This is a genomic window from Bacteroides sp. D55t1_190419_B8 (assembly GCF_015558905.1).
Lineage (GTDB): Bacteria > Bacteroidota > Bacteroidia > Bacteroidales > Bacteroidaceae > Bacteroides > Bacteroides vicugnae.
Genome location: NZ_JADMOU010000005.1, coordinates 57,672 through 115,342 on the forward strand (window position 1 = coordinate 57,672; position 57,671 = coordinate 115,342).

General features: G+C 41.5%; 36 protein-coding genes, 1 tRNA gene and 2 pseudogenes (1 of these 39 only partly in view). 27 read left to right on the forward strand and 12 right to left on the reverse strand.

The window, feature by feature from the left end:
• The 11 genes and pseudogenes from I2I13_RS06275 to I2I13_RS06320 form a co-directional block, all read left to right on the forward strand.
• A protein-coding gene (locus I2I13_RS06275; protein WP_195649116.1) for a DNRLRE domain-containing protein crosses the window boundary here: on the forward strand, positions 1 to 2,780 show its 3' portion. 241 nt of this gene lie to the left of the window's left edge; 2,780 of the gene's 3,021 nt are visible here — the last part of the coding sequence; its start codon lies off the left edge, out of view; it ends in the stop codon at positions 2,778 to 2,780.
• A gap of 114 nt (positions 2,781 to 2,894) precedes the next feature.
• Positions 2,895 to 5,954 carry a TonB-dependent receptor gene (locus tag I2I13_RS06280; protein WP_195649117.1) on the forward strand — a complete coding sequence of 1,020 codons (3,060 nt, stop codon included), beginning with the start codon at positions 2,895 to 2,897 and terminating at the stop codon, positions 5,952 to 5,954.
• A gap of 16 nt (positions 5,955 to 5,970) precedes the next feature.
• Positions 5,971 to 7,584, forward strand: coding sequence for a RagB/SusD family nutrient uptake outer membrane protein (locus tag I2I13_RS06285; protein WP_148365195.1), 1,614 nt, complete (start codon positions 5,971 to 5,973; stop codon positions 7,582 to 7,584).
• A gap of 44 nt (positions 7,585 to 7,628) precedes the next feature.
• Positions 7,629 to 9,455: a BACON domain-containing protein gene (locus tag I2I13_RS06290; RefSeq protein ID WP_195649118.1), complete on the forward strand. Its 1,827-nt coding sequence runs from the start codon at positions 7,629 to 7,631 to the stop codon at positions 9,453 to 9,455.
• Positions 9,456 to 9,477: 22 nt separating this feature from the next.
• Entirely contained in the window at positions 9,478 to 11,025 is a 1,548-nt protein-coding gene (locus I2I13_RS06295) for a hypothetical protein (RefSeq protein ID WP_148365197.1), read from the forward strand.
• 43 nt (positions 11,026 to 11,068) lie between these two features.
• Positions 11,069 to 13,453, forward strand: a complete 2,385-nt coding sequence (locus tag I2I13_RS06300; protein ID WP_195649187.1) for a DUF2264 domain-containing protein — start codon at positions 11,069 to 11,071, stop codon at positions 13,451 to 13,453.
• Positions 13,454 to 13,471: 18 nt separating this feature from the next.
• Entirely contained in the window at positions 13,472 to 15,274 is a 1,803-nt protein-coding gene (locus tag I2I13_RS06305) for a family 43 glycosylhydrolase (protein ID WP_195649119.1), read from the forward strand.
• Positions 15,275 to 15,280: 6 nt separating this feature from the next.
• Positions 15,281 to 16,585 (forward strand): annotated as a pseudogene (locus I2I13_RS24690) (sulfatase); the annotation flags it as partial.
• A 78-nt stretch (positions 16,586 to 16,663) separates the two neighbouring features.
• Positions 16,664 to 17,842, forward strand: coding sequence for a DUF2264 domain-containing protein (locus I2I13_RS24695; protein ID WP_308167054.1), 1,179 nt, complete (start codon positions 16,664 to 16,666; stop codon positions 17,840 to 17,842).
• A 9-nt stretch (positions 17,843 to 17,851) separates the two neighbouring features.
• The gene (locus I2I13_RS06315; protein ID WP_195649121.1) at positions 17,852 to 19,075 is read left to right on the forward strand and encodes a DUF2264 domain-containing protein; all 1,224 of its coding nucleotides are present in this window, start codon (positions 17,852 to 17,854) and stop codon (positions 19,073 to 19,075) included.
• A gap of 23 nt (positions 19,076 to 19,098) precedes the next feature.
• Positions 19,099 to 20,205: a glycoside hydrolase family 105 protein gene (locus I2I13_RS06320; protein WP_148365201.1), complete on the forward strand. Its 1,107-nt coding sequence runs from the start codon at positions 19,099 to 19,101 to the stop codon at positions 20,203 to 20,205.
• 76 nt (positions 20,206 to 20,281) lie between these two features.
• On the opposite strand, the gene I2I13_RS06325 is transcribed toward I2I13_RS06320, so the two are convergent.
• A complete protein-coding gene (locus I2I13_RS06325) occupies positions 20,282 to 21,631 on the reverse strand; it encodes an MATE family efflux transporter (protein WP_195649122.1) in 1,350 nt (449 codons plus the stop codon).
• Between the two features lie 105 nt (positions 21,632 to 21,736).
• Here I2I13_RS06325 and lysS point away from each other — a divergent pair, with 105 nt between their 5' ends.
• The 3 genes from lysS (at position 21,737) to I2I13_RS06340 (ending at position 25,907) form a co-directional block, all read left to right on the forward strand.
• Positions 21,737 to 23,467 (forward strand): lysine--tRNA ligase, encoded by a 1,731-nt coding sequence (lysS, locus tag I2I13_RS06330; RefSeq protein WP_195649123.1) that lies wholly within the window; start codon positions 21,737 to 21,739, stop codon positions 23,465 to 23,467.
• Positions 23,468 to 23,555: 88 nt separating this feature from the next.
• Complete coding sequence (locus I2I13_RS06335) at positions 23,556 to 24,551, forward strand: NAD(P)H-dependent glycerol-3-phosphate dehydrogenase (RefSeq protein WP_148365204.1); 996 nt, start codon at positions 23,556 to 23,558, stop codon at positions 24,549 to 24,551.
• A gap of 18 nt (positions 24,552 to 24,569) precedes the next feature.
• Complete coding sequence (locus I2I13_RS06340) at positions 24,570 to 25,907, forward strand: glucose-6-phosphate isomerase (RefSeq protein WP_004299377.1); 1,338 nt, start codon at positions 24,570 to 24,572, stop codon at positions 25,905 to 25,907.
• 99 nt (positions 25,908 to 26,006) lie between these two features.
• Here the strand turns inward: I2I13_RS06340 and I2I13_RS06345 are convergent, their stop codons facing one another.
• The gene (locus I2I13_RS06345; RefSeq protein ID WP_195649124.1) at positions 26,007 to 26,513 is read right to left on the reverse strand and encodes a DUF5035 domain-containing protein; all 507 of its coding nucleotides are present in this window, start codon (positions 26,511 to 26,513) and stop codon (positions 26,007 to 26,009) included.
• A 190-nt stretch (positions 26,514 to 26,703) separates the two neighbouring features.
• On the opposite strand from I2I13_RS06345, the gene I2I13_RS06350 reads away from it, so the two are divergent.
• The 4 genes and pseudogenes from I2I13_RS06350 to I2I13_RS06365 all read left to right on the forward strand — a co-directional run bounded on the left by I2I13_RS06350 (position 26,704) and on the right by I2I13_RS06365 (position 32,260).
• Positions 26,704 to 27,513, forward strand: coding sequence for a hypothetical protein (locus I2I13_RS06350; RefSeq protein ID WP_195649125.1), 810 nt, complete (start codon positions 26,704 to 26,706; stop codon positions 27,511 to 27,513).
• A 36-nt stretch (positions 27,514 to 27,549) separates the two neighbouring features.
• A complete protein-coding gene (locus I2I13_RS06355; RefSeq protein WP_004312359.1) occupies positions 27,550 to 28,233 on the forward strand; it encodes an HAD family hydrolase in 684 nt (227 codons plus the stop codon).
• A 119-nt stretch (positions 28,234 to 28,352) separates the two neighbouring features.
• A pseudogene (locus I2I13_RS06360) lies at positions 28,353 to 31,208 on the forward strand (bifunctional fucokinase/fucose-1-phosphate guanylyltransferase); the annotation flags it as partial.
• A 731-nt stretch (positions 31,209 to 31,939) separates the two neighbouring features.
• A complete protein-coding gene (locus I2I13_RS06365) occupies positions 31,940 to 32,260 on the forward strand; it encodes a hypothetical protein (protein ID WP_229128578.1) in 321 nt (106 codons plus the stop codon).
• A 263-nt stretch (positions 32,261 to 32,523) separates the two neighbouring features.
• Here the strand turns inward: I2I13_RS06365 and I2I13_RS06370 are convergent.
• Positions 32,524 to 32,596, reverse strand: a tRNA-Arg gene (locus I2I13_RS06370).
• A 221-nt stretch (positions 32,597 to 32,817) separates the two neighbouring features.
• Between I2I13_RS06370 and asnA the strand changes: the two genes are divergently transcribed.
• Entirely contained in the window at positions 32,818 to 33,855 is a 1,038-nt protein-coding gene (gene asnA / locus I2I13_RS06375; RefSeq protein ID WP_074559127.1) for an aspartate--ammonia ligase, read from the forward strand.
• A gap of 6 nt (positions 33,856 to 33,861) precedes the next feature.
• Positions 33,862 to 34,524 carry a uracil-DNA glycosylase gene (ung, locus tag I2I13_RS06380; protein WP_074638686.1) on the forward strand — a complete coding sequence of 221 codons (663 nt, stop codon included), beginning with the start codon at positions 33,862 to 33,864 and terminating at the stop codon, positions 34,522 to 34,524.
• A gap of 145 nt (positions 34,525 to 34,669) precedes the next feature.
• Here the strand turns inward: ung and I2I13_RS06385 are convergent, their stop codons facing one another.
• Both I2I13_RS06385 and I2I13_RS06390 read right to left on the reverse strand, forming a co-directional pair.
• Positions 34,670 to 37,387 (reverse strand): putative LPS assembly protein LptD, encoded by a 2,718-nt coding sequence (locus I2I13_RS06385; protein WP_074638687.1) that lies wholly within the window; start codon positions 37,385 to 37,387, stop codon positions 34,670 to 34,672.
• Between the two features lie 89 nt (positions 37,388 to 37,476).
• Positions 37,477 to 38,013 (reverse strand): HDIG domain-containing metalloprotein, encoded by a 537-nt coding sequence (locus I2I13_RS06390; protein WP_195649127.1) that lies wholly within the window; start codon positions 38,011 to 38,013, stop codon positions 37,477 to 37,479.
• Positions 38,014 to 38,083: 70 nt separating this feature from the next.
• Here I2I13_RS06390 and I2I13_RS06395 point away from each other — a divergent pair, with 70 nt between their 5' ends.
• Positions 38,084 to 39,250: an exo-beta-N-acetylmuramidase NamZ domain-containing protein gene (locus I2I13_RS06395; RefSeq protein WP_195649128.1), complete on the forward strand. Its 1,167-nt coding sequence runs from the start codon at positions 38,084 to 38,086 to the stop codon at positions 39,248 to 39,250.
• A 132-nt stretch (positions 39,251 to 39,382) separates the two neighbouring features.
• Here I2I13_RS06395 and I2I13_RS06400 read toward each other — a convergent pair whose 3' ends face one another.
• On the reverse strand, positions 39,383 to 41,467 hold the full coding sequence (locus I2I13_RS06400) for a BT4734/BF3469 family protein (RefSeq protein WP_195649129.1): 2,085 nt from the start codon (positions 41,465 to 41,467) through the stop codon (positions 39,383 to 39,385).
• Between the two features lie 398 nt (positions 41,468 to 41,865).
• Here I2I13_RS06400 and I2I13_RS06405 point away from each other — a divergent pair, with 398 nt between their 5' ends.
• A complete protein-coding gene (locus I2I13_RS06405) occupies positions 41,866 to 42,474 on the forward strand; it encodes an HU family DNA-binding protein (protein ID WP_004306640.1) in 609 nt (202 codons plus the stop codon).
• 231 nt (positions 42,475 to 42,705) lie between these two features.
• Here I2I13_RS06405 and I2I13_RS06410 read toward each other — a convergent pair whose 3' ends face one another.
• The 5 genes from I2I13_RS06410 to I2I13_RS06430 form a co-directional block, all read right to left on the reverse strand.
• Positions 42,706 to 42,906 carry a hypothetical protein gene (locus I2I13_RS06410; protein WP_195649130.1) on the reverse strand — a complete coding sequence of 67 codons (201 nt, stop codon included), beginning with the start codon at positions 42,904 to 42,906 and terminating at the stop codon, positions 42,706 to 42,708.
• A 131-nt stretch (positions 42,907 to 43,037) separates the two neighbouring features.
• Positions 43,038 to 44,024, reverse strand: a complete 987-nt coding sequence (locus tag I2I13_RS06415) for a hypothetical protein (RefSeq protein WP_195649188.1) — start codon at positions 44,022 to 44,024, stop codon at positions 43,038 to 43,040.
• 279 nt (positions 44,025 to 44,303) lie between these two features.
• Positions 44,304 to 45,407, reverse strand: a complete 1,104-nt coding sequence (locus tag I2I13_RS06420; protein ID WP_148365214.1) for a YhcG family protein — start codon at positions 45,405 to 45,407, stop codon at positions 44,304 to 44,306.
• 285 nt (positions 45,408 to 45,692) lie between these two features.
• Entirely contained in the window at positions 45,693 to 46,175 is a 483-nt protein-coding gene (locus I2I13_RS06425) for a GNAT family N-acetyltransferase (protein ID WP_195649131.1), read from the reverse strand.
• An 18-nt stretch (positions 46,176 to 46,193) separates the two neighbouring features.
• Positions 46,194 to 47,147, reverse strand: a complete 954-nt coding sequence (locus tag I2I13_RS06430; RefSeq protein WP_195649132.1) for a bile acid:sodium symporter family protein — start codon at positions 47,145 to 47,147, stop codon at positions 46,194 to 46,196.
• A gap of 81 nt (positions 47,148 to 47,228) precedes the next feature.
• On the opposite strand from I2I13_RS06430, the gene I2I13_RS06435 reads away from it, so the two are divergent.
• The 3 genes from I2I13_RS06435 (at position 47,229) to dnaA (ending at position 51,154) form a co-directional block, all read left to right on the forward strand.
• The gene (locus I2I13_RS06435; RefSeq protein WP_148365217.1) at positions 47,229 to 48,488 is read left to right on the forward strand and encodes an N-acetylmuramoyl-L-alanine amidase; all 1,260 of its coding nucleotides are present in this window, start codon (positions 47,229 to 47,231) and stop codon (positions 48,486 to 48,488) included.
• Positions 48,489 to 48,497: 9 nt separating this feature from the next.
• Complete coding sequence (locus tag I2I13_RS06440; protein WP_074638127.1) at positions 48,498 to 49,391, forward strand: MlaD family protein; 894 nt, start codon at positions 48,498 to 48,500, stop codon at positions 49,389 to 49,391.
• 350 nt (positions 49,392 to 49,741) lie between these two features.
• Positions 49,742 to 51,154 (forward strand): chromosomal replication initiator protein DnaA, encoded by a 1,413-nt coding sequence (dnaA, locus tag I2I13_RS06445; protein ID WP_074638126.1) that lies wholly within the window; start codon positions 49,742 to 49,744, stop codon positions 51,152 to 51,154.
• A 93-nt stretch (positions 51,155 to 51,247) separates the two neighbouring features.
• Here the strand turns inward: dnaA and I2I13_RS06450 are convergent, their stop codons facing one another.
• Positions 51,248 to 51,988: an NADPH-dependent oxidoreductase gene (locus I2I13_RS06450; protein WP_074559158.1), complete on the reverse strand. Its 741-nt coding sequence runs from the start codon at positions 51,986 to 51,988 to the stop codon at positions 51,248 to 51,250.
• Between the two features lie 284 nt (positions 51,989 to 52,272).
• Between I2I13_RS06450 and I2I13_RS06455 the strand changes: the two genes are divergently transcribed.
• Both I2I13_RS06455 and I2I13_RS06460 read left to right on the forward strand, forming a co-directional pair.
• Positions 52,273 to 54,816, forward strand: coding sequence for an adenosylcobalamin-dependent ribonucleoside-diphosphate reductase (locus I2I13_RS06455; RefSeq protein WP_074559132.1), 2,544 nt, complete (start codon positions 52,273 to 52,275; stop codon positions 54,814 to 54,816).
• Between the two features lie 131 nt (positions 54,817 to 54,947).
• A complete protein-coding gene (locus I2I13_RS06460) occupies positions 54,948 to 57,629 on the forward strand; it encodes a 4-alpha-glucanotransferase (RefSeq protein ID WP_195649133.1) in 2,682 nt (893 codons plus the stop codon).
• The last annotated feature ends 42 nt before the right edge of the window (positions 57,630 to 57,671 follow it).

Here is a 57,671-nt window from a genome sequence, read left to right on the forward strand (position 1 = left end):
TTGACAGGGTAGTTATCCACACAGGAATCCCTGAATCGGAAAAGACAGAACAGGAGAAGGGAAAAGCTCCCGGCTTCTGGGCAATGAAGAATTTCAAGATTCAATATTGGGACGACGCAAACTGGACAGACTTACCCAATACGGAATGTACAGAAAACAGGCTGGACAAAATAGAATTCACATTTACTCCACAACTTACTACTTTCCAGCTTCGACTAATCTCTACTGATGGGGAACCTGTTACCATCAATGAGTTTGAAGTATATGGCAAAGAAAAGAAAAATATGATTGCTCCTGTTATTCAGAATGAACTGCCAGACAGAGTTCATAAAGAATTTCCTAAGGACATGCTTGTAACAGTCAATAAAAATGTAGTAGGAAATACCATGAAATACGTGGCTTACAATCAAGGATATTATATGCCCGGCAGCAACATATCAGGTTGGCTTGAATATTCCAATGTAAACAGTTTACGCGTATGGACATCTATGAATGATTATGTACCCGAAGAAGCTGTGAATTATCAAAAGAACCTGAATACACTAGAAGAGTTTGAATCGTACAAACATGAATTACGAAGCAATCCCGAGAAAAATAACTTCATCAAATGGAAACCAATTTTGGAAAGATGTCGCAAACAACAATTCTCAACCAATTCAATGGTATTTGAATATGCTTTACTAGAATTGAAACGTTTGAACATAGATGTAGTCCTACAGATGAATTCAACAGACTTTGACAATACATGGAGCAATAAATGGAAACAATGGCAACGTTTTTATGCCCTGGCATTTTATGCAGCCAAAACGGGTGACGTGACAATGTTCGCCATGCAGAACGAACCTAATCACCGACATTCCGGTCCGATGAAAATCACACAATATGTAGATGCCATGAAAGTTGTGTCAGATGCTATATATTGTGCTATACAGGATGTAAACAAACTCTATGGAAAACATCTGAAATCACGTTTTGTAAGTCCTGTTACGGCAGGCTCCAACGCTAACTGGTGGGCGGAGGTTGTGAAAAGCCTGCGTATTGATTATCGGGGATTACCTTCCGACAGAGACTTGCTGGACATATTCTCGACACACTCTTATAATCTTCCGGCAGCAGGATATGTATCCAAGGTTTCGGACATACGGAAGATCATAGTAGATAATCATCCTTTAAACCGCTCTCTTCCGATAGTGTATACTGAAACCGGGCGTTGGATGAATGCCTATCTTATTGACAAATACGAGACGATGGACTCCCCTTCCCTATTTACCGAATGGGCAGGTGAATATACAAACAATACCCTTAACCAGGGGTATGGTATGTGGGCCTTCAAATTTGCCAACACAACCAGCAACACCTATCCGCGTGGCATTAAATCGGGACATCATTTTATCTGGCAAGGCAAGAGAATCGTGGAAGATGCTTACAATAACGTAGCATTGGGGAAGAAAGTCATTGATTTGACTTCTTCACATCCTGCACAAGTGAAAGTGATCACCGACGGCAACAAGACCGATGTCTCCATGTGGACATCTGTGAATACAGACGAAAAGAAATGCCTCGAAATAGATTTGGGAAAGAGTTATTCTTTGGGTGCAGCTGTGATTTATACAGGCTCGGAATACGGAGTCTACACAGGTCCGGACCGCGTGAAGAATTTCCGGTTGCAATATTGGGAGGGTACCGGTTGGAAAGACATTGAAGAAACGATTGAAGAGAATGCCCGCTACACACAATCATTCTTTCTATTTAAGACTCCTGTGACAAGTTCGAGAATTCGTTTTATTGCTACCGATAAGGGCAGTATCAAGGTGAGGGAGATAAAATTGTTTGATGAAGAATCAGTAAAAAACATCCCGGAATCTTATGACATCAGTGGCATTCAGCGGACGGGACAGGTAGTCCGGCTTTTTGCAAAAGGTTTTAAGGACGAACGGCCGCTATTGGAAACGGTGAAATCAGTCCCCGATAATGAGGTAGATGCATTAACCTCTTACAACCCGGAAGAAATGCGATATTATATATGGCTTGTACAACGTAAACTCTCGCCAAACACGCTGACTTTGAATTTAAAATCATTAAACCTCCCCACCGGTACAAAGGTATTTGCCGAAGAAGTAAGTGCGGATGCTTATGGCGAAGTGGTGTGGTCAAAAGAAATTTCTGAAAACGGACAACTATCGTTCGAACTACCGGCTCAAAGTGTGATGCTTCTTACCATCCCTGCTTGCCAAAGTACACCTTGCACTTTGATTGCTACAGCAGACGCTACTATAAAAAGTGGCAGTAATAGCGAAAAGAACTTTGGCAAAATAAAAAAGATGAGTGTAGAAATGAACGCTTCACAGATTAATCACAATCAGGTCAGCTACATCAAATTCGACTTGTCCAAAGTAGATAATATAAATGCGGCACTACTGCAGATTTATGGTAATTCGTCGGACAAGCATTCATATCGTTTCCATGTCTACGCCTTAGACAACTGCGATTGGAATGAAATGTCCTTAAATTGGAATAATGCTCCTAATTTAGATAGGGAACAAATGCGCATAACCCAGGTAGGAAACACCGCACATGTAGCGGGAGAAATCGTAGTCGATAAAAATGCTTCATATCATCAGCTCGATGTTACCGGATTGGTCCGTAAGTGCAAGCAGAAAGAGATCACTTTTGCGTTGATAAGGGAACTCAGACAATTGGGCGATGACTCGGACAATGAAAGAAGCTGCTATTTTGATACGAAGGAATCTAATAATAAGCCTGTATTATCTATTTGGTGACATGAAATAAGCATTCGTATAATATTGCTTTCTTTTCGTACAATCCTTTTATGTTATATTTCTTTTTTTGATGACTTTTGTTCAGCATATTCAATAATTAAATCTTATGTATAAATGAAAAACAATCAATTAAAAACAATCTTGCTGGCTATATTTCTAATGATTATGGTAGGCATACATGCGCAAAATGTACGAGTGACAGGTATTGTGTCTGATACACAAGGCCCATTGATTGGAGTGAACGTTCATGTGAAAGGAGGTACAACCGGTGTGATTACCGATATGAATGGTAAATATTCCATCGAGGTATCTTCTAATACTACACTCGTATTCTCTTATATAGGTTATGCAGATCAGGAGCATAAAGTCGGGAATCGGAAAGTTATTGATGTAACCATGTCCGAAGATTCCAAATTGCTGGAAGAAATTGTGGTAGTAGGCTATGGTTATCAAAAGAAAAGCGATATCGCTACTTCCGTTGCTTCCGTCAAAACTGATGAAATGAAAAGTTTTCCGGCAGGAAATGTGGGTGACATGCTCCGTGGACGTGTAGCGGGAGTTAATGTAACAAGCTCATCCGGCAGACCAGGGGCCGCTCCTACCATTACCATCCGTGGAAACCGTTCTATCAGTGCCCAAAATACTCCGTTGTACGTTATTGACGGTTCTGTATCAAGCAGTGAGGAATTCAGTACTTTAAGCGCAGAAAGCATTGAGTCTATCGAAATCCTGAAAGATGCAGCTTCTCAAGCCATTTATGGCGCACGTGCCAGTGACGGTGTAATTCTTGTAACTACCAAACGTGGTATGCAAGGTAAAATGGAAGTGAGTTATAACGGCTATGTAGGTATTCAGTCCTTGTGGCGTAACTTCGATTTTTACTCTCCACAAGAGTATATGATGCTGCGACGTGAAGCAATGGCAAACGACAAAGGCATTATTGACGCCCGCGAAATCTCTGTTGCAGAAGCTTTGAGTGACGAAATTATGAGTGAAGTCTGGGCAAACGGTCAGTTTGTCAACTGGGAAGATCTAATGTTAAAGAATGCTCTTTACCAAAACCATGATTTAACTGTACGTGGCGGAACTGACAAACTCCGTGTATCAGCAGGTCTCAATTACTTTGATCAAGACGGTATGGTGACTACCGGTTCGGGATATAAAAAAGCAGCTTTCCGTCTGAACGTGGACTACAAAGTAAACAAATGGGCAAGTTTTGGTGTGAATACTTCCTACGCATTATCCAAAAGTGAACGTGAAGATGGAAATTTTACGGAGTTCATTACCCGCACTCCGTTAGCTAAAGTATACAATGCGGATGGTAGTTATACTAAATATATCGACACTGCCAACGATGTTAATCCGCTTTATAGAGCACAAAATTATGCACGCGAAATAACGAACAACAGTTACCGCGTCAATATTTTTCTGGAATTAAAACCTTTCAAAGGGTTTAATTATCGTTTAAATACTTCTTTCTATAACAGACAACAAGAAGACGGAGAAGTGAAAGGTGTCAATTATCCCGGTGGAGGAGCTACCGCCAAATTGACAAATAATGAACAGAGAAATTATCTGATAGAAAACATCTTCACTTATGAAGTTCCAATCAAAAAACAGCAGCATAAACTGACCCTTACTGCTGTACAGTCAGTAGACCACTCTCAAACTAAAGGACTAGGATATTCGACCAGTGACTTACCTGTAGATATGGACTGGGATTTTATATCCAATGGCCAATTCTCCGGCACACCTACTAGAACATTCTCTGAAAATAATCTGGTATCATTCATGGGCCGCGCTTCTTATATATTTATGGATAGATATATTATGAATGTGGCTATCAGACGGGATGGTTCAAGCCGATTCGGAAAAAACAACAAATGGGGTACATTCCCTTCTGTGGCTCTGGCATGGCGTGCAAACGAAGAAAGTTTCCTGCGCAATATGTCCTGGATTGATAATTTAAAACTCCGTTTGAGTTATGGCATTGTAGGTAACCAGAATGGAATTGGTAACTATACAACGCTTGGCTTGACAGATCAGGAACGTTATGAGTTTGGTGACAACTCCTATATGGGGTATCTCCCCGGAAAAGAACTCTCAAACCCCAATTTAAAGTGGGAGCAATCACGTACAGCCAATGTTGGTGTTGACTTTGGTCTCTTCAACAATCGTTTGTCAGGTACGATCGAGTACTATAATACTAGAACAACAGATCTGATCGTCAAGCGCGAATTAAACTCAGTTTTAGGCTATGAACAAATGCTTGATAATTTGGGAGAAACTAAATCACACGGCATTGATATCAGTATCAACGGCGACGTCTTCCGTACAAGGAATTTTACATGGAGTCTGGGAGCCAATTTCAGCCAGTATGCTAATGAGATCGTAAAAATTGACAATCAAGTCGATGAAAACGGCAAGCCATTGAGTCAACCGGGTAATAGCTGGTTTGTAGGTAAACCCATAAATGTTTATTATGACTATTTACCGGATGGCATCTACCAGTATGAAGATTTCGATATAAAAAGAAATGCTTACGGCAAATTGGAATACACATTGAAACCGACAATTGATACTGACGGCGATGGTATAGCTGATAAAGCATTGACACGCGAGGATAATGTCGCTCCGGGATCTGTTAAAATAAAGGATGTAAATGGCGATGGAAAAATAAATGCTGATGACCGTACACCTATCTCAAGAGATCCAGATTTCACACTTTCCCTAAATACAACTCTCAAATGGAAAGGTTTTGATTTATATATGGATTGGTATGGTGTATCCGGTCGTAAAATTAGAAATGGATATCTCTCCGAATCCAATAGTGGCGGTTCTTTACAAGGGAAACTAAATGGCGTGAAGGTAAATTATTGGACTCCATTCAACCCCTCTAATGAATTCCCGCGACCTAGTCATAACACAAATGTGACTTATCATGGTTCTTTAGCGATTCAAGACGCTTCTTACATTCGCTTGCGCACTTTGCAACTGGGTTACACCTTCCCCGTAACTTGGATAAAGAAACTTCAACTTCAAAAACTTAGAGTATACGCTACAGCAACCAATCTTCTGACATTTACAGACTTTTTGTCTTATAGTCCGGAGTTGACACCGGGTGCATATCCTGAATCAAAACAGTATGTATTTGGAATTAATGTTTCATTCTAATAAAATCCCACAGAATATGAAAAATAAATTATATATAACAGCTCTGGCAATATCTTCCATTGCGTTCTTATCTTCTTGTGAAGATTTTCTGAACCTCAAATCAAAAACGGATATTACTACAGATTATCTGACCACTTCCCCTGACGGATTGTATCGTGCAGCGATAGGATTATACAGTTTGGACAGAGAACTCGCAAAAGGAGACGGAAGTGGTGGTAGCAACCTCTATATTGTGACGATGTGTGATTACAGCACTGATATTATGGCTTTCCGTGCAGGAACAAGTACTGCCATTGCGAAACTACAGAATTTCATGCCCAATAATAGTGATGTGGAATCATTCTGGCAACACTATTATTTCATTATCGGTAAAGCTAATGAGATTATTACCGGAGCGGAGCAACTGGGATTTGACGATCCTGTAACTACCCGCGCATGGGGTGAAGCTAAATTTTTCCGTGGACGTGCATATTTTGAACTATGGAAACGTTTTGAACGTCTTTATCTGAATACAATTCCTACTACAGTAAATAATCTGGAACGTGATTTCCATCCTGTTACTTCAGAACAGATATTCACTCAAGTCAAAAACGATTTGGATGATGCTATCAATGCACTCGATTGGGGAATACCCAATAATGACTATGGCCGTGTTACCAAAGCGACTGCCAAGCACGTGAGAGCACAGGTTGCCATGTGGGAGAAGGATTATGATAAGGCGATTGAAGAATGCGAGGATATATTTAGAGATGGAACAATGTACTCTATGATGGCCAAAACAGGGGACGTATTCAACAGTGCAGACATGCGTTCCGCCGAAGTTTTATGGTCTTATCAATTCTCTGAAAATATGGGTGGAGGCGGAACCGGTACTCCATTAATGGGACATCGTGCTGCCATCATTACAACGACCCGCTCCCAAGCTAATCCCGATTGTACATTTGAAGCTGCCCAAGGGGGATATGGATGGGGACGTGTTTATCCAAACACCTATTTATTCAGCCTATATGATCAAGAAAAAGACAATCGTTATAAGGATCTTTTCATCCACACTTTTTACTACAATGACCAAAGTAAGGCTAATTATGGGCAGGAAATCCCTAAAGACTTATATGGTAAAGCAGCCGGCTATATGGAAAGATTACACCCGATGTCAAAAAAACACTTTGACCAATGGACCAATGCTACGCAACCTGACCGTACCAGCAGTTTCAAAGATCTGATTGTTTATCGCTTGGCTGAAACTTACTTAATGTGTAGTGAAGCTTATTTCCACCGTGATGGTGGAGACAGTCCTAAAGCTATAGAATACTACAACAAAACTTGGGAAAGGGCAGGTAACACTCATGAGAATGGTCCTTTAACCCTCAATATGCTCTTGGATGAATATGCCCGCGAACTACACTTCGAAGGAGTGCGCTGGTCGTTATTGAAACGCCTTGGCATCTTGGGCGAACGTGTTCGTCAACATGGAGGCGACCTTGTACTGGAAGACCCCTATCTGGATAAAGACTATGCCGAATGCCGCCAGAACTTCGTAATAGGCAAACATGAAACATGGCCTATTCCACAAACGCAGATTGACTTGATGGGGACAAATGTTTTTCCGCAAAGTGATCCATGGAAATAAAAAGAGACTGATTTTAATTTATAAATCTGTAAAAGAATCATAGTATGAAAAGACTAACATTGATATCATTGATTCTGAGTATGATATTGACTTCCTGTAAAGAGTATGGTGAAGTAAGAATTATGCCGGAATTTAATCATAGTGAAACAGAGATTGAACTCTATAAAAATGAAGGTTCCTCAAAAACAGTGGTAATATCCACTACAGCGAACGAAATTACTGCAGATTATAATGCCAGTTGGCTTTCGGTAGATGCTAACAAGCAACGGATTATCTATACAACCCTTACTACCAATGAAACCGGTGAGGTGCGCTCTGCCATCGTCAAGTTAAATGCCGGAGATTTTTCAATGGAAGTGACAGTGAAGCAGTTGGCGAAGGACGAGTCAGAAGTAAAGACATTAAAAGTCGGACAATTAACAGAAGACGGACTCGGAATGATATTCTGGGTTGATCCGGATAATCAAGAAGTAGGTAAGGCTATTTCACTAGAGCGTTGGGGTGGTAATCCGTTTGAAGCATCCATTAAATTACACAATGCTTTCTCGATGGTCAATGGTATGGAAAATACAGCTCTGTATACTGATGCCGGTACCAATGACGCAGCTGCTCTATGTACAAATTTAGGAGAGGGATGGTATCTGCCTGCCTCTGAAGAATTAGGGAATTTATTTGATATCTATAATGGCATAGCACGCGATAACGGATTTACCAATGCTACACCAGATCAAATCAGTGATGCAGAAAAAGCTTCCCGTTCTACATTTGATAAAAAATTAACCGATCTCGGAGGGGCAGTAATAAATGCAGCTGCTGAAAATGGTAACGGAGAAAGTTACTGGTCGAGCACGGAAAATGAAGACGGCCAGAAAGCACGCTATGTACGTTTCGGGAAATATGGAATGGATTTTGGTGCCAAGACAGGTACGAGCCGTTTTGTACGTGCCATGAAAGCAATCGGTGACTATAAATTCCCCGAGGAGCCCGCTACCTTATCTGTTTCACCAACGCAGGTAGAACTGACAAGTGAAGAAGGGGCTACAGCAGATGTCACAGTTAGCACAAATAAACTGTCATTTGCATATGTCATTGAAGGTAACAGTAATATGTGGCTTTCTGCTGTACAGAATGAAGATAAAATCAAATTTACTGCTTTATCTAAGAATGACGGTGACGAAGTTCGTACAGCCATTGTAACGATAACAGCTGGCAGCGGTGATGCTCAAGCCACAGTGACAATAACCATAAGACAACAGAAAGGACAGACGGAAGCTCCTGCTTTCCAGATAGGAGATTTTGTAAAGATGGATGGTGATACAGAACTGGCTGAAGGCGGTATCGTATTTTGGGTAGAGGGCAACAATGCTAAAATTCTGTCTTTAAAGCGTAGTGCCACTGCCATAAATTGGGCTAACGAAGGATTTATAGATGCATTAGGTTTAACAGATCAGGAAGATGGTGAAGCTAATACTCAAAAGATGAGAGAGAGTGCCATAGCTGCTAATATTCCGATTCTGGGATATTGTAAAGATGGCTGGTATTTACCTGCTAGAAATGAAATGGAAGCGGTCTTTACTGCATACAACGGCGGACCTTCCCAAAGTATCGGGGTAAAACCTGATGCTATTAAGCAGGAAGAAAAAGATGCTCGCGCAGCTTGGGATAAAATTCTCACTGATAATGGAGGGGATGTTATGAACGAAAAAGCTGACAATACCGCTGGTGACAGCTATTTCACCAGTACGGAAGCGGATGATGCTTCGAAAGTATTCTATGTGCGTTTCGGACAGTGGAACCCCGGTTTAACTGGTGCCAAATATGCCAAATCGCCTGCACGGTATGTACGTTGTATCCGAAAAATTTCCAAATAAAAACCCTTTAAAGAAGACAATCATGAAAGTTAATTCATTCTATATCATAGCATTGTTGATATGCAATATCGCACTCGCTTCGTGTACGGATTATGTAGTGAAAGATCCTAATTTTATGCCACCGGATGTTGTCATTAATGACGATACAGGTAATAATGACATCATCGAAGGGCTACCGACTCCCGGAGAAATGCAGCCTTATAGCCCCTCACTTTTAGGTAAGCCTTATCGTCCGATAAAAGTTAAGTATTCCAATGAGTTTCCACCAGTGACCAAATGGACGGAGAGTAATACCCGTATTGTCGCTTACATGGGAGAGTACAAACCTGCTATCAAGTCGGAAAGTGACTACAAGGCCATAACAAATAAGTATGGTAGTTTCACTTCAGGAGCCAAACAACAAGCCACAGGGCGTTTTTACGTAAAAAAAATAAACGGCCGTTGGTGGATTATCGATCCTGAAGGCTATCCGCATTATGAGAGGAGCGTCACTTCCATGCGTTACGGTTCTTCGGCACGCAATAAGGAAGCATGGAACAAGCGCTTTGGCACTGACGCCAAATGGATAGCAACATCACAAGCAGAATTGGCTAGTATTGGTTTCCATGGTACGGGAGCCTTTTGTACGGATACATACGGAAAGATTCAGACTCACAACTCTGCCATTCCCAATTCTCCGTTAACGTTGACTCCTTCATTCGGATTTTTGGGACAATTCAGAACACAAAATGGCCATGCCTATCCAGGTAATACATCGGACAATGAATTGGGGCTGGTACTTTATGATGACTGGGCAGATTTCTGTAAAACATATATAAACACCTCTTTGGCACCTTATTTGAATGATGCCAACGTATTAGGCTTCTTCTCGGACAATGAAATCAACTTCTCATCACAGAACTCCAAAATTTTAGACCGTTTTCTGGCACTTACGGATAAAACAAATGTGGCCTATCTAGCGGCAAAGAAATTTATGGATGAAAAAGGGGCAACAAGTGTGACAGATAACCTGAATAGTGAATTTGCAGGCCGGCTAGCCGAGATTTATTATAAAGGAGTGAAGGATGCCATTAAGGAAGCCGACCCGGGCATGATGTATCTGGGCACACGCCTGCATGGCACTCCCAAATATATGAAGGATGTAGTGGCTGCTGCAGGCAAATACTGTGACATCATTTCCATCAATTACTATAGCCGTTGGAGCCCGGAGTTGGACTCCTATGTTAAAAATTGGGGAGAATGGGCAGATACTCCGTTTTTAGTTACCGAATTTTATACAAAAGGTCAGGATTCCGATTTGAATAACTTATCAGGAGCCGGATTCACGGTTCCGACCCAGAATGACCGTGCATATGCTTATCAGCATTTTACACTGGGGCTGCTTGAAGCAAAGAACTGTGTGGGATGGCACTGGTTCAAATATCAGGATGACGATGGGACGGATAACAGCGGGAAACCGGCTAATAAAGGCGTGTATGATAATCATTATGAAATGTATCCTTACCTAAGCAAATTTATGCAGGAAGTAAATTACAATGTCTATAATTTAATTGAATACTTTGACAACTAGAATAGGTCATAATAAAAGACATAAGTATCAATTCTTTAAAATGATGATAATGAATAACGGAAAGAAAGTTTTAATTATAGGTCTGACTCTGCTGACCGGTTTTACCTATTCAGCAGGAGCAGTAACAAAAGACATGAAGAAAGTCGTTGATGAAGCTCTTGAATTTTCGGTCAAACAGTCAATGTCCATGTTCAATGAAATGAAAGATCAGAAAGGCATACTTCCGAGAACAGCGAAAGATGGCAAGATGATTACTTGCGAATCTGCTTGGTGGACAAGTGGTTTTTATCCGGGTTCCCTTTGGTACTGTTACGAGTATAGTAATGACCCGCAAGTAAGAGCCGCCGCAGAAGAGATGACCTCACGAGTGGAAAAACAGAAATACACAACCAGTAACCATGATGTTGGTTTTATTATCAATTGCAGTTTTGGTAATGGTTATCGCCTCACTCATAATGAAACATACAGGGAAGTAATAGAGACTGCCGCAAAATCTTTGTCTACCCGTTTTCATCCGGTGACGGGATGCACCCGTTCTTGGAACAGCAAAAAATGGCAATTCTCTGTTATCATTGATAATATGATGAATTTGGAACTACTCAATGTAGCCTCTTCCCTAACGGGAGACAACACCTACTATAATATGGCCAAGTCGCATGCAGACCGGACAATGATTAATCATTTCCGCCCTGATGGAAGTTCATACCATGTGGTAAGTTATGACACGATTACGGGAAAAGTATTGAATCAAGTGACGCATCAAGGGGTAAACGATCAATCCTCCTGGTCACGTGGACAAGCATGGGGACTATATGGCTTTACAATGATGTATCGGCAGACTGGTAAAAAAGAATATTTGGACCATGCTATTAAGATTGGTAAGTTCATTATGAATCATCCGCGCCTGCCCAAGGATAAGATTCCTTATTGGGACTTTGATGCTCCCAATATTCCCAAAGAAGACCGTGATGCCTCTGCAGGTGCTATCATGGCATCAGCCTATGTGGAATTAAGCACTTATGTGGAAGGAGAACTAAGCAAACAATTCCTCGCGATAGGTGAACAACAAATAAAGTCGTTAGCTTCTCCAGGTTATCGCACAAAGAAAGTGGGTGATAATAATCATTACATTATCAAACATAGTACAGGTTTCATGGCAAAACAATACGAGATTGATGCTCCTCTGACATACGCAGACTACTATTTTATAGAGGCATTAATCAGATATAAAAAACTACTGGAAAATCGTCCGGTAGTTGAAACAATAACAGCCTTCTCGGAAAATTCGGATCGTTCTCTTTGGCTAAGTTCGCTCCATCGAATTTCCTATCCGCTGTTAACGAATATGGCAAAAGGAGAACTGCGAAAGAATATGCCTGTTGAGTCTATCGCCGCTGATATGCAAAAAAGAAAAGAAGTCACACACCTGGAAGCTTTAGGAAGGCTAATTACCGGTATCTCAACTTGGTTGGAACTAGGACCCGACAATACGATAGAAGGCAAACTACGTGCCGAATATATTAATTTAGCCTTGAAATCTATTTCTAATGGAGTAAATCCCCAATCTCCTGATTATCTAAACTTCAATAACGGACGCCAGCCATTAGTTGATGCCGCCTTCCTTGCTCACGGCCTATTAAGAGCACGCACGCAATTATGGGACAAGCTTGATAAGACAACTCAAGAACGGGTAATCAAGGAACTTAAATCATCAAGAGCAATAAAACCTTCTGAAACCAATTGGCTGTTTTTCGCAGCAATGGTAGAGGCCGCCTTGAAAGAGTTTACCGGCGAATGGGAATATGAACGTGTAAAGTACGCTTGCGATCGTTTTGCACAATGGTATAAAGGTGACGGATGGTATGGTGACGGTGCTGATTTTCATCTGGATTATTACAATAGCTTCGTCATACATCCTATGATGGTCGAGGTGCTGGAAATAATGAAGAAAAACGGTATAGAGAGTTCCATACCCTATGATCTTGAAGTCGAACGATATGCACGCTATGCCGAACAACAAGAAAGACTGATATCACCTGAAGGTACATTCCCGATAGTGGGCCGTTCATTGGCTTATCGATTCGGTGCATTTCATGCATTATCTGATGTTGCTTATCGAAAATTACTTCCGGACAGAGTAAAACCTGCTCAAGTAAGGTCCGCTCTATCCGCTATAATCAATCGTCAGATTAATGCGCCCGGAACGTTTAACCCTGAAGGCTGGCTACGAGTAGGTTTTGCCGGTTATCAACCTCATATCGGTGAGACATATATATCAACAGGTAGTCTGTATCTGTGTACAGTCGTATTTATCGCGCTTGGTTTACCGGATTCTGATGAGTTTTGGTCTTCTCCTTCTGCTGATTGGACTTGTAAAAAAGGTTGGGCAGGTGTTGATTTGAATGTGGATAAAGCCTTGAAAAAATAGAATGAAAGAAGTATGCTCATGAAAAATATACTATTTATTTTATTCGCTTCACTAACTTTGTTTTCCTGTTCGGAGAACAAAGCTGTTGAAAAACAGACGACTTTTTGTAATCCAATGAATCTGGATTATGGTTGGGGAAACTTTCAGACAAGAGAAAAGAAAGCCCGTTCCGCAGCCGACCCTGTTATCGTATTATTTAAAAACAAATACTATTTATTTACCACAATGGACATTGGCGGCTATCGAGTATCCGATGATTTAATTACATGGAAAAATGTATATTTCAATCCGGAAGTGGAGACATCCGCCCTTGATGTCGATCATTATGTGGCACCCGCTGTGGCAGCCGATGAAAACTATGTATACTTCATTAATTTCACCAGAGACCGTACCAAGAAAACGGTAGATGTCATTCGCTCATCCGATCCGGAAAATGGAAAATGGGAAAAATGTGGTGAAGTAAGACGTATGGCCGATCCTTGTTTATTTATTGACAATGGACGCTTCTTTTTCTATTATGGTTTAGGTGGAACTCAATCTACTACTTTCTTCGAAGTAGATCCTGCCACATTCAAAGAAATAGAAGGCTCAAAAAAGGTCTTGAGAGAATATGTAACAGACATCAATCAGTGTAAATCAGGCTATCATTTTGGACGTAGAGAATTGTATGATGAAATTGATGCCTCTGCCTGGCAGGGAAATTTTTCCAAAGTACCATGTCCTGAAGGTGCATGGATTGTGAAGAACAAAAATAAATATTACCTGCAATATGCCACTCCAGGTACTATCTGCAATTGGTATTGTGATGTGGTTCTGGAGAGTGATAGTGTAAATGGTGGTTTTGTAGAACAACCTTATAATCCTGTATCTCTAAAAGTCGGTGGTTTTATCGGAGGAGCCGGACATAGTTGTGTATTTAAAGACAAATACGAAAATTGGTGGCAAGTCACCTCCATGTGGGTGGGTAATCATGACGAATTTGAAAGAAGAATTGGTTTATTTCCTGTTTCTTTTGATGATAAAGGAAGAATGAGAACCCATACTGTATTAGGGGATTATCCCATATCACTACCGCAAAAGAAATTCAATCCTCAAGATATTTCCGCTTTTGGCTGGATGCTCCAATCATATCATAAAAAGAGTACAGCGTCTTCTTCATTACCGGGTTTCGAACCGGAAAAGGCAGTGGATGAAAATGTTCGCACCTGGTGGTCGGCTACAAGTGGCAAAGTAGGTGAATATTTCGTAATAAACTTAGGTAAAAAAGTACGTATGAATTCCATTCAGATAAACTTTGCAGAACAAGACATTAACCCTGATGCTCCCAAAGAAACGGATTATCACGCTTATAAACTGTACGTATCCGACAATGGAAGGGATTGGAAACTAATAGTGGATAAATCAAGGAACATGGTTGCCATACCACATGAATATGTAGAATTTCCGAAACCGATAGAAACTTCTTTTGTTAAAATAGAAAATGTCCATACTCCCAAAGAAGGCAAGTTTGCCTTATTGGATTTGCGTGTGTTCGGTTTTGGCTATTCGGACAAACCGGAAATTGTTAAAGAACTGTCAGTAAAAAGAAACAAAGACGATGAAAGATATGCTTCGCTTAGCTGGAATAAAGTATCCAATGCTGATGGTTATCTTGTTCGTTTTGGTTATCAGCCTGATTTTCTTAATCAATGTATCCAGGTCAAAGATAAAGAGACAACCGGTTTACTGCTCCATATCCTTACCAAAGGCGTACAGTATCATTACCGCGTTGACAGCTATAATGACAGTGGAATTACAGAAGGCATCGTTATCTCTGAATAAAAAGATATGAACAAAAGACTGTTTATTTATCCTCTACTCTTTTCTGCCGGGCTATTGCAAGCCCGGCAGAAACCTAATGTTGTGATTATCTTTACAGACGATCAGGGTTACCAGGACCTTGGTTGTTATGATTCGCCATTGATACAGACTCCCTCTATTGACCGCATGGCAAAGGAAGGCATAAAGTTGACCGACTTTTATGTATCGTCTTCCGTATCAAGTGCTTCGCGTGCAGGACTTCTGACCGGCAGATTAAATACACGGAATGGAGTAAAAGGGGTATTTTTCCCCGAATCTGAAGGGATGCCTGCAGAGGAAATCACTTTGGCCGAAGCGTTGAAAGAGCAAGGCTATGCAACCGGTTGCTTCGGTAAATGGCATTTAGGCGATTTGAAAGGGCATCTACCTACAGATCAAGGATTTGATTACTACTATGGCATCCCATACAGCAATGATATGTATATCGGTCCCTCCCAGCAGTTCGCCTCCAATGTTACTTTCAGGGAAGGTTATAATCTGTCAAAAGCTAAAGAAGACCAAGAAATTGTGAGGACTTCCAGTAGAGCAGATATAAAAAAAAGGTTGAACAACGCTTCTCCACTATTTGAAGGAGATAAAATTATTGAGTATCCCTGCGACCAGTCTACTACCACCCGACGTTATTTTGATCATGCCATAGATTTTATAGAAAATAATCCGGAGCAACCTTTCTTCGTCTATATCACCCCATCAATGCCTCATGTGCCGTTATTTGCCTCCGAGCAATTTAAAGGTAAAAGCAAACGGGGACTCTACGGTGATGTTGTAGAAGAAATTGATTGGAATGTAGGTCGTTTACTCGATTACTTGGACAAAAAGAAATTAGCAGAAAACACTTTAGTTATTTTCGCATCGGATAACGGACCGTGGTTGTCTTTCAAAGAAGACGGAGGTTCCGCTGAGCCGTTACGAGGCGGTAAGTTCTCTTATTATGAAGGAGGCGTCAGAGTTCCTTGTATCATCCGTTGGAAAGGGAGTATACCTACCGGTGTAACTAGTGACGCAATAATTGCCAGCATCGACCTTTTCCCTACAATCATGCACTATGCAGGTTGCCAATCCTTCAAACAAAAGATTGATGGTATAAATATTTCATCTTTTCTCAAAAATCCTTCTCTACGATTACGTGACGAATATGTTTATGTAAAAGGTGGTGAAGTTCACGGTATACGCAAAGGTGATTGGGTCTATTTGCCTAAAACAGGTAATAGTAAGTTTAAAAAAGGAGATGTTCCCGAATTGTTTAATCTAAAACAGGATATCGGAGAATCGAATAATCTTCATCTACAGTATCCGGACAAAGTGAAAGAGCTGCAGGAAGTGATGAAAAAGTATCAATCAACTTCTACTATGCCATATGCACAAGTACGTGATACGCTTAATGATGACAGACAATATTGGATTCAGACACTCGTGAAAATAGCTGATCCGGTGATAAGCAATCTTAGCAAAGACCAACTGAAAAAAAATATTCCTGTCGGGCGTTCGTCATCAGCTTTAGCCAGCAGTCGGGAGTTTATCACTCATATGGAGGCTGTAGGCAGAACCATCGCAGGAATAGCACCTTGGTTGGAACTTGGACCAGACAATACTCCAGAAGGCAAGCTACGTGAAAAATATATTAAAATGACGTGCAAGGCTCTGGCAAACTCTGTAAACCCGAAATCAAATGATTATTTCAACAGCACAGCTACCCGTCAGATATTAGTAAACAGTGCATTCTTAATACAAGGGTTATTGCAAGCACCTACACAGTTATGGGGAAATCTGGATGACACCACCCGCAAAAGACTCATTGAACAGTGGAAATCGACCCGTACGATGAAACCGGGAAATAACAATTGGTTGTTATTTTCTGCCATGGTGGAGTGCGGATTAAAAGAATTTTCCGGAGAATGGAATTTTCCGACAGTAGAAAGAGCCTTGACTTCTCATAGAGAATGGTATAAAGGAGATGGAGTTTATGGAGATGGAGCAGATTTTCATTTAGATTATTATAATAGCTATGTTATCCATCCTTTGTTACTGCAAATCCTGAAAGTGACAGTAAAACAGAGGCCATCTTTCCAGTCATTTCTGAATGAAGAATGGATACGATTTATTCGTTACGCCGAAATTCAAGAGCGCATGATAGCTCCCGACGGCAGCTATCCGATACTAGGCCGTTCAGTCAGTTACCGTTCAGCAGCATTCCAAGTGTTGGGGGCATGTGCCTTATTCGAAAAACTCCCGGAATCATTGAAGCCCGGACAAGTACGTGGAGCCATGACAGCCATGCTTAAGCGTCTTTTTGAGCAGCCGGGAACTTTCGATAAAGAAGGTTGGCTGACGATCGGAGTTTGTGGCGAACAACCAGAACTAGGAGATATTTATCTGTCTACTCCTTGTGTTTATCTATGTGCATTAGGTTTCCTGCCCTTAGGACTCCCTGCCAATAACCCTTTTTGGTGCAACCCGGTTGAACCATGGACAAGTATAAAAGCATTTGGCGGTATAGATTTTCCAATAGACAAGTTTATTAAACCATAAAATAAAATCATGAGATATAGTATTTTGATTATTCCCTTTCTGATGTTTAACTTCACAGGTTATTCACAAACAACTTCAGGACAGGAAGACAGGGCATATTGGGTCAACATGTTATCTCAAATTGCAGACCCATTATTAAATAATATGAGTAAAGGAGAACTAAAAAAGAACATGCCTGTAGAGACTATCTCCGGTATGCCTAATCCATCCAATGCGCGTACCACTCATTTGGAAGCTTTAGGACGCTTATTTGTAGGAATGGCCCCTTGGCTGGAACTCGGCCCGGACAATACACAAGAAGGACAAATACGTGAGAAATATATCCGCCTGATGACTGAGTCCATCAATCACGGATTCAATCCCCAATCTCCGGATTATCTGAATTTTACAGTCACTCGGCAACCTCTGGTAGATACTGCATTCTTTTGTCAGGGACTATTGCGTTCTCCGAAACAAATATGGAGTAAACTATCATCTGAAACCCAAAAGAATATCCTAAACGCCTTACAACAGGTAAGTAAGATTAAACCGGTAGAAAGCAACTGGTTACTCTTTTCTGCTATGGTCGAAGCTACTTTGCTGGAATTAACAGGTAAATGCAATATGCATCCTATTGAGTATGCTGTCATGCGATTCAAGGAATGGTACAAAGGCGATGCCTGGTATGGTGACGGAGCAAATCTACATATAGACTACTATAATAGTTTTGTCATTCATCCAATGCTTTTAGACGTTCTGGAAATCATGCAAAAACACAGTAAAGGCGAAGTCGACTTCTATAGAAAAGAACGGCAACGTTTCTCCCGATATGCGGAACAACAGGAAAGAATGATCTCTCCGGATGGAGCATATCCTGTAACCGGACGCTCTATAGCATATCGTTTTGGAACTTTCCATGTACTTTCACTGGCAGCCCTAAATGATTTGCTGCCAACTACCATTACTAAAGCACAAGTCCGATGCGGACTAACAGCTGTCATAAAAAGACATCTGGCTATAAAAGGAAATTTCGACGAACATGGATGGCTGACTTTAGGGTTTGCCGGACATCAACCTTCAATCGCTGAAAGATACATTTCTACTGGTAGCCTGTATTTATGCTCTACTGTATTCACAGCATTGGGACTTCCCGCCACTGATGAATTCTGGAGTGCCCCTTATGCGGAATGGACAGGGAAAAAGATTTGGTCAGGTAATCCGGATGTAAAATTGGATAAAGCAATAAAATTATAGAACCCCGATAAAATAGATGATAAATGAAAAAGATTCTTGCCTTATTTTTAGTATCAATAAATTGCACCCTGAATGCTCAACAGCTTTTTTCATCAAAGATGGAAAAAGAAGATATTACTAAAGTTTGTAATGCCGTATCCGAGTGGCAAATTAGCCATCACAACGAAGTAAAACATAATCCACTAGACTGGACAAACGGCGCTTTATATCGCGGAATGACTGAATGGGGAAAAGTCTCCGGAAATCAGTCCTGCTATGATTTTGTCCGCACTATTGGTGAAAGACATAACTGGGATATGTGGAACCGTGTATATCATGCCGACGACATTTGTGTAGGGCAGGCTTTCATCGAGATGTATCGCAGATTCGATGATAAGCGTATGCTACAACCGGTAATGGAACGCGCTTATTATGTGGCTTCCCATCCTTCGAAAGCTCCGCTACAAAAGACAGATGCCGTGGGAACAACGGAACGTTGGTCATGGTCGGACGCCTTGTTTATGGCGCCTCCGGTTTATGCGGCTCTATACACGATAACCGGAGATAAAATCTTTCTGAATTATATGGACAGTGAATATAGAGAGTGTGTAGACTCACTATATGACAAGAAAGAACATCTTTTTTATAGAGATAATAAACGAATTCCCCTCCGTGAGAAAAATGGTAGTAAACAATTCTGGGGAAGAGGTAACGGTTGGGTATTTGCCGGACTTCCTCTTATTGTTGACAATTTGCCTCTCAACTGTTCTTCACGTGACTACTATATCCGGCTATTTACTGAAATGGCGGAAGCAGTTCGTAAAACTCAATGCAAAGACGGGGACTGGCGTACCAGCTTACTAGATCCTGATTCGTATAATATGCCCGAAAATAGTTGCTCTGCCTTTATGTGTTTTGGCATTGCCTGGGGAATCCGTAATGGCTACCTGCCCCAACGAACCTACAAACCTGTACTTGAAAAAGGTTGGCAATCATTGGTAAAAGCTGTTCATTCTGATGGAAAGTTGGGATATATACAACCTGTTGGTGCCGCACCCAAAGCTGCCGGATTCGATGCAACAGATGTATATGGCGTAGGTGCTTTCTTATTGGCAGGAAGCGAATTATATAAATTGTCAGGTGCTTACTAAATGTGAACAATGTATCAATAGTAAAAGCCGGTTATTGAGTGATTTTTTCAATAACCGGCTTTTACTATCCTATGTATTAAGCTACTTTCTTAAACTGCCGGAACTGCCACCACAACATACCTCCGGATATAAGACTAGCCGCCAAATCTGCCACAGGCATACTGGCCCAAACGCCTATTTGTCCATAATAATGAGGCAAAATCAACAAACAGGGAACCAGAAATAACATCTGCCGCGTCAGCGACAAGAAAATGGCTTTACTTGCCATTCCGATACTCTGGAAGAAGTTGGAAGCTACCATCTGAAAACCAACAATCGGGTAGAAAAATACCACAATACGAAAACCTTTAGAAGCAATATTGATTAATTCTTCGTCCGAAGTAAAGATGGAAGATACGATTTCCGGAATGAACATACCTATCAGGAAACCAATCGTCGTCACTACAGTCGCACAGCAAATGGTTGCTTTCAGCACTTTCGTCACACGGGGATAGAGCTTCGCACCAAAATTATATCCCGCAATAGGCTGCATCCCCTGATTCAATCCCAACACAATCATAATAAAGACAAAGACGATGCGATTGACAATACCGAATGCACCGATTGCCAAATCACCTCCATATTCTTTCAACCCCTGATTAATCAGAATCACAATAAAACAAGAAGCCATATTCATCAGGAAGGGAGACATACCGATAGCCAATGAATCCAGCACGATTTTCCGTTTCAAACGGAAAATACCTTTTTTCAACCGTATCAGTTGGTCTTTGCGGCAGAACAAATGAAGCTGCCAGACCAATGCGATCAACTGTGCACAAACCGTAGCCGTAGCCGCCCCACGGATTCCCCAGTCGAATACAAAAATAAACAATGGCGCAAGCAATATATTGATTATCACTGTCGTTATTGTTGCCATCATCGCTTTCTGCGGATGGCCCGAAGCACGAAGCACCGCATTCAGTCCCAGATATAAATGGGTAACCACATTTCCGAGCAAGATAACCTGCATAAATTCACGGGCATATTTCACCGTTTCATCGCTTCCCCCGAAAAAGTAAAGTATCGGATCGAGAAAAGGAAGAACGATTACCGTAAAAGAGATACCTATAATAAGGTTTAAAACAAACACATTTCCCAAAACCCGCTGTGCGGTATCATAATCTTTTTGTCCCAGCTTCACCGAAATCAATGTAGCCGCACCGACACCGACCAGCGAGCCGAAAGCCGCGGCAAGATTCATTAGCGGGAAAGTTAACGCCAATCCGGAAATAGCCATCGCACCCACCCCGTGACCGATGAAAATACTATCTACCATATTGTAAAGAGAAGACGCCGTCATGGCGATAATTGCCGGAATGGCATACTGCATTAAAAGCTTCCCAATCTTTTCCGTACCCAACGCAGTGGGTGTCTTTTGTCCTGTCATACCTATTAGTTTGAGGCGGCAAAGATACAAAAAAGAGATGGATTACAGGATATATGAGAAAAGTTTCGTATTTTTGCCTCCAAAATTGAGTTAATACGTAACGAAATGAATATATTAGAACTAAGTGAACAGGAAATCATTCGACGCAACAGCCTGAATGAGCTTCGTGCGATGGGTATTGATCCGTACCCAGCAGCAGAGTATGTAACCAATGCTTTCTCTACAGATATTAAAGCTGAATTTAAAGACGATGAGGAGCCACGCCAAGTTTCCGTAGCCGGTCGTATCATGAGCCGCCGCGTGATGGGTAAAGCATCTTTCGTTGAATTGCAAGACTCTAAAGGTCGCATTCAGGTGTACATCACCCGCGATGATATCTGCCCGGGAGAAGACAAGGAACTGTACAACTCTGTATTCAAACGCCTGCTCGACTTAGGTGACTTTATCGGTATCGAAGGTTTCGTGTTCCGCACGCAGATGGGTGAAATCAGTATCCATGCTAAGAAGCTGACTGTACTTGCAAAGTCTATCAAACCGTTGCCTATCGTTAAGTACAAAGACGGGGTAGCTTATGACTCTTTTGAAGATCCCGAACTCCGTTATCGCCAACGCTATGTGGACCTGGTAGTGAACGACGGTATCAAAGAAACATTCCTGAAACGTGCCACTGTGGTGAAAACATTGCGCAATGCTTTGGACGAAGCCGGTTATACGGAAGTGGAAACTCCGATTCTGCAATCTATTGCCGGTGGAGCAAGCGCACGCCCGTTCATCACTCACCATAACTCACTGGATATGGATCTTTACCTACGTATCGCAACAGAACTTTATCTGAAGAGACTGATTGTAGGTGGTTTTGAAGGTGTATATGAAATAGGTAAAAACTTCCGTAACGAGGGTATGGACAAAACCCATAACCCGGAGTTCACTTGTATGGAACTCTACGTACAATATAAGGATTACAACTGGATGATGAATTTCACCGAAAAGTTGTTGGAACGTATTTGTATCGCAGTGAACGGTAGCACAGAAACAGTGGTTGACGGAAAAACCATCAACTTCAAAGCTCCTTACCGCCGTCTGCCTATTCTGGATGCCATCAAAGAGAAGACTGGATATGACCTGAACGGCAAGAGCGAAGAGGAAATCCGTCAAGTCTGCAAGGAACTGAAGATGGAAGAAATCGACGAGACGATGGGTAAAGGCAAGCTGATTGATGAAATCTTCGGAGAATTCTGCGAAGGCACATATATCCAGCCGACTTTCATCACCGATTATCCGGTTGAAATGTCTCCTCTGACCAAGATGCACCGCTCTAAACCGGGACTGACCGAACGTTTCGAACTGATGGTGAACGGTAAAGAGCTGGCTAATGCCTACTCGGAATTGAACGATCCGCTGGATCAGGAAGAACGTTTCAAAGAGCAGATGCGTTTGGCCGACAAAGGAGACGACGAAGCGATGATTATCGATCAGGACTTCCTGCGCGCTTTACAATATGGTATGCCTCCTACATCGGGTATCGGTATCGGTATCGACCGTCTGGTGATGTTAATGACCGGACAGACTACCATTCAGGAAGTATTGTTCTTCCCGCAAATGCGCCCGGAAAAAGTAGTGAAAAAAGACGCTGCTGCCAGATACATGGAATTGGGAATCGCAGAAGACTGGGTTCCGGTAATTCAAAAAGCCGGTTACAACACAGTTGCCGACATGAAAGATGTCAATCCGCAGAAGCTACACCAGGATATCTGTGGCATTAACAAGAAATATAAATTAGAACTGACCAATCCGTCCGTAAACGACGTGACCGAGTGGATAAATAAACTTAAATAAATTAAGAATGAAGAATTAAGAATGGAGAATCGTTTCGGCTTTTCATTCATAATTCTTCATTCTTCATTCTTAATTTTTAATTAAACAAATGAAACTACCCGGTAAGATAGCGATAATGGGCGGAGGAAGCTGGGCCACAGCCATCGCAAAGATGTGTCTGGCGCAGGAAGATTCTATTAATTGGTATATGCGACGAGACGACCGCATTGCCGATTTTAAACGATTAGGACATAATCCGGCCTATTTGACAGGGGTGAAATTCGACACAAAGCGTATCAACTTCAGTTCCAATATCAATGATATTGTGAAAGAATCCGATACACTGATTTTTGTCACCCCCTCGCCTTATCTGAAAGCACATCTGAAAAAGCTGAAAATGAAGATTAAGGATAAGTTCATTATCACCGCTATCAAAGGAATCGTACCCGATGACAACGTTATTGTATCGGAATACTTCACAAAAGAATATGGTGTGCCACCAGAAAACATAGCAGTCCTTGCAGGTCCCTGCCACGCAGAAGAAGTGGCTTTGGAACGCCTCTCCTACCTGACTATCGCCTGCCCTGATAAAGACAAAGCACGTATCTTCGCACGTCGTCTGGGAAGCAGCTTCATCAAAACATCTGTCAGTGATGACGTGGCGGGTATCGAATACAGTTCGGTACTCAAAAACGTGTATGCCATTGCTGCCGGTATCTGTAGCGGACTGAAATATGGCGATAACTTCCAAGCTGTATTGATCTCTAACGCCATTCAGGAGATGAACCGTTTCCTGAACACGGTGCATCCGTTGAACAGAAACGTGGATGAATCTGTTTATCTGGGGGATTTATTGGTGACCGGTTACTCCAACTTCAGCCGTAACCGGACTTTCGGAACGATGATAGGTAAAGGGTATTCCGTGAAGAGTGCGCAAATTGAAATGGAAATGATTGCGGAAGGTTACTATGGTACGAAATGTATCAAAGAAATCAATAAGCATCATCATGTCAATATGCCGATACTGGACGCCGTGTACAACATCCTGTACGAACGCATCTCACCAATGATCGAGATTAAATTGCTGACTGACTCTTTTAGATAATCTTTAAACAAGAACGATATGATTAGTTTAAACATTGAAAAGACATTTGGATTTATCTCCAAAGAAAAGGTTTTTGCTTACGAAGCTGAAGTAAAAGCCGCACAGGAAATGCTTGAAAAAGGTACAGGCAAAGGTAATGACTTTTTAGGATGGTTGCATTTGCCTTCTTCTATCACTAAAGAACACTTGGCCGACCTGAACGCTACAGCAAAAGTATTAAGAGATAACTGTGAAGTAGTAATCGTTGCCGGTATCGGTGGCAGCTATCTGGGTGCCCGTGCCGTAATCGAAGCTTTGTCTAACAGCTTCACTTGGCTACAGGAAAAGAAAACGGCTCCTGTCATGATCTATGCAGGACACAATATCAGCGAAGATTATCTGTATGAACTGACTGAATATCTGAAAGATAAGAAATTCGGTGTCATCAATATTTCTAAATCAGGAACTACTACGGAAACTGCTCTTGCTTTCCGTTTACTGAAAAAGCAATGCGAAGATCAGCGCGGCAAAGAAACTGCAAAGAAAGTAATCGTTGCAGTGACGGATGCAAAGAAAGGTGCTGCCCGTGTTACAGCTGACAAAGAAGGATATAAAACATTTATCATCCCTGACAACGTAGGCGGACGTTTCTCTGTACTGACTCCGGTTGGTTTGCTGCCTATCGCAGTAGCCGGATTCGATATCGACAAACTGGTTGCCGGTGCTGCCGATATGGAAAAAGTATGCGGATCGGACGTTGCATTTGCTGAAAACCCGGCTGCTATTTATGCTGCTACCCGCAATGAGTTGTACAGAAATGGCAAGAAGATCGAAATCCTCGTTAACTTCTGCCCGAAACTGCACTATGTAAGCGAATGGTGGAAACAGCTTTACGGAGAATCGGAAGGAAAAGATAATAAGGGTATCTTCCCCGCATCGGTAGATTTCTCGACAGATCTTCATTCTATGGGTCAATGGATTCAGGAAGGCGAACGTTCTATCTTCGAAACTGTGATTTCAGTAGAGAAGGTTAACCACAAACTGGAAGTTCCTTCTGACGAAGCAAATCTGGACGGCTTGAATTTCTTAGCCGGCAAACGTGTGGACGAAGTAAACAAGATGGCCGAACTGGGAACACAACTGGCTCACGTAGACGGTGGTGTACCTAATATGCGCATCGTACTTCCGGAATTGAGCGAATACAACATCGGTGGTCTGCTCTATTTCTTCGAAAAGGCTTGTGGTATCAGCGGTTATTTGCTGGGCGTGAACCCATTCAACCAACCGGGTGTGGAAGCATACAAAAAGAATATGTTTGCCTTGCTGGACAAACCGGGTTATGAAGAGGAATCCAAAGCAATCCGTGCAAAACTATAAATCAAGAACGTTTTATAAACGGTAAACTATAAACAATGAACGGTGAACAACTATGCTATATGCATGGATTTGTTCACCGTTCATTATTTATTATTACTCTTATTTATCATCTTCGGCTTTCGTCTTCAAGCCGATTTCTTCCTGTGCTCCTTCACATTCGGCTTTGGAAGAAAGATAGAACTCTAATTTTACATCACCGTTCTTATCGACTTGTTTAATGGTCGCCATAACCATAATTCTGGCCTTTGACACCCCATCCTTAAAACGGAGCTGTCCTTTCTCCACATCCGTCAAGTTTCCCTCCGTAGATACTTCTGTTTGCTCATAAAAGAGTTTAGTATCCACTTCATCGTCATTCTGAAGTTTAAAGGTTTTCAGTTCTGCCCCATTTCCATCCAAAAGCAGAAAGGCTTTCACTTCATCTCCCACTTTCAAGGCCGGCAACTCCTCCCTCTGATTCGCATAGTCCTTTTCACCGGAACTGGTATTTTCACCGTCCGATTCGATCTTTGCATAAAGCTTTTCTATCTTGATAACAGGACTTTCTCCACTATCAGAGCAGGCACCTAAAAACAATGGTAGCAACAATAATACTCTCTTTTTCATGCTATCGTCGAGTTTATAACGTTACAAAAATACACATATTCCTCTAAACAGCAAATAATTATATAGTTAATCGCTTGGGAGCATCATTTACAACTATCTTCCTTTTCTAACTTATCTCTCATTTTTTATCGTTATCTTTGCCTCGTATACAGTTGTAGATGAAGCGAATCAAACTTAAAAAACAAATAGAATGGCAGGAAATTTATTAAAGAAGTCCAATGGACTCATGCTACTATGTAGCATATCATTGCTAATGATAGTCATGACCGGTTGTCAGGAAGCCAAACTCAAAACTGTGATCGGGATAGCCAACAAACAGTGCCCGCTGGACATGGGGGAAGTCGGCAAGATTACCAGCATCATCTACGACGGAGATAACGTAGTGTACACTCTCAACATGAACGAGGAAATTACCAATATTAAGATATTGAAAGATAATCCGGAAAGCATGAAATCATCGATCAAAATGATGTTTCAGAATCCGGCTGCTGATGTAAAGGAAATGCTGAAGTTGATGGCTAAGTGTAATTCCGGATTACACATGATATTTGTAGGAAATAAGTCGGGCGAACAAGCGGTTTGCGAACTTACTGCCGAAGAATTGAAAGAGGTGATCAACACAAATGCCGACCCGGCACAAAGCGGACAGACAAAGCTTGAAGCGCAATTGAAAATGGCGAATCTGCAATTTCCAATGCAGGCCAGTGAAGAGGTCATTGTCGAAAAGATCGAAGTCATAGGTGAATCGGTTGTTTATATATGCAGTGTGGACGAAAAGTTGTGTCCTATCAGCCAGATTGAAGAAAACGCAGCAGAAGTGAAAGAGGGTATTGTGTCAACGCTGGCAAGTCAGACCGATCCTGCCACCCAGATATTCATAAAAACCTGTGTGGAGAACAATAAAAACATTGCTTACAGATATATCGGTAAGGATTCCGGAAAACAATATGATGTGATTATCCCCCAGTCCGATCTAAAGAAAATGATTATAGAAAAATAAAATATTATCTTAAAAAGATTCCGCAACGTACAAAGTATGAAAAAGAAACTGAAAGCCGTCCTGTTTGACATGGACGGCGTACTTTTTGACTCTATGCCTTACCATTCGGAAGCCTGGCATAAAGTAATGAAATCTCATGGGCTCACTCTTAGTCGCGAAGAAGCATATATGCATGAAGGACGGACAGGAGCCTCAACAATCAATATTGTTTTTCAACGTGAATTGGGTAGAGAAGCCACACAAGAGGAAATAGAAAGTATCTATCAGGAGAAAAGTGTTTTGTTCAATTCATATCCTGAAGCAAAGCCTATGCCCGGTGCATGGGAGTTGCTGCAAAAAGTGAAGAAGGACGGTCTGATTCCGATGGTGGTCACCGGTTCCGGTCAGTTATCCCTGCTCGAACGGTTGGAACACCACTATCCGGGAATGTTTCACAAAGAACTGATGGTTACAGCGTTCGATGTAAAATATGGCAAACCCAATCCCGAGCCGTATCTGATGGCTTTGAAAAAAGGAGGGATCAAAGCGGATGAAGCTGTTGTTGTAGAAAACGCTCCGTTAGGAGTGGAAGCCGGACACAACGCGGGTATTTTCACCATAGCAGTCAATACGGGTCCTTTGAACGGGCAAGTGTTGCTGGATGCCGGGGCTGATTTATTATTTCCATCCATGCAGGCACTTAATGACACCTGGGACATGATGACTGAAAATGACATCTAAAAGCTGAAAAGAAAATTTATTCTTCAAAACAGGAGAGAAATATTGAAAAGCAGGAATATAAATAGTATTTTTACGGGAGTTTAATTCGCTTAGATTCTATCTAAGCCAACGCAGATTCTACTATGCAAAAGTTATTATCTTTACCACCCAATTTGATCCATTGCTTCCACGAACTGGAAGAAGTTAACCATACCGATTGGTTTTGTACATCAGACCCCATAGGGAGCAAACTAGGCTCCGGCGGCGGAACTACATGGTTATTGCAAGCTTGCCATCAGGCATTCGCTCCACAAGAGTCTTTCAGCAACTGGATAGGACATGAAAAAAGAATATTGCTCCATGCAGGCGGACAAAGCCGTCGGCTACCCAGCTACGGCCCTTCCGGCAAAATATTAACTCCTATCCCGATCTTCAGTTGGGAAAGAGGACAAAAGCTGGGACAGAATCTGTTGTCATTGCAGCTCCCGCTCTATGAAAGGATTATGAATCAGGCTCCGGCCGGTCTGAATACGCTGATTGCTAGCGGAGATGTATATATCCGTTCGGAAAAACCGCTTCAGGATATTCCGAACGCAGACGTAGTATGCTACGGGCTGTGGGTGAATCCGTCATTGGCAACTCATCATGGCGTGTTTGTTTCCGACCGGAAAAAACCGGAGGTACTCGACTTCATGTTGCAGAAACCTTCTCTGGAAGAGTTGGAAGGATTGTCGAAAACTCATCTTTTCCTGATGGATATCGGTATCTGGATTTTGAGTGACCGCGCCATAGAAGTATTGATGAAACGGTCGTTGAAAAAAGGTACGAAGGATATTACTTATTATGACTTATACTCGGACTATGGTTTGGCTTTGGGAGAGCATCCTAAAACGGAAGATGAAGAAATCAATCAGTTGTCCGTAGCTATATTGCCGTTGCCGGGTGGAGAATTCTATCATTACGGCACAAGTCACGAACTGATTTCTTCTACTTTAGCCATACAGGATAAGGTACGGGACCAAAGAAGAATCATGCACCGGAAAGTAAAGCCGAATCCGGCTATCTTTATACAGAATTCCATCACACAAATTTCTCTTTCTGCCGACAACGCCAATTTATGGATTGAGAATAGCCATGTGGGAAAGGAATGGAAATTAGGTTCCCGCCAGATTATTACAGGAGTTCCTGAAAATCAGTGGAGCATCAATTTGCCGGATGGGGTTTGCATCGACATTATTCCTATCGGTGAGAATGAGTTTGTTGCGCGTCCGTATGGATTGGATGATGTATTCAAAGGAGCGTTGGACAAAATAACGACTACTTATCTTAATATTCCTTTTACCCGTTGGATGGAAGATAGAGGAATTACCTGGGAGGATATAAAAGGGCGTACAGATGATTTACAATCGGCATCCATCTTCCCTAAAGTAGCTTCTGTGGAAGATTTAGGCATATTAGTACGCTGGATGACCTCGGAACCACGACTGGAAGAAGGGAAAAAACTTTGGTTGAAAGCAGAGAAAGTTTCTGCAGACGAAATATCCGCAAGCGCCAACCTCAAGCGTCTTTACGAACAACGCAATGCTTTCCGCAAGGAGAACTGGAAAGGACTGGCAGCCAATTATGAGAAGAGTGTGTTCTATCAACTCGATTTGCTGGATGCCGCAAATGAATTTGTACGTTTCAATTTAGATATGCCTGACGTATTGAAAGAAGATGCCGCCCCCATGTTACGGATACACAACCGGATGCTTCGTGCACGTATCATGAAACTACGTGAAAACAAGGATTGTGCCAAAGAGGAACAGGCAGCTTTTCAACTGCTTCGCGACGGTTTATTGGGGATAATGAGCGAACGTAAAAGTCATCCCATACTCAATGTTTATTCCGACCAAATCGTATGGGGACGCAGTCCTGTGCGTATTGATGTGGCCGGAGGATGGACAGACACACCTCCCTACTCTCTTTATTCAGGAGGAAGTGTTGTAAATCTTGCTATCGAGCTGAACGGCCAACCGCCGCTACAAGTATATGTGAAACCTTGCAAGGAATATCACATCACTCTTCGCTCTATCGACATGGGTGCAATGGAAGTGATAAGGAATTACGAGGAACTGCAAGATTATAAAAAGGTAGGTTCTCCATTCTCCATCCCGAAAGCCGCCCTTACATTGGCGGGCTTTGCACCGGCATTCTCTACGGAATCTTATCCTTCTTTAGCTAAACAGCTGGAAGATTTCGGTTCAGGAATCGAAATTACTCTACTGGCTGCTATTCCCGCAGGCTCTGGCTTGGGAACCAGTTCCATACTGGCATCTACCGTGCTCGGAGCAATCAATGATTTCTGCGGACTGGCTTGGGATAAAAATGATATATGCAGTTACACATTAGTATTAGAACAGCTCCTGACCACAGGAGGAGGTTGGCAAGATCAATATGGCGGTGTCTTTTCCGGTATTAAGTTGCTTCAATCCGAAGCAGGTTTCGAACAGAATCCGTTAGTACGCTGGTTACCCGATCAGCTCTTTGTTCATCCTGATTACCGCGACTGTCATCTGTTATATTATACGGGAATTACTCGTACTGCTAAAAGTATTTTGGCAGAGATTGTCAGTTCCATGTTCCTCAATTCCGGTCCGCATCTAAGTTTGCTGGCCGAAATGAAAGCTCATGCAATGGATATGAGTGAAGCTATTTTACGTAGTAATTTCGAAAGTTTCGGTCGTTTGGTCGGCAAAACCTGGATACAGAATCAGGCATTAGATTGCGGAACCAATCCACCGGCAGTAGCAGCCATTATTGAGAAAATCAAGGATTATACCCTGGGATACAAACTCCCCGGTGCAGGTGGCGGGGGGTATCTATATATGGTAGCAAAAGACCCGCAGGCAGCCGGACAAATCCGACGGATACTAACGGAACAAGCCCCTAATTCCCGTGCTCGTTTTGTAGAAATGACTCTTTCTGATAAGGGACTTCAGGTTTCAAGAAGCTAAAGAGAAAGCGTTACCATAAGGCAGGTCAATCATCCGGAATCATAAAAAATAAGCTTGGACAGATTCAAACGAAATGTCCAAGCTTTAATTTTTCAATGCCATAATGATCTGTTTTACATGTTGAGACTTGAAATAACTGTAAAGTAAATCACAATAATGATAAAACCAATAGCTCCGATAACCAGTGCAATACTAGCCCATTTCTTTTTTCTAGCTTCTTCCATTCTTATTTATATTTATTGGGATTAATATAATTTATCGTCAAATGTCTACATCTGGAAAGCTATGAACATACTACTACAGAATATCGTTCTTTACTTTTTCATATCTACAAAGTTAGCATTTCTCACAAGAAATATTTTATTTAAATCAACTTTTTCTTTCTATTTAGGCTAAATTATACAACTACATACAATAATAACTAACTGTGTTTGAGAAAATGCAAAGTAAAATACACAACTGACTATCCAAGGATTATTAATCTAAATATCAAGAATATGAAACATATTTATTTTATCCATTACCGCTTTTATATCATACAAAAACTGTACATTTGCACTATAAATAATCTCAATTGAATATACTGGACTAAAAAAAAGGATCAAAAACAAATAAAATATAAAGATGAAATTACTTAAACTATTATTCTTATCCGTCATCTTGCTATCCGCATGCAACGATGACTCAACAACACTCCGGAAACAGGAGAGCCCAAACAGATTATCGTAGAAATGGCCTCCAATGATTTTACAGATGTCTCCGGTACATATACTCTTGAAACCAATAAAGAATACTGTACTCGGGAAGACGGAAAATATAAGATATTATTGGTCAAAAGCGTATATAAAAATAAGGAGGGAAAGGAAAAGGATATTCTTACCTATGGTATTCTGGATGTAGCAAATAAAAAATACATCTGCCATACGGCCAATATAGATGTAGCCCAAAGACTTGAAAGAGACTGGGAATTTTATAATCAAATAACTAATCCGGATTTTCCGGATGACCCAAATAGACGATTAGTTTGTAACTCTTATACAAAGAAAGACTAATAACAGAACCTCTTACGAGATAAAAGAAAGAATACTAAGAATGAAATGCCCTCAAAAGTTATACAGATATGTGTACTAAGCTTTTCATTTTACTCTTTCTATTTTCTAGCCTGAATGTCAGCATGTTAGGTCTTCATTTACACCAACAATTAGCCAACAACGATCCATTTCAATGGACTTTAAGCTAGTTTTCCAGCCTTATTCACACAGGAGTAGAAACAGAAATCCCTCAATAATCAACTGATTATCAAGGGATTTTTCTGTGACCCCGGTGCGATTCAAACGCACGACCTTCAGAACCGGAATCTGACGCTCTATTCACTAAGCTACGGGGCCATTCTTTCTAAATGCGAGGACAAAAGTATAAAAAATCTTCTCATCTTCCTAATGATTCTCCTTTTTTTATAGTTCTTAAGGTACTTCCCTATATTAGGAGACTGTTATTTTGAAATGCTTTAGAGCATTTACTTTATCAAATTGACAATCTTTTAGACAATACCCATTACATATATCAATTTTATTCCTATCTTTGCCGACAATTAACATTTAACAAACCTATGAGTTACTTGATAAAACCTAAGAACTATAAGCCGCTACTCGACCTCAAACAGACCGAGCTGGGAATCAAGCAAATAAAAGAGTTCTTCCAATTAAACTTGTCATCCGAACTGCGCCTTAGACGTGTGACTGCCCCTCTTTTCGTATTGAAAGGAATGGGTATCAATGATGATTTGAACGGAATAGAACGACCTGTTTCTTTCCCGATCAAAGATCTGGGCGATGCGCAAGCCGAAGTGGTTCATTCATTGGCTAAATGGAAAAGGTTGACCTTAGCTGACTATCACATTGAACCGGGATATGGTATTTATACGGATATGAATGCAATCCGATCAGACGAAGAACTGGGCAACCTGCATTCTCTCTACGTAGACCAATGGGACTGGGAACGTGTCATCACCAATGAAGACCGGACTGTGAACTTCCTAAAGGAAATCGTCAACCGTATTTATGCGGCTATGATCCGCACAGAATATATGGTATATGAAATGTATCCGCAAATCAAACCTTGCCTGCCACAAAAGCTACATTTCATTCATTCAGAGGAATTGCGCCAGCTTTATCCGAACTTGGAACCTAAATGCCGCGAGCACGCCATCTGTCAGAAATACGGAGCTGTGTTTATCATAGGAATAGGCTGTCAACTTGGTGATGGCAAGAAGCACGACGGACGTGCACCAGACTACGATGACTACACCACCAAAGGACTGAACGACCTGCCCGGACTGAATGGCGACCTTCTGCTGTGGGACGATGTACTGCAACGCTCCATCGAATTGTCATCCATGGGAATCCGTGTAGATAAAGAAGCTTTGCAACGTCAGTTGAAAGAAGAAAAAGAAGAAAAAAGGCTGGAACTTTATTTCCACAAGCGATTGATGAATGACACTCTCCCTCTATCTATCGGAGGAGGTATCGGACAGTCCCGCCTGTGTATGTTCTACCTTCGCAAAGCTCACATCGGAGAAATACAAGCCAGTATCTGGCCCGAAGATATGCGCAAAGAATGTGAAGAACTTGATATACACCTTATATAATAGACTATGAACGTACAGATTGAAGAAAGCTGGAAAGCTCATTTAGAACCAGAATTCGACAAAGACTACTTTCGCACGCTGACCGATTTCGTCAAAAGCGAATATAGCCAGTATCAGATTTTCCCTCCGGGAAAACTGATCTTCAATGCTTTCAACCTTTGTCCTTTTGATAAAGTGAAAGTTGTGATTATAGGGCAGGATCCCTATCATGGACCGGGACAAGCACATGGCCTTTGTTTCTCTGTAAACGACGGGGTGCCTTTCCCTCCTTCATTAGTGAACATATTTAAAGAAATTAAAGCCGACATTGGCACTGATGCCCCTGCTACGGGAAATCTGACTCGCTGGGCAGAACAGGGAGTATTGTTGCTCAACGCTACGCTGACCGTACGTGCTCACCAAGCTGGTTCACACCAGAACCGTGGCTGGGAAACATTTACTGATGCTGCAATCCGTGCTTTGGCAGAAGAAAAAGAAAATCTGGTATTTATCCTGTGGGGATCATACGCTCAAAAGAAAGGAGCGTTTATCGACCGTAACAAACACCTGGTACTCACTTCCGCCCATCCCTCTCCTCTTTCTGCTTACAACGGCTTCTTTGGAAACAAACATTTCAGCCGTACAAACGATTATCTGAAAGCACACGGAGAAACGGAAATCAATTGGTAAATAAACATTGAGGCTCAAACATAAAAAAGGGACTGTCTTCAACTTGCCAGACAGTCCCTTTTTCAATCTCATTAAAGCACCCGAATTTAATACCCTGCACTTTATTCTTATTTTTTAATTCTCAATTCTCAACTCTCAATTTATCCTAGTACCACTGAATGTTACTTTGCGTCTGACTTCTCTGTTCATACTTCAAGTCTTGCAGAATACTTGCATTCGCACGGATTGTTACATTGTAATATTTCCAACGTCCGAAAGGAGAAAGACTGGCGGACAAGTTGAAACAGTGCAAGTCACGGGATATTGTACAAGAAGTCTGGGTAATCTCTTTAGCTTGAAAATCATAGCCCGAGTTGAACGAGAGCGACCAGTTATTAGAAATCTTTATATTTCCGTTTGCATTGATATTATGCGTATACGTATAAGGATATCGCATGGAATAACGGTTGATAGGCTTCGATCTGTCTTCACGGATATTAAACGAATAGCTAAGACTCAATGACCAAGGCATCTTAAATACCTGATAACCATCCGGGTCAGCCTGTGCTTTCTCTACTTTCTTAGGCGTAGTGCCATCTCCTTCCGTTCCATCGGATTCCTCATCATCGCTATCCTCCGACTTATTCTTATCTTTCCCTTTTTCATCCCCCTCTTTCGGACCGAACCATTTCTTCCATGTGTCATTATTGAAGGTATAATTGAAAGAAGAACCATATCCCTGGAAACGTCCAAAACGACCATACGACCATTCTGTACGGTTACTGGTTACTACATTACCACTTTTATCGAATGTATAAGCATACGTAGCGAACGATGCGTTCATGTTGAACGTATAATTCTTAGTCAGTTTCAAACGTAGGTTCATGCTTAAATCACTCCAAGGCCTCTCTTTGGCAGCCATATTATAAGACATACTTGCTCCCAATTCATCAATCAAACTAACCTTTTTAAGTGTATCTTTCTTTGCATCGTAGTACTTCATCTCTAAGTTATTAGAAATAGAGAAGCTGACTGTTCCCGATCCTTCCCGCGAAGGTACACCATAAGGTTGACCGGTGAAAGGAGAATAATATTGCGTATTGCCATTATAATCGGTATACTCTTCCCAATACTTGCTGAATCCCGGAGCACCGCTAAGACTTACTTGCGGCGTAACTACGTGACGAATCTGTATCTCTTTCTTTTTAGCAAAAAGAGGTTTGTACATACCATACACTTTCGTACTCAAGCTCAAACTTGCCGAGTAATTGGATACCCGGTAGAAACCGTTCAGTGTATCACCCGGCAATGCCTCCAACTTATGATCGACCTCATTATATTGCTGATTGATCTTACGAGTATACCAACGCTCTGTATAATTGACCGAAGGAGAAACCTGCAAATATTTGAATAACGTAAAAGTAGCACTGATAGGAATGTTATGATTCATCGCATTTTCCCATGAACTTATTCCGGCTTTAAACAGATGATTATCATTTGTACGGATACTGTTTGTCAGACGTCCCGTATAACTAATGGAAATCTTTTCGTACCAGCGTTCAGCTCCTGCCGCCTTCTTGCGTTTGAACGGAAACAGACGGCTTAATGTAATATTCAAGTCAGGCAAAGTGACTGCAACCGAAGAGTCACGCATCGTCTGTGCGATATTGGTGGTTCCGGATAAGGTCAGACCGATATCAGGGAAACTACGAGAATAACTGATACTTGATGTTTTGGTATTTTGAGTCAACAACTGCGAATTATAAAGGTTGTTGATATTGGAACGTTCGTAACTACTGGTTGAGAAGTTTACACTAGCGGAGAATGTACTGTTCGGACTGGCTTTAGCATCCTGGCGATGATTCCATACTACCTTAAAGTCCTTAGCAACTGTATAGTCCGGCATACCCTTATCTCCCGTCTTGGTGACCTGATAGTCCGCTTGCAGCGTACCGGAATATTTATAGCGTTTATTATAATTTGTCAATCCGGATAATCTCCATGAGCCTTTCGTAAAGATATCACCCGTCATCTTCAAGTCCATAATATCACTGATGGCAAAATAATATCCTCCTTCTGCCAGACCGAAACCACGACTGGAGTCGTCCATATAAGTCGGCATAATGAAACCGGAAGAATAACTGCTGGAGAATGGGAAGAAAAAGAACGGTACGGCCAACGGCAAAGGCACATCTTCCACTACCAGATAGGCAGGTCCTGTCACCACATTCTTTTTAGGACGCACTTTAGCTCTCGTCAACTGCATATAGAAGTGAGGATGGTCATGATGATCGCAGGTTGTATAACGCCCATGCTCCATGAAAATTTCATCATTAGCTCCTTTCTTCGCCTTGCTTCCGGTCACATATCCTTCTCCCTGCTGGGTGACGATATCGGTAATTCCCGCTTTCTTGGTTTTGAAATTATATCGGATGGTTTCCGTATCATAGGAGGTATCTCCTTCTTTAAATACCGGTTTACCTTTTTCCACTCCGGTAGTATCCTTGATACCGTATGCATGCACAGTACTACTATCCAGATTCATCGAAATAACTTCCGCAGCGAGTTCGATGTTCTGATAATTAACTTTTCCGCTACCATAAAGTGTAGCAGCTCCTCCCAAAGTAAAGACAGTGGAGTCGTTGGATTCATAAACAACCGGTGCATCGAGTGGTTGTTTCTTCTTTACCGGTGCGATGGAATCAATGCGTACCGTTACCGTATCTGCTCTCAACGAATCATTTCCTTGAAGGGAATCCGTTTGTGCGGTATTGGAGGCAATCATTCCTCTTCTTCGACGCTGAGACGTAGCCTCATCGGGAAGCATCAGTAAGACAATCAGCAGTATGAATGATATAAGTATTTTTGCTTTCAATGGCGCCATTAACTAATAGTTTACGCTTGAAGTGGCAAAAGTACGCAAACTTCATCAAATATGAGTCAGAATCTTCGTTATTTAATTATTTTTTAGTGCTATAAAAAGAGAGAACACCATCTATCAAAGCGACTTAGACCCTCTTCACCATATTTTGCAATACTTTGCCGGGCTTTCTCCACTGTTTTCTCTTCATCCAGATGGGTTTTAGAAAAGAATTTATCCGCAAAACAGATTAATTGTTCTTCCAAAGTGACGGGTAACATCTCACGATGAGGAACGGGAAGTTGCTGGGCAATGATATCTTCCAACGAAAGTCCGGCTCCCGTATGACGTTCACACACCAATGCATGTTGGGGGAAACCTTCCGTCCGCAAGATTTCTGCTCCCAAATATCCGTGAGCGATATAAGGATTGGGACCAAAACACTGAATGGTTGGAGCATCGGTCTGAAAAATACCAATATCATGCAACAGAGCAGCTTCTTTCACAAAGCTCCGGTTCAAACGTAGCTCGGGATGAGCATCCAGCATTTTCATTGCTTTTCCGGACACTGCCAAACTGTGTATTACTAATATTTGTCTCTGCTGCGTATTCTCCGGATAATATTTATCAATGATTTCGTATGGATTCATGTGCTTTATTTTTTGCTCTCTTGACGAGAAATTAATATTTTTGTGCAATATTACAAAAAAAATCACCGATATGCAAACTAGAGTTTTCTTCATTCTTATATTTCTGTTCATTATGCTGTTTCCAATGCGTGTAAACAGTCAAATTGTCACGGGAGCAGAACAGATGGATCAATACCTACCGTTGTTGAAAGGAAAACGCGTCGGAATGGTAGTCAACCACACTTCCGTTGTAGGGGCAAAGCAAACTCATCTTCTCGACACCTTATTAAAAAGAAATGTTCAGGTCGTCAAAGTATTTGCCCCCGAACATGGTTTCCGAGGTAATGCAGATGCGGGTGAAACGGTGAAAGACGGAAAAGATTCCCGCACCGGTATTCCTATCGTATCGCTTTATGGTGATAACAAAAAGCCGTCTGCCACCCAACTAAAAGATGTTGACGTGATCTTATTCGACATTCAGGATGTAGGAGCACGCTTTTATACCTATATAAGCACGATGTATTACGTGATGGAAGCTTGCGCAGAGAACAAGAAAGAAATGATTGTACTGGATCGCCCTAATCCGTGCGACTATGTGGATGGTCCGATACTCAAACCTGCCTACCGGAGCTTTGTCGGCATGCTTCCCATTCCTGTACTTCACGGATGTACTATCGGCGAACTGGCACAGATGATAAACGGAGAAGGATGGATTGCCAACAAGAAAAATCCTTGTTCATTAAAGGTAATTCCAATGATCGGGTGGAAACATGGAGAACCTTATTCACTTCCCATCAAACCGTCACCCAACCTCCCGAACGACCAGTCTATCCGATTGTACGCCTCACTCTGTCCTTTTGAAGCCACCCGTATCAGCGTGGGACGAGGAACAACTTTTCCTTTCCAGGTATTGGGCGCACCTAATAAGAAATACGGAAGTTTCACTTTTACTCCCCGCTCCTTACCCGGTTTTGACAAAAATCCAATGCACAAAGGTATCACCTGTTATGGGGAAGATCTCCGGAATGTAACCGATGTGAATGGATTTACGCTTCGCTACTTCTTGAACTTTTATCGCTTATCCGGTGAAAACGCAGCCTTCTTCTCCCGTGCCCGATGGTTTGATTTGCTGATGGGAACTGACAGCGTACGCAAGGCTATCCTCAAAGGGGAATCGGAAGAGGCTATCCGGAATAGTTGGCAAAAAGAGTTACAGGATTACAAAGAGATTAGAAAAAAATATCTTCTCTATAAGTAAAAAAACTAGTATCATACTCTCATTCATTTTTATAAACCACTTATAATTTAAAGAATAAGTATGATAGACAACTATTATTTCCGGTATCTATCATACTTAGACCATCAAAAACGAGGTATCTATCATACTTGATTATTCTACCTCCAAAGGTATAACATGATAATACGTACCATACGTTTTCCGTTTAGATTTCACTCCGAGCCGCTGCAAGATACGCCCGAAATAAGAAGCCTGCCTGGCAGAAAATGTCATCTTACTCGCTTTCTGAATCCGCCGCAGAATGTCGATAGCCAGCAGCCATTCTCCTTCCTCCTCTTCTTCCGCCCCGCGATAATAAACCATAAATAATTGTTCGATAGCAGGTGATTGTTCAAACTCCCGGTTGTTTTCCGTCATGATAGCCTCTTCTTCGGAATCAAACCAATAACGTTCATTATGATAAAGCAGCTCCAACGCCTGTGCATAAAGCTGTTCATAATCAATAGGACGCGACACATCTATAGCTCCCGTCATATAAATACCGATGAAACGACGACTACCGGAAGTATCCGTCAACAGATCCCGATGATTGCTCGTAGCAATGAACGATGCATACCGGCGAAGCTCTTCCACCGCCGAAGCATTCGGACGACGTGTGTTCACCACCGGTTTTTGCAGAATATGTTTCAGAAAAGCCTGCTGGGTAGGACTAATCTGGTCGAATTCATCCATATTAATAAGTAGAAAGCGATTCAGATACAACTCCGCGTCCCGCTTCCGACTGAAATCAATGCTATCCGTATAGTACGCCTGTAAAGCAGGAGGAAGAAGCATTCTGCAAAAAGTCGATTTCCGATATGCCTGCGGGCCAATCAGCAAAGGTGACGTACTGTTGGCGTGTTTCTTATCTACCCCTCTCCAATGGGCAACCATATTCAAAAACCACCGACGGAACAACGGCGCCCAATGCGGATTATCACAGGGAACGCGGTTAGCCAGTTCCAAAATCCGGTCTTTACCATCCCAGTGAGGCAGATGATACAAAAAATCCTCCACCGGCTGATAAACAGGCACATGATCGGAATCCAAATAGCGGATTACGTCCCTATCCCACATTTTCACCCCTTCATACATGGCATTCATCGTGATACTCGCCAGCACCCGCTTGTCTACCGGACGAAAATAGAAATTAAAACTATTTCGTTCGCGATATTCCACTTCCGTGGTCAGCGTATTGTATCGAAATTCATAACGACGCTTCATAAACTCGTCCATCTGCATGGCGAAGAGCTGTTCGGTCGTCAGACTACTCTTCTTGCCGAATCCCTTTGCGGAACGATAGACACTTTTCACAGTTTCGCGAATCAGCAACTCATCCGAGGGGAGCCGATAATGCGCCCTTGTCCACCGCACAGTATCTTCTTCGGGAATACCTGCCCGAAAACAATGCTCTGCCAAACACACCAGTAACGGTTGCAGATCGTCTCCCTCCCGATATCCGTTCAGTTCTTCGAGCGCCCTGTTGAATGCAGCGGAGAAAAGTACTGATAATGCTTCATAATTTTCATATCCGGGTGCCATTCGCTGCAAAGGAGAATCGGTTTCTCGCGTTCGTTTGATAAAAGTCGCTTCGGACGGAAGACCGACGGGCTGCTTCATATAAATAGGCATTGCTTTCGGATTGAAATAAAGTCCGGGATCGTATGTCAACCGACAATATTGCTCGAGCGACGGTTCTTTCAGTTCGATATCAAAAGGAAGTTGTGGCTGATAATATTTCACAGCCGTCTGATAAGCATGCGCATGAAAAAGTTCCGCTTGCTCGCGTAAAGTCGGCAAGCAGTCGTCCGGATAGGTAAACCGTACCCATATCTTTACTGATTTGCCAGAAGAGCCGGTGAAAGCAAGGTATGTTTGCGGAAACTCTTTGACCAGTTCCTTTATTTCGTCTGCTTCCGCTCTTCCCGAAAGATCATTGACCTCCATCATCACTATGCCGTTATATTCATTCAGGGTCATTACCCCTTCTTTACGGACAAAAGCTGCGGCAGGCATCACTTTGGGAACTTTACGCACCTCTTCAATCGAATTTCCCGGAAGAGTATACCGCAATATTTCCCTCATCTTTGAGACGGGCTGCGCCTTGACTTCCGTTTTCATCTGCTCCAAAAGGAGCTCCATTTTCAACGTCCGTAAGGTTTTTACCTTGCCATCGTCTCTGACTAATGTTATTCTCATCTTTTTTTATTATTATTTCCAGTAAAAGGAAAGCTGCACTACAGCCATACAAAGATACAACATGCTCTTCGCCCAAACAAATTTCACCGCTTTTATTTGCCACGCCACACGACTTTATTTTATAGAAATAATGCTTACTAAATTTGCGAATAAAGGCAGGATAATGTATCTTTGCAGGCAGTAAGACTTCAGCCCGCATAAGTGTGCCGTACAGCCCACCTATGCGGGCTGTATAGTTTACATCTGTGGGCTCTACAGCCCACGAATGTGTGCCCAAGAAAAGCGACTGATTCAAGTTGATTATCCAAGCTGCAATTGTAGGTTATCTTGCTGCAAAACAAGATTTAAAATGCCTTTTAAAAGGCATTTTAGCTACATTAACCCATAATAGAAAAGACATGTACGCAAAGTATGATTTTCGCAAAAAGCCGTCTTCGAAAGAAGACGAAGACGAACAGCCGTTATATCCCCGCATCGTATCGAACGGAACCATCGACTTTCAACAAATTGTAAAAGAGATCGCTCAAGCTTCCAGTTTTACACCGGCAGACATTGAAGGAGTTCAGCTAGCTATTGAAAATAAAATATCCGAATATTTAGTCAGCGGACACCACGTCCAGTTGGGGAACCTTGGATATTTTTCAGCCAAGTTAAAAGCACGCCCGGTGATGGATGCCAAAGAGATACATGCACAGTCCATTTATTTCGATAATGTAAATTTTCGTCCATCATCTTCTTTCCGAAAGAAGGTTCGCGGATTTGTGGAAAAAGCGAAGTCGGGATTTGCACATTCCGCCGAAGTTCCGGTGGAAGAACGCCGGCGCAGGCTGGAGAAATTTCTGGATGAACGACCGATGATACGACGCAAAGAGTATACGCAACTAACGGGACTACTAAAGAACAAAGCACTGAATGAATTGAACGGATGGGTGAAGGAAGGAGTACTTGACACCATTGGAAGCGGCAGTCATAAAATTTATGTGCGGGTTAATGCCATGAAAGATTAAACAACAAAAACAGTGGAATAAGAATGATAGATACCCATATTTCATGAAGAAAATATGATAGATACAAAATTTCAGAAACATCTATCATTCTTATTCATCAGATAATAACTATATTAGCAAAAAGAATGAGAGTTATGATAGTTATTTTCTACTCTAAGGGGTAATCCTTAACTCTAACTATTTAAAGTTTTTATTCTTCGTAATAAGTAAAGACACGCTCCACATAAGGTTTCAGTATATGCCCGAGTCCTGTGCCTGAATCAACATAATCTTTGAAATTCTTTGTTTCAATCCAGTTGCCATTCGCATCATATTCGTAGTCCTGAAAATCTTTATAGAGTATTTCAAATCCCGGTCGCTTGTCAATTGACCGACCTTGTTCGTCATATTTTTCTTGCAGAAAACAACAACTACAACAGCTTTATTTTTCATGTTTTGTTTTCTTGTATGTTACAATATTTCGGCGCAAAGATAACAAAACCAATTCTAAAATATAACTGACACAAAAGATTACTTCCATGTTATTATAATATCATCAAAGCATAATAACTCTATAATATCTTTCATGCTTTCCACTCAGCCAGTATTGAATTAAAATCTTCAAGCATCAAGTCAAAGTCATAATCCAGCTTCTTCTTTTTCAGCTTGTTGGTAACATGGTTCAGAGCAAGCAGAATATATTCGCTTAGCTTCGATTTCTGTTTGGCATGACTCAATTCACTGAATTCTTTCTCAAGGCATAGTCCGATTCTAATTTTCCCGGTATCTGCCCTGAATGGTCCAAATTCAAAACGATTGCGAAGATAATATCCATTCTTCTCTATTTCTTGCCTGGTAAACATAGTGAGCAATGTCCGATAGAAATCTTTTTGTTTCAATTTCAACTTTTCATCAGCAATGATATAGTTTGTTTTACAATGGTCATGATCATAATAGCTATACGAACAATTAATTATAATTCGATTAATAGTACGTCCGTACATCTCTGGGCGCATCCTTCTATCCAACTCCGGTTTCAATTCTTTATCAACACTCTCGATTACTGCTTTGGAGTTTTCATAACAGTTATCAATTGTCCTCCTTATCCAAACCGGATTTTTAGGAATCCAGTTTCGCTGGCTTTCAAGTCTTATATCTTGTATATCTTCCTTTATCTCATATTTCCAAGACACAGATTGCTTTTGATTCGGGTCGTCAGGACTCGAACAATAGCTTGTTCTTCCCTGCTCCATAGTAAAACCGTTGACTCTTTTCGACCAAATGGCATCGACAAAACGAGTTTCTCCAAATTTATTTTGAAAACAAGTCGCGGGGTTTCCATTAAAGAATTGCCCTCTCAATGCTTCGACAGGTTCGTGATTTCCCCAGCCGATAATAGCCAGGCTCTCGCAAAGACGAACGGCTTTATTCCATTCTCCGGCATTTTTATAATCCGCATATTTCAGAAACTTGGCAAACAAGCGTTCGCGCAACTGTTCTATTTCTGATTGGGATTGCAAAAATTCTTCCAGTTCTTTTAAGTCTTCTATTTCAAATATCTTTTGCTCCATCACATTTGCCCTTAATTTCAATCCCAGTTTTTTTAGTATTATGCAGAAATCTCAGTCTCTTTCTTTCTCTTTTTCCACAACTGCCACGAATTAATAATATTCTTCCACATTATATATAATAGCATACAAACCTGATTATCAAAATAAAAGCCCACCTATTACTAACAGTGGGTAACAAAATAATAACAAAAAAACGAAGAAATTCGTTTAGTGGTGGGCTTCGTGTGCAAAAGTAACAAAAGGCAATTACCTGCCCAAAAAATAAATAAGACTTTTTCCTTACAATAGCTTTTTCAAATCCTCAATGTCCGGCAGAGCGTTACGAAGTCGCTCCGGCATATCCTTGGACGCACGGTATGTAGCAACTCCCATCGGTTTGTTATAATCACGAACTGCAAACTCTACAAAGGTTTGATTCATTTCCCTGCAAAGAATTATTCCTATAGAGGGATTTTCATGCGGCTTTCTGATATATGTATCTAAGGCGGATAGATAAGTATTCAACTGCCCCAAATAAGATGTACGGAATTTTCCGGATTTAAGTTCGACCGCGACCAGGGAATTAAGCTCCCGATTGAAAAAGAGCAAATCAATGAACATTTCTTCACCTGCAACCTCCATGCGATATTGATTGCCTATAAAACTGAAATCTTGCCCAAAGGTCATGATGAACTTCTTCACATTGGCGACAATTGCCTTTTCCACTATCTTTTCGTCCAAATCCTCTTCTTGCTCATTCAGTTCCTCCACATTGATGAAATCAAGCAAGTATTCATCTTTAAATGAACAAACAGCTTTTAAAGCTTGCTTAGTATCAGGCAATGTTTGTGCGAAATTGTTAGGCAAAGTTCCCCGATGGCTGTACAGGTCTGCTTTTAAGTAATCCCTTAAAGTGTACTTACTCCAATAGCGAGTGGCGCACTCATGTATATAAAACAGCCTTGCTTCCAAAGTCTTAGCTTTGGATATTATTTCGGTATGATGACTAAAGCCGATTGAAAGGAAGTCTGACCAGTTAAATTCATCAGCCAGTGGCTGATGAATTTCTACAAGAAGCAATTTTTCATTCAACACCAAATCATCAGCCAACGGCGGATGATTTAAAACCTTATCCCACTCCTCATAAAAAATACGCATATTTCTTATGCTTGTTGCTGAAAATCCCCTTAGCCCCGGCAATTCTTTTTGCAACAGAGAAGATATTTGTTCAATCGCACCTTTCCCCCAGAAGCCTGTACGAGAATTTTCCGACACGTAACGTCCGATGCCGTAATAAAGAGATAGCTGTTCCTTGTTCACCGATGCGGCTGCACGGTACTGGCTGCGTAGGATAGCTTCTTTTATGGTCTTTACTGCTTCTCTATAATTCTGATTTATACCCATTTGCGCTTTGTTATATGCGACAAAAGTACAAAAATAATGCTGGCGAAAAGAAAACAAAGGTATTTTTTCTTTTCACCAGCACCTATCTTGCTGTCAAGACAAAGAAGTTTAGTCCGTTTTGGATATATAAACAAAGGAACGTACTAAACTCAATCTGTAATCTTTTTATTATAAATGTTTTGCATTTTTCACAACGAGAACTATTTAGCTCGACTCCTCTGCAAAGTCTTTTTTCCCTCGTATATATGCCCCCCACAAAAGACACCACAAGCAGGAATACGACCATCATAACTTAATTTTAGCCACCTCCCTTGCCATTCTAAAATTAGTAAGAGAAAGCTGATTCGCTTTGCGCTTTTGTTCTCCCTCTACTACATAACCTTTTTTTTCAAAGAAAGGACGAGCTGTTAAACTCACTTCGGATGTAATCCGCACAATGCCGGCTGTAATTGCATACCGTTCTATTTCTTCCAAAAGCATCGTGGCAATACCCTTACCTTGAAAATCCTTGTGAACAAACATAGAATGTAAATAGCCTTGAGACGTAATAGATGAAAAACCAACGATTTGTGACCGTTGATTAACAGCTACAATAAAATAGTGAGTCTTTATCATATCCTCTATTTTAGAAAGATCATCTCCGCACGATGCCCAATCTTCAACCTCTGCCTGTGAATAGTCACGCCTGTTTATCACTAACACCGTGTTTCGATATAGAGACTGAATTTCCTCTATATCCGTATTTAAAGCTATCCTTATAGTAATCATATAATCCCTAATTATTCACTATTTTATCTCTTTCTTTCTCTTTTTCCACAACTGCCACGAATTGATTATATTCTGCCATAACACATACGAACCGGGAGCCACAGAAGACAATGGATTCAAATAAGTATGCGCCATCCAAATAGCCAGAATCGTATTCTTTTGCCCAAGTGCTTGCCCACCACTGATACGGTCATTATAAATCGAGCCGATTGTCTTCCCCAAAAAGAACTGCAAACAACAGGTAATCAGTGCACCGACAGCAATCATGATTTCCGTAAAACCATCCGCCGGGTCATTGAGCAAGGAATACAATGTTTGCGCAGTTACGATAGCTAAAGATACAGCCCACAAATAAAAAGCAAGTTCATGATAACCCAATAACTTCTGATGTACTTTCGGCAAACACTTGCTCAACAACCAGGCAGCCAAAAAAGGACAAATCAACAACGGAAACACCTTACCCAAAATAACAAAAAACGCTTCCCAAAAAGTGACATCAGGATGCACCTCCACCAAAGGAAATAGAATAGGCACAGCAATAGCCGCTCCAATATTTGCTATCAATGTATAAGTGGTCAGACTGGCTGCACTCCCTCCCAACTTGGAAGTAATCACCGCAGCAGCTGTAGCCGTCGGACAAATTATACAAACCATCACTCCCTCTGCTACTATTTTATCAAAGCGATAAAGCAAAAGATAAGCAGCCAACGCCCCGCCAATCTGAATCAACAACAACCACATATGGAGAGGTTTAGGCTTCAAATCACGAGGAGATACCTTACAGAAGGTCAATAGCAACATTGTAAAAATAAGATAGGGAGTCAGAAAAGAAAGACTGATAAACAGCGGATAACCTGCAGCACCTACCAGCATAGCAATAGGTAACGTCCAATTCTTCAAAAACTTAAGCATCGTCGTACATTTTAACTTCGAAGCACAAAGTAACGGAGATTTCGGGAAAAAAGCTATCATTAAACCGAAAAAAACACAAAACTTAATGGCAAATCATGAGTTTTCTACAAATTTCTACTACATTTGCACCGTATTATAGATATGAAACTGAATAGACCGTACATATTATACATATTCATTTGCCTCTGGCTACTTTTTCTACCCTCATGTACCAACCACTTATGGGGGAAAGATTTCGTAGTAGTTATCGATGCCGGACATGGTGGACATGACCCTGGTGCTATAGGCAAAATCTCGAAAGAGAAAAATATCAATCTGAACGTTGCCCTGAAAGTGGGAAATCTAATCAAGAGAAACTGCGACGACGTCAAAGTGATCTACACCCGTAGCAAAGATGTATTTATTCCTTTGGACCGGCGGGCAGAAATTGCAAACAACGCAAAGGCGGATCTCTTTATTTCCATTCACACCAACGCACTGGCAAACAACCGTACAGCCAAAGGGGCTTCAACCTGGACGCTAGGTTTGGCCAAATCAGACGCTAACCTGGAAGTTGCCAAGCGGGAGAACTCCGTTATCCTCTACGAAAGTGATTATAAAACAAGATATGCCGGTTTCAATCCGAACTCTGCCGAATCATATATTATATTTGAGTTCATGCAGGATAAATATATGGAACAGAGCGTACACTTGGCCTCGCTGATGCAAAAACAGTTCCGCCAAACCTGTAAACGGGCAGACCGGGGAGTGCATCAAGCAGGATTCCTCGTCTTAAAAGCAAGTGCGATGCCAAGCATTCTAATAGAATTGGGATTTATTTCTACTCCGGAAGAAGAACGCTATCTGAATTCCGAAGAAGGGGCCGGAAGTATGGCCAAAGGTATTTACCGGGCTTTCCTGAATTACAAACGAGAACATGAGTTACGCCTTACGGGAGTCAGCAAAACGATTATCCCAACCGAGCAGGAAGAAGACAACGCCCCGAAAATTGCCCAAAAGGATACTGAAAGCGTAAACACAGCTCCTCAACAGCAAGAATTACTAGCCGAAGCAAAAACCAAACCTGCCGCAACAGCAAAAACAGCACCGAAGCGCCCAATTGTAGCAGAAAGCGCAACCAATGACAGTGAAATTACGTTTAAGATACAGATACTCACTTCTTCCAAGCCTCTCGCCAAAAACGACAAACGGCTGAAAGGACTGAAAGACGTAGATTATTATAAGGAAGGGGGAATATACAAATACACGTATGGATCCTCCGCCGATTACAATAAGGTGTTGCGTACGAAGCGCACCATTACGGCACAATTCAAGGATGCCTTCATCATCGCTTTCCGAAATGGAGAGAAAATGAACATCAATGAAGCGATTGCCGAATTCAAGAAAAGAAAAAATAAATAAAAAGATAAAATGAAGTACATTACAAAAGAAGTCAGAATAGGTATTGCAGGTATCGTTGCACTATGTGTGCTTATATATGGAATCAACTGGCTGAAAGGTATACACATGTTTCAGCCTTCCAGCTATTTCTATGCCAAATTTGAAAACGTAAACGGACTCACTAAATCAAGCCCGGTATTTGCCGACGGTGTCCGTGTAGGTATTGTACGTGACATCTATTATGATTATGTCAAACCCGGAAATGTGATTGTTGAAGTAGAACTGGACACCGAGCTGCGAATTCCTAAAGGAAGTACCGCCGAACTCGTATCCGAACTTATGGGAGGCGTACGTATGAATATTCTCCTGGCAAACAACCCACGTGAAAAATATGCCATAGGAGATACCATTCCCGGCACACTAAACAACGGAATGATGGAAAGCGCAGCACAACTGATACCGAAAGTGGAAGAGATGCTGCCTAAGCTGGACTCTATCCTCATCTCCCTGAACAATATCTTAGGTGACAAAAGCATTCCTGCTACACTGCACTCAATAGAAAAAACAACCGCCAACCTGGCAGTAGTCAGTTCACAGGTGAAAGGACTAATGAGCAACGATATTCCCCAACTCACAAGTAAACTGAATACCATCGGAGACAACTTTGTGGTCATCAGCGGAAATTTGAAAGAGATAGATTATGCAGCCACTTTCAAAAAAATAGACGAAACACTGGCTAACGTAAAAATACTTACAGAAAAATTAAACAGCAAAGATAACACGCTCGGGCTGCTCTTCAACGACCCGACTTTATACAATAATCTGAACGCTACAACAGAAAATGCAGCCAGCTTATTAGAGGACCTGAAAGAGCATCCGAAACGATACGTTCACTTCTCATTATTCGGTAAGAAAGATAAGTAGCAAATTCTTGTTATATAGATTTTATCTAAATAACAAGGAGCTTTCAAAAGAAAGTAGATTGCTCTTCAAATGTCTATCTATAAACCGAAATAATATTCCCGTACAAACGTACAAAGATGAGAAAATTGCTAATTTCAAGCACGTAAAACATTAATATACAAATACTTATAAAATTGCAAGAGAGGGTAAGCAGACTGCGTCCGACAACAAATACATAAGTCATTGAAAGTAAACACATTATTGTTCGCATGAAAAAAACAAGAAAAAATAGATTTGTTTTTTCCGAATAAGATTCCCAATTTTGCAAACGTAGAAGTTTTGCTTAATTAATAAATGTATTAAAAGTTACTATGATTGAATCAAATCATGTCGTACTTTGGAACCGCTGTCTCGACGTAATTAAAGACAATGTTCCTGAGACGACATATAATACTTGGTTTGCCCCTATTGTTCCGTTGAAATATGAGGACAAAACTTTGATCTTACAGATCCCGAGCCAGTTTTTCTATGAAATTCTGGAAGAGAGATTCGTAGATCTAATACGCAAGACATTATATAAGGTCATTGGCGAAGGCACCAAGTTGATGTACAACGTCATGGTGGACAAGACTTCGATTCCAAATCAAACCGTGAATCTCGAAGCAAGCAATCGTTCTACAGCTGTTACCCCTAAAAGTATAATCGGAGGAAACAAAGCTCCCAGTTTCTTACAGGCTCCTGCCGTTCAAGATCTGGACCCGCATTTGAATCCCAATTATAATTTTGAGAACTTCATTGAAGGATACAGCAATAAACTTTCAAGAAGTGTAGCAGAAGCTGTAGCGCAAAAACCGGGAGGGACCGCTTTCAACCCGTTATTCCTTTATGGAGCATCCGGAGTGGGAAAGACACACCTGGCAAACGCAATAGGCACAAAAATCAAAGAAATTTATCCAGAGAAAAGAGTATTGTACGTTTCGGCACATTTGTTCCAGGTACAATATACGGATTCTGTACGAAATAACACGACCAACGACTTTATTAATTTTTATCAGACGATCGATGTATTAATCATTGACGATATTCAGGAGTTTGCCGGTGTCACCAAGACTCAAAACAATTTCTTCCATATCTTCAATCATTTACATCAGAATGGTAAACAGCTCATATTGACTTCGGACCGTGCTCCCGTATTATTGCAGGGTATCGAAGAACGCCTCCTGACCCGTTTCAAATGGGGTATGGTAGCCGAGCTGGAAAAGCCGACCGTAGAACTTCGCAAAAATATTCTACGCAACAAGATACACCGTGACGGGTTACAATTTCCGGCAGAAGTGATTGACTATATTGCTGAGAATGTGAATGAAAGTGTACGTGATCTGGAAGGTATCGTCATCGCTATCATGGCCCGTTCTACTATTTTCAATAAGGAAATAGACCTGGATTTAGCACAACACATTGTACATGGCGTGGTTCACAATGAAACGAAAGCTGTCACTATTGATGATATTCTCAAAGTGGTATGCAAACATTTCGACCTGGAGCCGTCTGCCATACATACAAAATCCAGAAAAAGAGAAGTCGTTCAAGCACGACAGATCGCCATGTATCTAGCTAAAAACCACACAGACTTTTCAACTTCTAAAATAGGTAAGTTCATCGGTAACAAAGACCATGCAACAGTACTTCACGCCTGCAAAACCGTAAAAGGACAATTGGAGGTAGACAAGAGCTTTCATGCAGAAGTACAGGAAATAGAGTCGTTACTGAAGAAGAGAAACTGAAATTAAGTATAAAGTATTAAGTATTACCTTGGTGCGAAACCGCATAATAAAGCTTGTCCGCATGGATAATACTTAATACTTTATACTTAATACTTAAAAGAATCCTTGCCGGCGAAGTACTTTCAATAGATTTTCGGACATAAATTCGTTATCTTTCTTAGTGTAACGCACGTCCGTAAAGACTTGAGCCAATGTTTCTTTTTCATTTTCTTCGATAAACTGCTTGTTTTCCGGCAATGATTCTTTGTAGGCGTAAAGTTTATCTATTTTTTCCGGTGTATAGTCGTGATATTTTTCATCGTGCACGGCAGCTTCCAAAGGCAAGCGGTCTACTTGTGCGGGAATACCATCCGGATAGCCTACCGTTATTGTGGTGAGAGGGAATACCAGTTCGGGAAGCTGGAGAGTATCGATAATCATTTGAGGATTATAAGTAGTAGTCCCCAAATAACAAATGCCGAGTCCTACTTCTTCCGCCAGTGTACAGAAAGTCTGAGCAACGAGCAAAGTATCCATGGAGGCATTCATAAAAGACATTAAATTATCATAGCCCGGCACAGCTTTCCGCTGTTCACACCATTTACTGAAACGACGAAAATCAGCACAAAAAGTCAATACGACCGGTGCATTTTTTACCATAGGCTGATTGAAATGAGCAGGCGAGAGTTTCTCCTTCATTTCTGCATCACGAGTCACAATTACACTATAAAGTTGCATTCCCCCCATCGTAGAAGCACGAAAAGAGGTTTCGAGCAAATCATTTAACAAACCAGGATTTATATCTTTAGGCAGATATTTCCGAATAGTTCTTCTGTTCTTTACGGTTTCAAACATATCTTTTTTTTGCAAAGATATAAAAAGAAAAAAATATTCTACCACACTAGCAGAATAGAATAGTTTTCTTTTTGGAGAACTTTAACCTTTGAACAAAAAACACTTTCAACTGTTTATCAAATACTTAGCATAAACAAATGGAAAACTTGCAACCTGTTAATAAATTATTTCATTTTTATTTTGATAGATGAAAAAACATTCTTAGCTTTGCGGCTACATTTGTTAACGATAAGTAAACTTCTACATATTACTTATTAAAAACGAGATTTAACACAAATTGAATCGTGGAAAAACAAATTTATTCTTACGACGAAGCCTATGAAGAATCTTTACGATATTTTCAAGGCGACGAGCTTGCTGCAAGGGTTTGGGTAAACAAATACGCAGTAAAGGATTCTTTCGGTAATATCTATGAAAAATCCCCGGAAGACATGCATTGGAGAATTGCAAATGAAGTGGCACGCGTAGAATCAAAGTATCCGAATGCGTTGACAGCAAAAGAACTGTATGATTTATTAGATCACTTCAAGTACATCGTCCCCCAAGGTAGCCCGATGACAGGAATCGGTAACGACTATCAGGTTGCTTCACTATCCAATTGCTTTGTTATCGGAGTGGATGGCGCAGCCGACTCTTACGGTGCTATTATCAAAATCGACGAAGAACAGGTGCAACTGATGAAAAGACGCGGTGGTGTAGGTCACGATTTATCACACATCCGTCCGAAAGGCTCTCCCGTTAAAAACTCGGCACTGACTTCCACCGGCCTTGTTCCATTTATGGAGCGTTATTCGAATTCTACTCGTGAGGTAGCTCAAGACGGACGTCGTGGTGCACTGATGTTGAGTGTATCCATCAAACATCCGGATTCCGAAGCATTTATTGACGCCAAGATGACTGAAGGCAAAGTAACCGGAGCCAATGTTTCTGTCAAGCTGGACGATGCTTTCATGCAAGCTGCCGTAGATGAAAAGCCGTATGTACAGCAATATCCTATTGACTCTGCCAACCCGACATTTACCAAAGAAATCAACGCTTCTACCTTGTGGAAGAAAATCGTTCATAATGCATGGAAATCGGCAGAACCGGGAGTTTTATTCTGGGATACGATTATCCGTGAGTCCGTGCCTGATTGCTATGCAGATCTGGGTTACAGAACTGTATCTACCAACCCATGCGGAGAAATTCCTCTATGTCCTTACGATTCATGCCGTCTATTGGCTATCAATCTATATTCCTATGTAGTGAATCCGTTCAAACCGGATGCTTATTTTGATTTTGACCTGTTCCAGAAACACGTGGCTCTTGCTCAACGTATCATGGATGATATCATCGACCTCGAACTCGAGAAAATCGAACGTATCATGACCAAGATTGACGAAGATCCGGAAAATGAAGAAGTAAAACATGCAGAACGCACACTTTGGGAGAAAATCTACAAGAAGAGTGGACAAGGTCGCCGTACTGGTGTAGGTATCACTGCAGAAGGTGATATGCTTGCTGCATTGGGATTGCGTTACGGAACGGAAGAAGCGACAGAATTCTCTGAAAAAGTACACAAGACAGTAGCTCTCGGCGCATACCGTTCTTCAGTGGAAATGGCCAAAGAACGTGGTGCTTTCGAAATATACAATAGCGAACGTGAACAGAATAATCCGTTCATCCAACGCCTGGCAGCAGCTGACCCGAAACTGTATGAGGACATGAAGAAATACGGTCGCCGTAACATTGCCTGCCTGACAATTGCTCCAACCGGAACTACCAGTTTGATGACACAGACAACTTCCGGTATCGAACCTGTATTCCTGCCTGTTTACAAACGCAGAAGAAAGGTTAATCCGAACGATACGAATGTACATGTAGATTTTGTAGACGAAACAGGAGATGCATTCGAAGAATATATCGTATTCCATCACAAGTTTGTGACCTGGATGGAAGCTAACGGATACGATCCGGCCAAACGCTATTCCCAAGAAGAAATTGATGAACTGGTTGCTAAATCTCCTTATTACAAAGCAACTTCCAACGATGTCGACTGGTTGATGAAGGTGAAGATGCAGGGAAGAATCCAGAAATGGGTAGACCACTCCATCAGCGTAACAATCAATCTACCGAATGATGTAGACGAGGATTTAGTAAACCGTTTGTATGTAGAAGCATGGAAATCCGGCTGTAAAGGCTGTACCGTATATCGCGACGGTTCACGCTCCGGAGTTTTGATTTCCACTAAATCAAATAAGGAAAAGAAAGAAGACCTTCCTCCTTGCAAACCGCCTACGGTTGTAGAGGTACGTCCGAGAATATTGGAAGCAGATGTTGTCCGTTTCCAGAACAACAAAGAAAAATGGGTGGCTTTTGTCGGATTATTAGATGGACACCCTTATGAAATATTCACAGGTTTGCAAGATGATGATGAAGGTATCTTGCTACCTAAGAGTGTGACTTGCGGACGTATCATCAAAAATGTAGATGAAGACGGTACCAAACGTTACGACTTCCAATTCGAGAACAAACGCGGATATAAGACGACCATTGAAGGATTGTCAGAGAAGTTCAACAAAGAATATTGGAACTATGCTAAATTGATTTCTGGTGTGCTTCGCTACCGGATGCCGATTGAACAGGTTATCAAACTGGTTGGCTCTCTCCAATTAAACAGTGAAAGTATCAACACTTGGAAAAACGGTGTGGAACGTGCATTGAAGAAGTATATTCAAGATGGAACAGAAGCCAAAGGTAAGAAATGCCCGAACTGCGGTAATGAGACATTGGTTTATCAGGAAGGCTGTCTGATTTGTACAACTTGCGGTGCTTCCAGGTGTGGATAATAGTCCTACGTATGTTAATTAATATATAAACAAAAGATTAAAAGGAGTCCAATGCGGCTCCTTTTAATCTTTATTCAAAAAAATGTCTTATACTTGCAGTGTCTTATATGTACAATTAAAATCTAATATATATGATTCTATCATTTAATATTGAATACCGTACCAACTGGGGAGAAGAAGTAAGAATTTCCGGCTTATTTCCGGAATCAATTCCTTTACACACCACCGATGGTATCTATTGGACGGCAAAAGTTGAGCTTGAAATCCCCCATGAAGGGATGGCTATCAATTATAACTATCAGATAGAACAAAACGGAATAGTTATCCGCAAGGAATGGGACAGTTTTCCAAGATCTATTTTCCTATCAGGCACTTCCAAGAAGATATACAGAATCAATGATTGCTGGAAAAACATTCCGGAACAGTCGTACCTTTATAGTTCAGCTTTTACAGAAGCTTTACTGGCACATCCCGAGAGAGAAAGTATCCCGCAAAGTTATAAGAAGGGCCTGGTAATCAAAGCCTATGCTCCACATATCAATAAAGATTATTGTCTGGCGATTTGTGGTAACCAGAAATCATTAGGCCACTGGGACCCGGAGAAAGCGGTTCTAATGAGTGACGTCCATTTTCCGGAGTGGCAGATAGAATTAGATGCCAGCAAACTAAAATACCCGCTGGAATATAAATTCATCCTCTACAACAAACAAGAAAAGAAAGCGGACTGCTGGGAAAAGAACCCCAACCGTTATCTGGCAGACCCGGAACTGAAGACAAACGAAACGCTCGTGATCTCCGACCGGTATGCCTATTTCGACATTCCCGCCTGGAAAGGTGCGGGAATCGCCATACCTGTATTCTCCTTAAAATCAGAGAAAAGTTTTGGAGTAGGTGATTTTGGTGACTTGAGACGTATGATCGACTGGGCAGTAATCACCCATCAGAAAGTTATTCAGATTTTACCGGTCAATGACACCACCATGACTCACGCATGGACCGACTCTTACCCCTATAACAGCATTTCCATTTATGCCTTCCACCCAATGTATGCGGATATCAAGCAAATGGGAACTCTGAAAGACAAAGAAGCCGCATCGAAATTCAACAAAAAGCAAAAAGAACTGAACAGTCTGCCTGCCATTGACTACGAAGCAGTCAATCAGACTAAATGGGAGTTTTTCAACTTACTATTCCGACAGGAAGGAAAAAAAGTCTTAGCTTCCAAAGGTTTCAAAGACTTCTTTGAAGCCAACAAAGAATGGTTGCAACCCTATGCAGTCTTCAGTTATCTGCGCGACGCCTACAAAACACCCAATTTCCGTAAATGGCCACGACACTCTGTTTATAATGCGGAAGATATAGAAAAAATGTGCCAGCCGGAAACTGTAGACTATCCTCATATCTCATTGTATTACTATATTCAGTATCACCTGCACCTGCAATTACTGTCTGCAACCGAATATGCCCGCCAACACGGTGTTGTATTAAAAGGAGATATTCCAATCGGTATCAGCCGCAACAGTGTAGAAGCCTGGACAGAACCTCATTACTTCAATCTCAACGGACAAGCAGGTGCTCCACCCGATGATTTCTCCATCAACGGGCAAAACTGGGGATTTCCTACATATAACTGGGATGTCATGGAAAAAGACGGCTACCGCTGGTGGATGAAACGTTTTCAGAAAATGGCGGAATACTTCGATGCCTACCGGATCGATCATATCCTCGGTTTTTTCCGTATCTGGGAAATACCGATGCACGCCGTACACGGATTGTTAGGTCAGTTTGATCCTTCTCTCCCCATGAGTCGGGAAGAAATCGAAAGTTATGGCCTCACGTTCCGGGATGAATACCTGCTCCCATCTATTCATGAATCTTTCCTTGGACAGTTGTTCGGCCCCCATACCAACTTGGTAAAACAAGACTTTCTCCAATTAGTTGACGACTCCGGTACCTATCGGATGAAACCGGGATTTGAGACGCAAAGGGAAGTAGAACAATTCTTTGCCGGCAAAAATGATGAAGATAGTATCTGGATTCGGGAAGGGCTTTATTCATTAATCAGCAACGTTTTATTTGTTGCGGACAAAAAAGAGGAAGGGAAATACCACCCTCGAATCGGCGTACAACGAGATTTCGTATTCCGATTGCTAAACGAAGAGGAGAAGAATGCTTTTAACAAACTATACGACCAGTATTATTACCACCGACACAATGAGTTCTGGTTTCAACAGGCCATGAAGAAATTGCCCCAGCTGACACAATCCACCCGTATGTTGGTTTGTGGAGAAGATCTGGGGATGATTCCTGCTTGTGTATCATCAGTGATGAATGATCTCCGTATTCTCAGTTTGGAAATTCAGCGGATGCCTAAAAACCCAATGTATGAATTCGGGCATTTGAATGAGTATCCATACCGGTCTGTCTGCACAATCTCCACCCACGATATGTCTACCTTGCGTGGCTGGTGGGAAGAAGATTATCAACAGACCCAACGTTACTATAATGCAACGTTAGGACACTACGGTACTGCACCAACCACTGCTACTCCCGAGTTGTGCGAGGAAATTGTACGCAATCATCTCAACAGTAATTCTATTCTCTGCATCTTGTCTTTCCAAGATTGGTTATCAATAGACGAGAAGTGGAGAAATCCGAATGTGGCGGAAGAACGGATTAATATTCCATCAAATCCACGAAATTATTGGCGATACCGGATGCACCTCACATTGGAACAGTTGATGAAAGCAAAAACACTCAATGATAAGATTTGTGAACTGATAAAAAATACAGGAAGAGATCCGAATAAATAAGATAAAAGGCACTAACTCTTTTTATTCCAATTTATGAAGTAT

Bases quoted from the DNA above. Each gene is read 5' to 3' on its own strand.
- I2I13_RS06280 (WP_195649117.1), top strand. From the start codon at position 2,895: ATGAAAAACAATCAATTAAAAACAATCTTGCTGGCTATATTTCTAATG.
- I2I13_RS06285 (WP_148365195.1), top strand. From the start codon at position 5,971: ATGAAAAATAAATTATATATAACAGCTCTGGCAATATCTTCCATTGCG.
- I2I13_RS06290 (WP_195649118.1), top strand. From the start codon at position 7,629: ATGAAAAGACTAACATTGATATCATTGATTCTGAGTATGATATTGACT.
- I2I13_RS06295 (WP_148365197.1), top strand. From the start codon at position 9,478: ATGAAAGTTAATTCATTCTATATCATAGCATTGTTGATATGCAATATC.
- I2I13_RS06300 (WP_195649187.1), top strand. From the start codon at position 11,069: ATGATAATGAATAACGGAAAGAAAGTTTTAATTATAGGTCTGACTCTG.
- I2I13_RS06305 (WP_195649119.1), top strand. From the start codon at position 13,472: ATGAAAAATATACTATTTATTTTATTCGCTTCACTAACTTTGTTTTCC.
- I2I13_RS24695 (WP_308167054.1), top strand. From the start codon at position 16,664: ATGCCATATGCACAAGTACGTGATACGCTTAATGATGACAGACAATAT.
- I2I13_RS06315 (WP_195649121.1), top strand. From the start codon at position 17,852: ATGAGATATAGTATTTTGATTATTCCCTTTCTGATGTTTAACTTCACA.
- I2I13_RS06320 (WP_148365201.1), top strand. From the start codon at position 19,099: ATGAAAAAGATTCTTGCCTTATTTTTAGTATCAATAAATTGCACCCTG.
- I2I13_RS06325 (WP_195649122.1), bottom strand. From the start codon at position 21,631: ATGACAGGACAAAAGACACCCACTGCGTTGGGTACGGAAAAGATTGGG.
- lysS (WP_195649123.1), top strand. From the start codon at position 21,737: ATGAATATATTAGAACTAAGTGAACAGGAAATCATTCGACGCAACAGC.
- I2I13_RS06335 (WP_148365204.1), top strand. From the start codon at position 23,556: ATGAAACTACCCGGTAAGATAGCGATAATGGGCGGAGGAAGCTGGGCC.
- I2I13_RS06340 (WP_004299377.1), top strand. From the start codon at position 24,570: ATGATTAGTTTAAACATTGAAAAGACATTTGGATTTATCTCCAAAGAA.
- I2I13_RS06345 (WP_195649124.1), bottom strand. From the start codon at position 26,513: ATGAAAAAGAGAGTATTATTGTTGCTACCATTGTTTTTAGGTGCCTGC.
- I2I13_RS06350 (WP_195649125.1), top strand. From the start codon at position 26,704: ATGGCAGGAAATTTATTAAAGAAGTCCAATGGACTCATGCTACTATGT.
- I2I13_RS06355 (WP_004312359.1), top strand. From the start codon at position 27,550: ATGAAAAAGAAACTGAAAGCCGTCCTGTTTGACATGGACGGCGTACTT.
- I2I13_RS06365 (WP_229128578.1), top strand. From the start codon at position 31,940: ATGGCCTCCAATGATTTTACAGATGTCTCCGGTACATATACTCTTGAA.
- asnA (WP_074559127.1), top strand. From the start codon at position 32,818: ATGAGTTACTTGATAAAACCTAAGAACTATAAGCCGCTACTCGACCTC.
- ung (WP_074638686.1), top strand. From the start codon at position 33,862: ATGAACGTACAGATTGAAGAAAGCTGGAAAGCTCATTTAGAACCAGAA.
- I2I13_RS06385 (WP_074638687.1), bottom strand. From the start codon at position 37,387: ATGGCGCCATTGAAAGCAAAAATACTTATATCATTCATACTGCTGATT.
- I2I13_RS06390 (WP_195649127.1), bottom strand. From the start codon at position 38,013: ATGAATCCATACGAAATCATTGATAAATATTATCCGGAGAATACGCAG.
- I2I13_RS06395 (WP_195649128.1), top strand. From the start codon at position 38,084: ATGCAAACTAGAGTTTTCTTCATTCTTATATTTCTGTTCATTATGCTG.
- I2I13_RS06400 (WP_195649129.1), bottom strand. From the start codon at position 41,467: ATGAGAATAACATTAGTCAGAGACGATGGCAAGGTAAAAACCTTACGG.
- I2I13_RS06405 (WP_004306640.1), top strand. From the start codon at position 41,866: ATGTACGCAAAGTATGATTTTCGCAAAAAGCCGTCTTCGAAAGAAGAC.
- I2I13_RS06410 (WP_195649130.1), bottom strand. From the start codon at position 42,906: ATGAAAAATAAAGCTGTTGTAGTTGTTGTTTTCTGCAAGAAAAATATG.
- I2I13_RS06415 (WP_195649188.1), bottom strand. From the start codon at position 44,024: ATGGAGCAAAAGATATTTGAAATAGAAGACTTAAAAGAACTGGAAGAA.
- I2I13_RS06420 (WP_148365214.1), bottom strand. From the start codon at position 45,407: ATGGGTATAAATCAGAATTATAGAGAAGCAGTAAAGACCATAAAAGAA.
- I2I13_RS06425 (WP_195649131.1), bottom strand. From the start codon at position 46,175: ATGATTACTATAAGGATAGCTTTAAATACGGATATAGAGGAAATTCAG.
- I2I13_RS06430 (WP_195649132.1), bottom strand. From the start codon at position 47,147: ATGATAGCTTTTTTCCCGAAATCTCCGTTACTTTGTGCTTCGAAGTTA.
- I2I13_RS06435 (WP_148365217.1), top strand. From the start codon at position 47,229: ATGAAACTGAATAGACCGTACATATTATACATATTCATTTGCCTCTGG.
- I2I13_RS06440 (WP_074638127.1), top strand. From the start codon at position 48,498: ATGAAGTACATTACAAAAGAAGTCAGAATAGGTATTGCAGGTATCGTT.
- dnaA (WP_074638126.1), top strand. From the start codon at position 49,742: ATGATTGAATCAAATCATGTCGTACTTTGGAACCGCTGTCTCGACGTA.
- I2I13_RS06450 (WP_074559158.1), bottom strand. From the start codon at position 51,988: ATGTTTGAAACCGTAAAGAACAGAAGAACTATTCGGAAATATCTGCCT.
- I2I13_RS06460 (WP_195649133.1), top strand. From the start codon at position 54,948: ATGATTCTATCATTTAATATTGAATACCGTACCAACTGGGGAGAAGAA.